We start from the raw sequence: 52,536 nt of genomic DNA, 5'->3' as shown, positions 1-52,536 counted from the left end.
TTGAGGATGTCGTTGAGCGCCTTGCCGGCGGAGAGGCGCACGGTGACCTTCTCCGGGATCTGCACCGCTTCGCCCGTCTTGGGGTTGCGGCCAGTGCGGGCGGCACGGGTGCTGCTCTTGAGCTTGCCGAGCACCGGCAGCGTGACCTCGCGCTCCGTGTAGGCGTCGCCGCTGGCCAGGTGGCGGGCGATGACGACGCCCTGCGAATCGAGCACCTGGCGAACGGTGGCCTTGGGCAGGTCGGTGTGGGCGGCGATCGCCGCGGTCAGTTCTGCTTGGTTCATGTGGTGTGTGCTCCTGGTTGTGAGTGGTGCCGGTTCCCGGCGGCTGTAAAGGCGCCCTTTGCTTCTTCCGTGCCGGCTGGTTCCGTTATGTGCCCGACGGTTTCCTGCGGTGTCGCAACCACTAGGGGGTGGCAGCCCGGAGGGCCGCTGCATTGGTGATCCGCCATTTGCTGACGCCGCGTTCGTAAGGCGGGGTGTCGATGCGCTTGGCGGTGTCGAGATCGCTTGCGCCCCACAACTTTTCAGCCAGACGCTCGGCGGCACGGGCCGGTGACGTGGTGCTGGCGGCGTAGACCCCGAGCACCTTGCTGGTCCGGTAGCTGCCGGCGCTGTCGCGCACGGTGATGTCGACGCTGATGAGCGTTTGAGGCGTGGTCACGGCTGCGTCTCCGGCGGGCAGATCACTGCATGGACGTCGGCCATGGGTGAGGGCAGCACGGCAGCGGCCTGGTCGCGCGCGAGCGCTACCCGCTTTCGGCCTGCCGCGATCGCGCGCTCGAATCCCATGCGGCCACCGTACCGGGCGACCAGGTCGTTCAGCCGGGAGAGCGCGCCTTCGCGCGTCAGCGCGAAGGTGATCTGGTAGCCGGTCACCGGGTCGCTGATGGTGGTGGAGCCATCCGTCGAGAGCACGGGCGCGGCGGCCGTGCCTTCGACGTGCGGATGCAGCGCGAGGCCGAAATCGACCACCTCCGCCTCGACCTCCATACCGAGCGCAACGTCACCTTTGCCGCTCCAGAGCACGGGGCAAAACTTCACGCGAGGGACTTGCGTGTCCATCACGCTGCCTCCTTGCTCTTGGCCTTCGCCTTGCCCTTCTTCACCGGCGCCTTCTCTTCTTCGCCCTGGCGGCGCATGGCGTCGCTGATGAGCGCTTGAGCGAGCTTCTCGACGTCGGCCGAGCCGACGGTGATGAAGGGGTTGTCGGCGCCGCTGATGCGAGAGATGCCGAGGCTGCGGTGGGCGTCGGCGTCGAGTTGCGCCAGCGCATCGACGACGAGGGTTTCCTGTGTACGGATGAGGATGTCCGCCTGCTTGGGCATGAGGGCGCGGATGCGCTTGATGAGGGCGTCGTCGTCGCCCCAGTCGAGCTGGTCTTCCGCCTTCCGGTAGCCGGCGCGCACGCCGTTGATGGCAAGGCTGCGCGGCTTGATGAAGAGCTGCGGCGCGCTTTCGAGCAGCGACATGAGGGCGCGGTGGGCGGCGGCCTCTTCGTCGGCCGCGGCATCGAGGCTGGTGCGGTGGCGGTCGTAGATCGGCTGGATCGCGGCCTTGATCTCGTCTTGCAGCAGGCTGGCGCGGGCCGTGGTGGCGGTATGGGCAACGGCCAGGCGGTCGGCAGCGAGGCGGATCTGGTCGAGGGTGATGGCGGGCTTGGTCATGGGGTGGTGCTCCTGTCAGTGGGCGTGCGAGGCCGCGGCGGTGGCCGGGCCGGAGAGGATTGCGGGCGGGGGGAGGACGGCCGTTTCGCGCGGCACGCCGAGGAGCAGCGCCAGGCGCTTGACGGCGTCGGCGGGCAGCAGGGTGATCTCGTCGCCGTCACACACGCTGAGCGACCCGTCATCCCACAGCGCGAAGCGGACATCGGGGCTGGGCGGGACCGTCTGCACGTCGCCCGCGACCAGCTCGTGCACCTGGATGTCGTCGTGGCGATAGGCAGGCTGCTCCGGCGTCACCGCCTCAGGTGCGGCGGCGTCGATGGCGGTGGGGTCGTAGATGCGGTCCGCGGTCTGGCCCGGGAGGCGGATTCGATCCACCTGGCCGGACGCGATCATGGCCTTGATGAGGTAGTCGGTGCCTTGAGTGGTGAGGCTGAGCCTCCCGGCGATGGTGCTGACGAGCAGCCCATTGGCTGCGGTTCGGCCACGCACCATTTCGGCGATGCTGGCGCGATTGAGGCTGGCGGATTCGCGGGTTTTCTTCGGGGCTGCGGTGGTGGTCATGACGGGTTCCTTTACAGCGACGGTCTTGGGAGGGGCGATGGCGGCGCTGCGCGGGGCGTGGGCATCGCGGACAGCGCTGCGCCGCTGGGGTACGAACAGGCGGGAGAGCACGGCGGCGGTGACCCGGCCGACGTTAATGACGACGCCAGTCGGCCAGATGGCCAGCCAGGGGGCAGCGTCCGTGGCCGGCCGCTGCACGTGCGCCGTGGCGATCTGGCGCGTCTGGATGAGCTGCTCCAGCGCAGTCCAATAGGCGCTGGCGTCGCCACCGACGATGGCGAGCACGTCATCGGCGCTGGCCGGCTGCTTGCTGCTGGCCTTGGCGATGGCTGCGAGGATGCGTTCCTCCAGCGAGACGACGGGATCGGGGGCATTCACGGCCGGGTCTCCGCAAACACCACGGCGCTGCAGGTGCCGAGGTAGGCCTCGCGATAGACCTGCGCGATTGCGATCGCCTCATCAGCCGTCGCCATCGCCTGATCGGCAACATCGAGCGCACGGGCCTCGCGGTGATCGCGCACCAAGCCGGCGGCGACCACCCCCATGCCGAAGGCGATCACGAGCGGCAAAACCACGCGCTCGATGAATTCGGGTTCGAGCCACTTCATGACTACACCTCCGGTTTGTGGGCGCAGGTCTGGCAGCACTTCCAGATGCGCATGGCGAGTGGGTTGTGGGTGGGTGCGGCGCCTTTGGCCAGACGGCTGCATTCGCTGCGCGGCTGCGGGTGTCCGGTGGCCGGGCATTCGGCGACGACGTAGAGCCGGTTGATGACCCGACCGACGAATGCCTGCGGCACCGGGTCTTTCTTGCGGCTGAGCACCAGGGAGACGTAGGTGCGCGAGACGCCGAGGCGATCCGCGACCTTCGTGATGCCGCCGACGCCAGCCGCGGACACGGCGCGTTCGAGCAGCGCACGCCAATCGGGGGCGTTACTGTCCATGGACGGTGTCCTCCTCGGTAACGGTGGGTGCCCACACGACTTCCTGCAGGTTGGCGTCGTAGATGACGTCGGCGCGGCAGACCATGGGCGGCTTGGGGCCGGTGTTGCGGTCCGGGCGCAGGCGGTAGCGCGCCTGGATGCCGGTGCCGCCCTTGCCCCAGCCGCGGCCAATGGCGCGGCCTTCGGCGGTGCATTCCAGGTAGCCCGCCTTGTCGAGGTTGCGCAGGTAGTCGCCAGCGGCCTGCTCATCGACGGCAATCAGCTGGGTGGTGGCGTGGGCAGCCAGTTCGCGGGCGTTGATGTCGCCCTTGAGGAGGCGCAGCGTCCGCCACATCTGCTCTTGAGCGAGCCCCTGGGTGACGCGGCTACCGTCGCGGCGCAGGCGCGGCGCGTCGATGCCTTCGTCGCGCACCAGCCGGTACCACTTGCGGCACACCTTGGCACGCCCGCACAGCGGCTCCTCCCGGACGATGGCGACGATGCCGGCAGCGACCAGACACACCAGGTAGGTCTGCAGCGTGCGTGCGTCGATGACGTCGTCGAGTCCCTTGCCGTTGCGGGTGGCGAGGACGATCTCGTCGGAGGTCCATTCGGCGCCCGACTGGGCTCGAATGGCGTCCCACGCGCGCTGGCGTGGGCCGACGCCGCCCCGCAGTTCGATGGTGGGCTTACGCGGCATGGAAGTTCTCCCGCAGCGCGCCCTGGACAGCCTGGATGACTCGTAGCACGTAAGCCTCGTGCTGCTTACCGCGGCTCAGGCCCACCCCGCACATCAGGTTGCCGCGGAGATATTCGGCATCGCAGGATGCAAAGAATTGCTCGACGGTCTTGCCGGACATCGCACCCCAATATCCGACCCAGGCCCGGTCATAGCAGGAAATCGTGATCCGGCCCTTTCCCGGGGCGTAGTTCTCCAGGTACACCCGGATCGGGTCGAGCCCCGGCGCCTCGGTAATTTCAAGCCGCCTGACAACGGTCTGCTGGATGAGCATCACACCCCCCTGCGCGGCGCGTCGCCGGTGTAGAGCGGGCGATCGCCCCACGTGCCGAGGGTGACCGCGTCCCAGCCCTCGACGGCAGCCTCGTCGGCGATGTTGGCGAGATTCACCGACACGCGGCGCACGCTGCCGGCGGCGATGTTGACCAGGTGGGCGAGCAGGTCGGAGCCGAGGCGGATGTCGGGGCAGTAAATCGGCGCCAGGGCTTCTGCGTCGGCCATGCTCACCGGCTGGGCGGGAATCCACGACAGCACGCGGCTATGGAAGCGTTCCCACTTCTTCAGCTTCTGCGGCAGCAGCTCTTCGCCGAGCAGCAGGATGGGCGCGGAGCCACCCCCTTCGTGCAGGTCGCGCACCAGCTCGACCATGCTGTCGCTGCGGACGCAGTAGTCGAACTCGTCGATGATCAGCAGTCGGCCGGAGGCGGCGAGCTGGGTGCAGGCTTGGTCGAGCATCTGCGGGATAGTGCCCATGGGCTTCATGCCCATTTCGAGCAGCACCTTCTCCAGCAGCGTCTTCCGGGTCCAGGCGCTGCGCATCTGGACAAAGTAGGCGCGGGTTTCGTTGGCGACGGCCAGGGCGGCGGTGGTCTTGCCGTAGCCGGCCGGGCCGTAGAGCGCGGCGAGGCCGGGCAGGCCGGCGGTGCGGCCGGTGAGGCGTTCGGTTGCGGTGCGGACGAGTTCCAGATTGTGGATCTGAGCGGTCTGTGTCATGTTCTGGCCTTGCTAGTTGGAATCTCAGGCCACCCGCGTTGCCGCGCAGGTGGCCGTTTTTTTGGCTTGCGCCTTGTACTGGGCGCTATTCGGGTAGGTGCGGTGCCACCGCGCATCGGCGTCTGAAACCTCTTCTCCATTGGCAATGCGGGCATCCAGGGCGAGCCAGTCGCGGTAGTTGTCGTCGGGGCTGCGGTCGCCGCGGCTCTTGGGCTGGATGGATGGGATGTCGGGCGGCGCCACCGCGGGGGTGGCAGCCACCTCTGTGGCCTGCGCGATCGCGGCCCGCTGGGCGAGCATCGCGTCGGGCTGGATGACACGGCCGGCGATGACTACTTGCGCTGCAGCCGGCGCTGGCAGCGCCGCGCCGCCATGCAGCTCGGCCAGGATCTCTTCGCGCTTGGTATCCACACGGGCGAGACGGCCTTGGGCGCGCTTCTGGCGGGCTTGCTCCACCACGGGAACCGGGAAGTAGTGGCGGGCGTTCCCGTTGACGTCGGCGGTGCAGATGAAGCGGCCGTCGGGCGCGTACACCCACACCTTCGAGGCGTCGTGGATGTCGTAGGCGATGTGCGCCTCCAAGCCGTGAAACTCCTCCAGCTCGCGGGCGAAGTAGATGTTGTTGAAGAGGCGGATCTCGGCGCGCGCGAGCGTGCGGACCACGCGGGGACGGAAGAGCGTGGCGAGTTCGTCCGGTTCGAGGAGATCGGGCTTCCAGCCCTTGGCCTCGTGGGCAGCCCAGACCAGGTCCGGACTCGAATTACCAAGGCTGCGGTGCGCTCGGGCGTTGTATTCGGCGATGCGCTCCTCGCACCACTGCACGAACAGATCCCACGGCATGAGGGGCATGGCGCCGCCATGCTTGAGGGCCTTGCGAGTGAGTTTGAACTGAGCCAGCCGCGCCTCACGGTCCATTGCTGCGCCCATGTAGGCCGGCAACTGCTTGGCGCCGGCCACCCACACCGTCTTGTGGAACCGCTCGATTACGCCGCGCGCCTGGGAGTTGTAAGGCAGCGAGTAGGACGGGGTAGCCCCGAGCCGCCCGAGCAGACCGACTGCTTCGTCGCCTACCTCCACGTTGCGGAAGCCGGAGCCGTTATCCACGTAGAAGATCGCCAGGATGCCGTTACGCTCGACGGCATGGCGGATGGCGTCGACAACGCCCAACGCGGATTCAGCGAGCCCGACCGACCATCCGACGGCTCGGCGCGTTGCGATGTCGATGATGGTGGTGACCTCGGGCCGGAACGGTCGTCCGTGCAGGGGATGCTGCACCTCCGCGTCGAACGTATGACCGTCTGCGCTCCAGACGTCGTTTGGCCTCAGCGCCGAGAAGTCCCGCCGCACGAAGGGGCGGATGTTCTTCAGTTCCCGGTCTCCCATGCGACCGCGTTCGCGGGTGACGGTACCGAGCGTCTGCAGGAAGCGGCGCACCTGGTGAATGCTGGGGCGCCCTTCGGCGGGCCACTGTTCGCATGCGGCACGGTAGGCGGCTTCCACGCTCGGCTTCTGCGGCTGCTGGTAGTGGCACAGGAAGCTCTTCGCCCAGTCGGGCACGGTCATCGCAGCGCGGCGAGCCTTGGGGGCCAGATCGGTGGCGCTGAGCCAACGCTTGAGCGTGCGCACGCTTGGATAGCCATCACCGGCGCGGCCGCGTGGATCACGGGCGAGGCGGAGCATCCTGTCGAGGGCAGCATCGAGCTGACCCGCCCGAGCGGTGGTGAGCAGCGTGACCAGCGCGGCTTCCTGGCTGCTGCCCGATTCGTCCTGCAACCGCCGGACGGCTGCGATGACGCCGCTTCGAGCGTCTCGTTCAAGGCGTTGCCGGTCGGTGAGGTCAGCAAGGGCCGGGGCGGCAGGGAGGGAGACCGCCCCGGCAGAGGCCGCAGCAGCCGGAGGGGGAGCTGCTACGGTTGAGACACTGGTAAGGGCAAGTTCGAGCTGCTGCGCTTGCAGGGCTCGACGGGTATCGACCGGTAGGGCGGAAAACGCGTACTCCATTCCCTTACCGACAGGGCGCTTGCGGCCTTGCCACCCTTGGCGTTCTGCGGCAATCCGCACTCCTCGGTCAGTACTCGGCATGCCCGGAAGACCGGCGAGGTCTTGCGCGGAATACCACTCACGGACGGGGCTCATTCCGCGGCTCCGTCATCGCCAAACAGCGGCAGATCAGGCGTAGCAGCGCGCTCGACGTTGGCGTGGTGCCACGCCATGTCGTTCATGGTGCTGGTGAGCGCCGCGAGGGTGTCCGCGGCGTCGGCCTCGCCCTTGTAGAAGCGGATGAGCAGGCCGACCGCATCGGCGAAGCCCTGCTGCAGATTGAGGACGTCGGTCTCACCGGCGGGGCGGCCGCTGGGCATAGGAACTGCGAGAAAGTGTGCCGATGCCGCGAGGTATTCGGACACGTAGGTGGCGCCGCAAGCGTGTTCGAAGGGCCGGATGCTGATCGCCGGCAACCGACCCGTTGCGAGCCACTTGTACACGGTCGAAGTCGAGTGCTCGCCCATCAGGTCGCAAATGCGATCCATGCTGCGGTTGTGGCGGACGCGGGCGTGCTCGATGCACAGCTCCATCGCATGCACCAGGGAGCGAGCGCGGATGCGCTTCCAGTTTCGGCGGGTCATTGCGCCACCCCTTTGGCGGGTACGCGCAAAAATTCTCCGCGGCTGCAGCTATCCGAGGCCGGGAGGCCGCTCCTAGGATGGGAGGCATCGAAAAAGGAGATCGCCATGATCATCACCCCTTCATCCCGGCCGTCAGGCCGCCAGCCTCTCGGGGCTACGCTCCGCAGTACGCGGGGAGCGAACGTTACTTCTGGCGGTAGAATCGGCGTGGTAACGCGAGGGCCAGATGGTTTCGGGTTCCACACCGATAGCCGCGGCAATGAGACGCTCACCCTTCGGCCACTTGCGGTGGAGCGCGTGCACCAGGGTGGATCGGGAGGCGTATCCGTGATGCGCAGCCAGACGAGCCAGCGACCACCCGGCTTTGCGTAGCGCGCAGACGACATCTGCGCTGTGCCAGTCCTTCTGACTGGCTTTTTTGACGGCGGTGTTTTTGCTCATGACTAAACCCTGTTGGCGGGGTGTGTGTAGTGCATGAACCAATTTACTCTAGTTTTCTCTTGTTGTGCAAGAGCAAACTAGAGGCCTGCCTTTCTTCTTCCGATTCTCTTCCGGTTGGCGCGAGTGAGATCGGCTAACGCGTTATCTGCAATGCGTTGAAAAAAAAGGCTTTGATATGGAATCGGAAGTTCCGAAGAAGATCGGCCGGCCTGTTCCGTTTCTCGTTCCTGGATTCGGAACTAGAGTAAAGGCGGCCGCCGACACCCTGGGAACAAGAAAAAAGGCAGCCGAAGCGATGGGCGTCTCGCCGGACATGGTTCAGCGGTACATCCGCGAGGAGAGCGCGCCGGGCTTGGAGAAGCTGGAACGTTTGGCCGGCGCTTCGGGCTATCGGTACCGCTGGTTGGCCTATGCGGAAGATCCAGCGCAGGAGGCACCGCCCGCCACGGCAGCTTGGCTGGACGGAGCAACGCTGGGGCAGCGCCTCAGGATGGTCCGAGCAGGGGTGTTATGTATGGACCTTCCGCAGTTCGCCTCCCTCGCGGGGCTTACCTCCGGCGACGTTGAGCGCATGGAGCGGGACCTGGAGGTGCCGCCAGCGAGCCACCTCGACCTGGTGGTTGAGCTATCGGGCGTGCGGAAAGAATGGCTGGAATGCCGGGTGCCGCCGATGTTTGAGGTGACGGACCCCTTGGTGCGCGGCGTGGTCGATGCGCGGCTGAGACGCGATAGCGTTCGCAGCACCGGAACCGGCGAGAGCACCCGCTATCTGAGCGCCCTTGACCGCGCTGTCGAAGGAATGCCGCGCTCTGCAGCCTTAGCCGGTGGCGCTATATCGGTGGACCTACTGGTTCAAGTGGTGACGGCCATCGAGCAATGGCAGGAAGCCAATCGCAGCAAGGTCCGCATCTCGCCAGCTAAGAAGGCGGCGCTGATAGCGATTGCATACGCACACTTCGAAGGTAAGAAGTTCGAAGAGCGTGATATGGCGCACATCTTCAGGCTGGTGGCGTGACGTTGGCATCATGCCGGGGTCGTAACATTCCCCGGCCATGGATGACGATGACCTGATAGACCTACTGCGCGACGCCTTCCGCGATGCGGGCACAGCGATCAACATCGGCGGCACTTGGGTCGCCCCTACCTCAGACGATCTTCCCCGCGAGTCAGCGAACGACGCTGCGTGGCCGGACCATCAAGAGCAGAACGGCTCCAAAGTTGTGCCATTAATTGCGCGAACTCGCGCGGGATCGGCGCGAAACGTTCATTTCCCCGCGGCCGTCGCGATTCCGCTCACTTCCGGTCTCCACGCGGCCTCCGGGCTCGTCGCGGCTCCCTTCTCCCTGTGCCAAAACGATCACCCCCCCACAGCCGCACTGCCCGGCCTGTCGCCCCACCCGAACCCCCGCCGTTGATCGCCGCGCTGCAGGGCGTGGCACGCCCCGCCGACCGAACGCAGAGACGCGGCGCCTTCACCGGGCGACACCCGCCCGTAACCAGTCCCAACATTTTCACCGCCGGTCCGCCGCGCGTTAGGCATTAAGCTGGGGGCTTCCCTTCCCCTGCCAGACCGATGAGCCGACGCACGCGCAAGTCTCCCCTCGGCACTGCCTTCCAGCGCACGCTGCGCTCGCTCACGCGCGCAAGCGTACGCGCGGGCACCAAGGCGCTCGATCAGGCCGCGCGTATCGCGGCGGAGCACGCGCGGCCGCCGCCTGGCCAGGGTGACTGGATCGCCGGCCAGGCACTCGGGCCCGCGGGCGTGCGCCGCTACTACCTGTTCCGCCCCGACGGCATCACGCGCACTCAGCGCGTGCCGCTGATGGTGATGCTGCACGGCTGTGGTCAGACGGCGCGCAGCTTTGCGCTGAGCACGCGCATGAACGCGCTCGCCGCGCGCGAGCGTTTCCTGGTGCTGTACCCGGAGCAGGACCGACGGGCGAATCCGCAGGGCTGCTGGGAATGGTTCGGTACCGCCACCCGCACCGGCCACGCCGAGGCCGCCACGCTGCTGGCGGCGATCGAGCAGGTCTGCCTGCTCTACCCGGTCGACCGCGACGCGGTCGGCCTGACCGGCATTTCCGCCGGCGCCGGCATGGCGGCGCTGCTCGCCACCTTGTACCCGACGCGCTTTCGCGCCCTCGTGATGCATTCCGGCGTGCCGCCGGGCGTGGCGCATTCGCCGGCCACCGCGATGGCCGCGATGCACGGCAGGCGCACACCCGACTTCGCCACCGTGGGCGCGCAGCAATGGCCGCCGCTGCTGGTGATCCACGGCGACGCCGACCGCATCGTCGCCAGCGGCAATGCGCGCGCCGCGGTGCGGCTGTGGGCGGCCGCGCATGGCGCGCGTGAAGGCGAAACCCGGCGCCTGCAGCGCGGCCGGCGCTACCCCGCCGTCGTCACCGACTACCACGCCGGCCGCCAACTGGTGGCCAGCCTGTACGAGGTGCAAGGCCTCGGCCATGCCTGGAGCGGCGGCGCCCAGCGCCAGCCCTTCAGCGACCCGGCCGGACCCGACGCCTCGCGGCTGGCGTGGTCCTTTCTGCAACGCCAGCTGCGGACGGCGGCGCGCAGCACGCCCGCCCCACGGACACGGGCACGCCCCGCCGTACTGGCCCGCCCCCGGAGTTAGCCATGCTGCATCTCGCCATCGTCGATGACCACGCGATCGTGCGCGCAGGCTTTCGCGAAATGCTTGCGACCGAAACCGACCTCCACATCGTGTTCGAGGCCGCCACCGGCGAGGATGCGCTCGCGCGCGTCGCCGACACCGGCTGTGATCTGCTGCTGCTGGACCTCTCGCTGCCCGGCCAGAGCGGTGTCGATGTGCTGCGCACCTTGCGCCGCCGCGGCGATTCGACGCGGGTGCTGGTACTCACCGGCTTTCCGGAGGACCGCTATGCGGTGGCGATGATCCGGCTCGGCGCCGACGGCTATCTATGCAAGAACTGCGAGCGCGACGAGCTGGTGCAGGCGATCCGCACGATCGCCCAGGGCCGGCGCTATCTCAGCGCGCGCACCGCCGAACTGCTGGCGGGTGAAATCGCCGGCGATGGCAGCGGCGCCGCGCACGAGCAGTTGTCGGAGCGCGAGCTGCAGGTCTTCCTGCGCCTCGCGCACGGCGAGTCGGTATCGGCAATCGCTGACGCCCTGCATCTCAGCATCAAGACCGTCAGCACCTACCGCAGCCGCGTGCTGGAAAAGCTGGACGTCACCAGCAACGCCGAACTCGCCACCTACGCCATCCGCCACGGCCTGATCGTGGCCTGATCCGCTCACGCCGCCAGCGCCAATTCCGTGCCGCGCGCCGCATCCAGCGGCAGCGCCGCGGCGATGCGGGTGCCGGCGCCGGCCCGGCTATCCACACTGAAGCGGCCGGCGAACATCTGCACCCGGTGGCGCATGCCCGCGAGGCCGTGGCGGCCTGGGCCGCACGCGGCAGGGTCGAAGCCGGCGCCGTCGTCCTCCACCTCCAGCCGCACCGCGCCCCGCTCCACCCGCAGCCCCAGTCGCACGCGGCGGGCACCGGCATGGCGGCGGGCATTCGTCAGCGCCTCCTGCGCGATCCGGAACAGCGCCAGCGCGCATTCGGGCGCCAGCGCGGGTTCGTCATCGGGCAGCTCGGCGCTCACCGCGGTGCCGTCGCTGTCGGCCAGTTCCTCGGCGAGCACGCGCAGCGCCGCGACCAGCCCCAGCTCCTGCAACAGCGGCGGACGCAGGTCGCCGATGATGCGGCGCTTGAGCGTGATGCCGCCATCCAGCGTGCGCAGCAGCCGGGCGTGGCGCGCCTGATGGGCGGGCGCCATGTCGCCGCCCAGTGCTGCCGCATCCATGCGCGCGGCCGTCAGCAGTGCGCCGAGTTCGTCGTGCAGTTCGCGCGCGATCCGCTCGCGTTCGCGCTCCTGGCTGCGCGTCAGGTAGCTCGCCAGCGCACTCAGATCCGCCGTGCGCGCCTGCACCAGCGCCTCCAAGCGCGCGTTCTCGTCGCGCAGCAAACCCGCCAGCTGGGCACGCAGGCGCAGTTCGCGCCGCAGCGCGGCGTGCAGCAGGCCCAGCAGCAACAGCGCGCTCAGTGCAAGCACGGCGGCCACCGCGCGGGTGTGGCCGATATGGCGGGTGGACTCCTCCAGCAGAGCCTGGCCCTCGGCGGCCATGCGGCTCTTCAGGCCCGCCAGCGTCGTGCGGATGGTGTCCATGTAGCGCACGCCGTCCGACACCCCGGCGCGCCGGGGCGCCTCCTCGCCCGCGCCGGCGCCGCCCACCGCGTCGGCCAGTACGCGCAGCTTCAGCGTGATCAGGCCGGTGAGCCGCGCCAGTGCATCCTGGTCGCGTGGATCGGGGCCGACGTCCTGGCGGATCTCGTCGAGCGTGTATTCCACCGTCGCCAGGCTGTTCAGATACGGCGCCAGATAGTCGTGGTTGCGGCTCAGCAGGTAGCCGCGCGCGCCGCTTTCGGCATCGACCAGCTGGATCAGCATGCTGTCCAGGCGCGCAGTGCGCGCCGCCTGCAATTGCATCGTCTCGAGCGCCTGCAGGCCCGCGGCGGCCTGCCAGAAGCTCGCCCCGACCAGCGCCACCACCAACGCACACCCTACTGCCAGCAGCGCCGCGCGTGCGCGGTGGGTCACGCGCAACTGGCGCTCGCCCGCTATTGGCTTGGTTGAACCCATCTGTCCCCTCCCGTGCGGGAATCGTCCTACAGCGGATTCCGCACCCTCCGACAAACCCCTGCGTGCGCGCCGCCTAAGATGGAACGGAAACGCCGGGCAGGCCCCGCGGCTCTGCGAGCAAACGGGAGGCCCGGGCTGCGGTCGTCCATTCCACCGGAGGCTCACCATGACCATCCGCCACCCGCCCGTACATGCGGGCGCTCCGCCTGCGTCGGTGCCGCGCTGGCTGCGGCAGCTGGCGTGGCTGCTGGTATTCGCCACCGCCGCGGCGCACGGGCAAGGCGCCGCGCCGGACGAGTTGGTGCGCGGGGTCACCGACGAAGTGCTGACGGTGCTGCGGCAGGACAAGGACCTCAAGGCCGGCGACCGGGCGCGTGCGATCCGCCTGATCGATGAAAAGATTGCACCGCATTTCGACTTTGCCCGCATGACCGCGCTGGCGGTCGGCCCGCCTTGGCGCCAGGCCTCGCCACCGGAACGCGAAGCGCTGACGCGGGAGTTCCGCACGCTGCTGGTGCGCACCTACGCCAACGCGCTGACCGCCTACCGCGACCAGACAGTGCACTTTCCACCCTCGCCCCAGGCACAGGGCGACGACGTGGTGATCCGCAGCCAGATCCGCCAGTCCGGCGCGGCGCCGATCGGGCTCGATTACCGGCTGCGCCGCGGCGCGGATGGCTGGAAGGTTTTCGACGTGGCGGTCGATAGCGTCAGCCTGGTGACGAGCTACCGCGGCAGCTTTGCGGCCGAGCTGGCGAAGGGCGGGCCGCAGGCGCTGATCGACACGCTGCGCGAACAGAACCGTCGCTACGAGCCCGAGCGGCCGCCGAGCTGACGCCGAACGCGGGCAGCCCCCGCCTTCACGACAACGACCCACCGAGGAGAACCGCGATGATGAAAGCCCGTATCCTGCTGTTGAGCACGCTGGCGGCGCCGCTGTTGCTGGCGGCCTGCGACCGCCGCGACACCCCACCCGCGCCCTCGACGCCGCCCGCGCCGACCACCTCGCGCGATATGGCGCCCCCACCGCCGCCGCCAACCACGACGACACCCAGCACGCCTCCCGCCCCGACCGCGCCGGACAGCGTGCCGCCGCCGGGCAGCACCACGCCGCCGGGCAACACCCCGGCCGAACCGCCGGCCACCACGCCCCCGGGCGGCGCCCCGGAAGCCCCGGCGACACCGGGCGGCAGCGGCAGCTCGCGCTAAACCGTCGCCCCTCGGCCGGCGTGCGGAAACTCCGCCGCCGGCACCGGGCGCCCGAACAGATAGCCCTGCAACTCGTCGCAGCCGAACTCGAACAACTGGCGCTGCTGCAGCGGCGTTTCCACCCCTTCCGCGATCACCCGCATGCCGAGGCTATGGGCCAGCGCGATGATCGCCACCACGATGGCCTCGCCGCGCACGCCGGCGACCATGCTGCGCACGAAGGACTGGTCGATCTTCAGCGTGTCGATCGGAAAACGCTGCAGGTAGGCGAAGCTGGAGTAGCCGGTGCCGAAATCGTCGAGCGCGAGGCTGACGCCAAGCTGCTTGAGCCGGTGCAGCATTTCCTCCGCCTGCTCGGCGTCGCCCATCAGCATGCTCTCGGTCAGTTCCAGCTCCAGCAGCGCCGGCGGCAAGCCGGTTTCATCCAGGATCTCGGCGATGCGTGCCGGCAGGTCGGGCGAGCGGAACTGGCGCGCGGAAACGTTCACCGCGATCCGCAGCCGCCGCCCCGCCTGCTCCCACTGCCGCGCCTGGCGGCAGGCGGCGCGCAGCACCCACTCGCCGATCGGCCCGATCAGGCCGGTTTCCTCGGCCAGCGGAATGAAGCGGACCGGGGGCACCGCTCCCAGCTCCGGGTGCTGCCAGCGCAGCAGCGCCTCGGCACCGATCACCTGCCCGCTGCCGCCGTCCACCTGCGGCTGGAAGGCGAGATGCAGTTCGCCGTTCTCCAGTGCCGAGCGCAGCGCGCCTTCCAGCTGCAGGCGGTCGCGCACCTGGATGTTCATCTCGGCGGTAAAGAAGCGCACCACGTTGCGGCCCGCGGCCTTGGCCTGGTACATCGCGATGTCCGCGTGCTTGAGCAGGGTATCGCCATCGCCGCCGTCGCGCGGATACAGGCTGACACCGATGCTGCAGGTGACGAAGAAGCTGCGGTCGTCGAGACGGAAGGGTTCGGCGAGCGCCGCCTGCAGGCGCCCCAGGATGCGGAATGCATCGCGCTCGTCACCGAGGTCCGGCAGCAGCACGACGAACTCGTCGCCGCCCTGGCGCGCCGCGGTATCGCCATCGCGCAGCACGGCGGCAAGGCGGCTTGCGGCCTGGCGCAGCAGTTCGTCGCCCTGGCGGTGGCCGACGTTGTCGTTCACCACCTTGAAGTGGTCGAGGTCGATGAAGGCGACCCCGAGCAGGCGCTCGTGGCGGCGGGCAGCGACGATCGCCTGCTCCAGCCGGTCGTCCAGCAGGTAGCGGTTGGGCAGCCCGGTGAGCCCGTCGTACTTCGCCTGACGCTCCAGCTCGCGCAGGTAAAGCACCCGCTCGGTGACGTCCTTGACCACGCACACCACGTGCGCATCGCCCGCGGCCCGCACCGGCGCCAGCGCGCATTCGCACCAGAACGGGCTGCCGTCGGCGCGTTCGCCCTCGACCTCGAGATGGGTCTCGCGGCCGCACACCAGCGCCACGCCCAGTTCGGCCAGCGCGCCGGGCGCAAACACCGTCAGCGCCGGGGCGGGCGCATCCACCAGCAGCGCGCGCGCCATGCCGAGGATGCGCTCGGCGGCCGGATTGACATCGCGGATGCGCGGCCCGTCGTCGCCAAGCGCGAAGATCAGCACGCCGTCGCTGGAAGATTCGATCGCACGCTCACGCAGCCGTAGCGCCACCTCGGCCTCGCGGCGCGCGACCGCGGTACGCTGGGTGGCGATGCCGAACGCGAGGTCCTCCGCCAGCTCCTTCAACAGCGCGGTGCCCGCCTGATCCAGATCCCCCGGCCGCGCCGCGCCTATCGTCAGCGCCCCCAGCACACGCTCACCTTCGCACAGCGGATAGGCGATCAGCGCGCGGCAACCGGCGGCCTCTGCGGCGGCCCGCAGTGCGGGCGGCACTGCACCCAGGTCATCGACCAGCACGGTGCGCCGCTCCGCGATCGCCCCCACCGCCGGCGCCAGATGCGAGGCGTCGGCCCGTGCCAGCGCCGCGCGGAACACGTCGCCGCCGCCGTGTGTGGCGACGATGCGCGGCGCCTGCCCGGGCATGTCGAAGGCGATGCAGGCGAGGCGGAAATCGCCCACCTGCACCAGCACTTCGCAGATCCGCCGCACCAGCTCGTCCTCGCTGGCCGAATGCACCAGGGTTTCATTGCCGCGGCTGAGCGTGCGCAAGGTGCGCTGCAAGCGCAGCATCGGCGCAACCACCATCGCGCCGATCGCGCAGTACAGCGCCACGATCAGCGTCAGCGCCATCACCGCGGCGGTGGCGAGCATGGCCCGCCGCATCACCAGCGCGCCGCGGCCGAACTCGTCCTCGTAGCTGCTCGCGCCGATCACCCAGCCGAGCGCCGGATAGCTGGCAAATGCCGCAAGCTTGGGGCGCGACACGATCTCCCCGCGGGCCGGATTGCGCCACCCATAGGCGATGACACCGTCGCCGCGCTCCAGCATTTCGGCGATCACGCTGCGGCCGGCGTTGTCGCTGTCCTGCAGCGGGTTGCCGCCCTCCTGCTCGGGATGGACGATGAACCGCCCATAGGTGGGCCCCGGCGTGGCGTCGAGCACGAACACATAGCCGCTGTCACCGATCGTGAATTCGCGCAGGCGGCCGCGCAGGCGGGCAAATTCGCGCACCAGATCGACGCCGACGAAATACATGCCGACGGTGGCACCGGCGGCGTCGCGCGCCGGGATCAGCTCCAGCAGGTAGCGCGCACCGGCAAGTTCTAGCATGCCGCGCCAGCGCCGCCCTGCTTCCAGCGCCGACACTGCGTCCGCCGGCAGCGGCACCACGCGCCCGGCCGGCAGGGTTGCCCCGCTGGTGGACAACACACTGCGAAAACCCGCGTCGCTGCGCAGTGCGATGCCGGCGATAGTGCCCGCCACGTCGTCGCCGAAACGCGCCAGTTCGGCGCCGGCGCCTTCCACGGCCTCGCCCTGCCACAACAGGCGGGTGCCGCGGCGCGCGTAGATGCCGTCGAAATGCAGCGCCATGGCGTCGGCGACGCGGGCGACGGAAGACTCGACGCTGTCGTGATGGGTGGCGACGAGGTCGCGCACCAGCGTGCCGAAGGCAACCAGCTGGGCGCGGGCTTCGTCCTGCGCCTGGCGTTCCAGGTAGGCCGCGGCGGACAGCACGAAGGGCAGGATGACGGCGGCGACGATGACGATGACCACCGCCGACAGTCGTGTGCGCAAGCCTTCGTGTACCGCTCTGGCCATCTCCGTCCTCCGGATGGGGTGCCGTGTTCCGGAATGGAGACGGCGCGCGTCCCGCGGCGCCGCCGGGCCCCGGCGTACGCATGAGGAATATCGGGATACGCCGGCAGTTTATATAAAAACAATGGATTGCAGCATGATTACCCGGAACGGGCGACGTTTTGCCCGATATCACCTTGGTAAGGCGCCGCGGGCGGCCCGTCCACGACCCGGCCAATGTCGGATAAGCGACACGACATCCACCGGATTGTCGTGATTGCGCCCACCAAGCCCGCGTGGTCGCCGCGCTGGGGCCGCGCCCCTGCTGGCACGGCGCTTGCGGGACGCGACGTCGTTTACACGACGCGCTGCGCGCCCCGCCGCTTTGGACTCCCACGATCAAGCCCCCGCCGCCGCGGCCGAATACACTCCGCCCGAAAACCCCTGCGCCGAGTGCGAACTGCGCGAGGACACGCTCGCCCGCGGGCGCTGCGGCCCCGGTGACGCCTGTCTGTTCGTCTACAGCGGCCGTCAGATCGACCGCTTCCTGGCGCGCAATCCGGAATGGGCCGAGTACTGCCTCGACGACCCGTTCTGGGAGCGGCGCGCGATTGCCGTGCGTTATGCGCCGCTCGAAGCCGCGATGCGGCTGGAGAACGACGAGGACGAGGTGGTCCGCCGCGCGGTGGCGGTACGCGCCCACGGCGATGTGCTGGTGCGCATGGCGCGCGACCCCGATCGCGAGGTGCGCATCACCGTGGCCACCCGCATGCAGCCGGCCGATCTCGCCCGCCTGATCCGCGACCCCGACTACGGCGTGCGCATCCATGTCGCCCGCCGCCTGCCGCACGGCCAGCTGCCGCAGCTGCTCGACGACCCCGACCCCGCGGTGCGCAAGGAAATCGCCCGCCGCCTGCCGGCCTTCGCGCTCGGCAAGCTCGCCCACGACCCCGACCCCGAGGTGCGCGCGCTCGCCGCCGAGCGGATGCTGCCGGACGACGCGGCCCGCATGCTGGCCGATCCCGAATGGCTGGTGCGCGCCGCCGCGGTCCACCAGGCCCCGCTCGATGCGCTGCAGGCGGTGCTGGACGACCCGGAGCCGGACGTGCGCCAGCTCGCCGCCGAACGCCTGGCCGCAGGCAACGCTCACTGACGCCGCCGCTGGCCGGCCACAGCCAGCACCCGCAACAAAGGATCCGCCATGACCGACGCTACGCTCGACACCTCCCGGGACACCGCCCCGACGGCCGCCGCGACCAGCCAGAACATTCCGCCCAGCCTCAGCGAAACGCTGTTCAAGCTGTGTGCCGAGACCCTGCCGCTGCCCGGCCATGCGACGCTGCTGGACGGCCTGCGCAAGGCGGGCGGCCCCGAGTTCTCACCGCGCGTGTCACGCGGCGGCTGGTTCCGCCCCGGCCGCATCCTCGATGCCGAGGGCAACTGCGTGGCCGAGGACGCCCTCGCCTGGCTGGAGCAGGCCTGGCTGGAAGCGGACGAGGACGGCGACAGCTTCCTCGAACGCCACGCCGAGGCCGGCTACGTGCTGACGCTGCAGCAAGGCGTCAGCCACTATCTGGTGGCGCCGTGGGGCAAGGGCGCGGCCGAATTCCTGCAGCTCGAAATCGAGGAACTGCAGGAGGTCTCCAGCCATGTGCTCGGCGCCGGCGGCGAAACCCCGCTGACCGCCGAGGCCCTGCTCGACCGCCCGCCGCGCGCCCCGGCACCGACGCCGCTGGGCGAGCCGCGCTACCTGCTGCGCCGGCTCACCGACATCGCCCAGTTCGTCGGCCGCATCCAGGAGCAGGCTGGCAAGCCCGCCCCCATCCTGCGCTTCCTCGCCGACTGGCAGGCGAGCAGCGCCGGCCAGCAGCGGCGCTTCTGCGACCACTGGGTGCTGGCCCTCACCGAGCATCTCGACCGCTACCACCAGACCCGCTACGGCGCCACGCCGGTGGCCGCGCACGCGCCGGTCTGGACCGGCATCCCCGCCAACCGCGGCACCGTGCTGGCGCGCGAACTGCACGACTTCGACCGCGCCGCGGGCTACGGCTTCGCGTGGTATTTCCACATGGTGGGCGGCCGGCGGGTGCCGCGCAGCATCGCGCCGGTGATCGCCGCCGACCTCGCCGACGGCATGGCCTACCTGCCCGAGCGCGACGCCGCCCTGGTCCTCGCCTGGGTGCGCGAGGCCTACACCGCCTGACCCTCCCGCGGCCGCCGTCGCACTGCGGCGGCCGGCCGTGACCTGTCGTGTCGGGCGCAGCACATTGTCACCTTCACGACAACCCGACGAAGCAGAATTCGACCGTCGAATCAGCAACTTGCAATGCACGTCGGAAACGGCACGGTGCTTGCTGACCGAAGGACATCATTGCTGACGGAGTCCCCACCGTGAAAGCCTCCGAAGTCGCTGCCCTGCTCGACGAACCCGCGTGCACCCACAACAAGAAGGAAAAATCCGGTTGCGCGCGCCCCAAGCCCGGCGCCTCGGCCGGCGGTTGCGCCTTCGACGGCGCCCAGATCGCGCTGCTGCCGATTGCCGACGTCGCCCATGTGGTGCACGGCCCGATCGCCTGTGCGGGCAACTCCTGGGATAACCGCGGCACCAAGTCGTCCGGCCCCACGCTCTACAAGATCGGCATGACCACCGACCTTTCGGAGCAGGACATCATCATGGGCAAGGCGGAAAAGCGCCTGTTCCACGGCATCAAGCAGGCGGTCGAGCGCTACAACCCGCCCGCGGTCTTCGTCTACAACACCTGTGTGCCGGCGCTGATCGGCGACGACATCGAGGCGGTCTGCAAGGCCGCCGCCGAACGCTGGGGCGTGCCGGTGGTGCCGATCGACTCGGCCGGCTTCTACGGCACCAAGAACCTCGGCAACCGCATCGCCGGCGAGGCCATGGTCAAGTACGTGATCGGCACCCGCGAGCCCGAGCCGCTGCCGCCGGAAGCCATCCCGCCCGGCATCAAGGTGCACAACATCAACCTCATCGGCGAATACAACATCGCCGGCGAGCTGTGGTATCTCACCCCGCTGTTCGACGAACTCGGCATCCGCATCCTCTGTACGCTGTCGGGCGACGCCCGCTTCCACGAAGTGCAGACCATGCACCGCGCCGAAGTGAACATGCTGGTGTGCGCCAAGGCGATGATCAACGTCGCCCGCAAGATGGAAGAGCGCTACGGCATCCCCTGGTTCGAGGGCAGCTTCTACGGCATCACCGACACCTCGGCGGCGCTGCGCGAGATCGCCCGCATCATCGGCGACGAAGACCTGATCGCGCGCACCGAAGCCGTCATCGCCCGCGAGGAAAACCGCGTGCGCGGCGAACTCGACGTCTGGCGCCCGCGCCTCGAAGGCAAGCGCGTACTGCTCTTCACCGGCGGCGTGAAGTCGTGGTCGGTGGTGTCCGCGCTGCAGGACCTCGGCATGAACGTGGTCGCCTCCGGCACCAAGAAATCCACCGAGGAAGACAAGGCCCGCATCCTCGAGCTGATGGGCGACAAGACCATCATGCTCAACAGCGAGGGCGCGCGCGACCTGCTCAACGCGGTGTACGAGCTGAAGGCCGACATCCTGATCGCCGGCGGCCGCAACCTCTACACCGCGCTCAAGGCCCGCCTGCCCTTCCTCGACATCAACCAGGAACGCGAATTCGGCTACGCCGGCTATGAGGGCATGAAGGAGCTGGTGCGCCAGCTCGCGCTCACCCTCGAATCGCCGGTGTGGGACGCCGTGCGCAAGCCGGCGCCCTGGACCAGCAAGGCCATGGTGATCGCCGGGCCGGAACTGGGTGACAGCCCGGACGCCGACGACGGCAACGACGCCCACGGTCATGATCACGACCACGATCACGACCACCACCACGCGCCCGCCGGCGCTGCCGCGTAAGGAGCGCGCCATGGCCGAGATCATCCGTCACCCCAAGGCGCTGTCGGTCAGCCCGCTGAAATCCTCGGCGCCCGCCGGCGCCGCGCTGGCCTTCCTCGGCATCAACCGCAGCATGCCGATCTTCCACGGCTCGCAGGGCTGCACCGCGTTCGCCAAGGTCTTCTTCGTGCGCCACTTCCGCGAGCCGGTGCCGCTGCAGACCACCGCGATGGACCAGGTCGCCACCGTGATGAACGCCGACGGCAACGTGGTGCAGGCGCTGGCCACCGTGTGCGGCAAGAGCAAGCCCTCGCTGGTCGGGCTGGCCACCACTGCGCTGTCCGAAACCCAGGGCACCGACATCGCCCGCCTGGTCAAGGACTTCCGCGCCGACTTCCCGGAGTTCAACCACATCCCGGTCGCCGCGGTGAATACCCCGGATTTCGCCGGCTGCCTGGAAACCGGCTACGCCGCGGCGGTCAAGGGCATCCTCGATGCCACCGTGCCGCACACCGCCGGCACCGGCATCGTCGGCAAGCGCAAGAAGCAGGTGAACCTGCTGCTCGGCAGCCACCTCACGCCGGGCGATGTCGAAGCGATCAAGGAATGGCTGGAACTCTTCGGCCTGCGCCCGCTGGCGGTGCCCGACCTCGCCGATTCGCTCGACGGCCACCTGATCTCCGAGGACACCATCCCGGTCACGCTCGGCGGCACCCCGGTATCCGAACTCGCCACGCTGGGTGAAGCGGTCGCCACCATCGTCGTCGGGCGCTCGCTGAAGGGCGCCGCCGACCTGCTCGCCGAACGCACCGGCGTGCCCGACTACCGCTTCGACGGGCTGGTCGGGCTGGAAGCCTGCGACCGCTTCACCCAGACGCTGGCCGAGATCGCCGGCGTCGCCGTGCCGGAAAAGCTGGAACGCCATCGCGCGCAGCTGCAGGACGCGATGGTCGACACCCACTTCATGACCGGCCTGCGCCGCGTCGCCATCGCCGCCGATCCCGACCTGCTGCTGCAGACCGCGACCCTGTTCGCCGGCATGGGCAGCGAGATCGTCGCCGCGGTGTCGCCGATCAAGACCGGCAGCCTTACCGACGTACCGGGTGCGCCCCAGGTGCACGTGGGCGACCTCGAAGACCTCGAGGATCTGGCCCGCGCCGCACAGGCGGAACTCGTCGTCGCCAATTCACACGCCGCGGCCACGGCCGACCGCCTCGGCGTGCCCCTGCTGCGGGCCGGCATGCCGCAGTACGACCTGGTCGGCGGTTACTGCAAGACGTGGGTGGGCTACCGGGGAACCCGGCAGGCCTTGTTCGATATCGCCAACCTGGTGTTGCAACATCATGACTCCATCGCCCCACATCGATCCCGATTCAAGCTCGACCCCCAACCCGCGCCGGCGCCAGCTGCGGCTGGTGGGCACTGAGGAGGCCAAGCCGGTCATGGATGGCATTCGCGTCGCTTTCGCCAGCACCGACCGCAGCACGGTCAACCAGCACTTCGGCTCCACCGAGGCCTTCGCCATCTTCGAGGTCGGCCAGAACAGCTCGACGCTGGTCGAAGTCACCGAATTCCTCGACACCGCGCAGGACGGCAACGAGAACAAGCTGCCGGCCAAGATCGCCACGCTGGCGGGCTGCGCCGCGGTGTACTGCCTTGCCTGCGGCGCCTCCGCAGTCAAGCAGTTGCTCGCCGCCGGCGTGCAGCCGGTGCGGGTGGAAGAAGGCAGCGTCATCGACAACCTGATCGGCGACATCCAGGGCGAACTCGCGAGCGGCCCGAGCGGCTGGCTGGCGAAGGCGGTGAAGGCGCGCCAGCCGGTGGACACCACCCGTTTCGACGAGATGGAAGCCGAGGGCTGGCAGGAATGATGAGCCGCAGCGGCCGCGTCATCGCGGTCAAGGACGACCAGCTGGTGGTGCGCTTCGAAGGCGCTTCCGCCTGCGGCAGCTGCCGCGCCAACAAGGTCTGCGGCAGCGGCAGCACGACCGACCTGGTGCTGGACGGCGGCTGCGGCAGCCGGGTGGGCGACCAGGTCGATGTCGACGTCGATGCCGGCACCGCATTCCGCGCGCTGGCGGTGGCCTATCTGCTTCCGGTGGCGGGCTTTCTCGCCGGCATGGCGGTGGCCAGCGCCGGCGGGCTGGGCGACCTCGGCGTCGCCGGCATCAGCTTCGCCGGCTTGGGGCTGGGCCTGATCGCCTCGCGCCGCCTCGGCCGTCACCCTTCCCTGCAGCCGGTGCCCCGCCTCGCTGCATCCGAATTCAACGACTGACCCGCAAGGAGTACCACCATGATCACGATCGACACCAACACCGCGCCGGCCCCGGTGCTCACCCCCGAACTCGCCGAGACCGACTTCATCAAGGAGATGAACCGTCAGACGCGCGCGCTCGACAGCTACGGCACCTATGACGGCTGGCCCACCGACCGCGTGCTCGCGCCCTACATCCTGACCAAGGAACAGCGCCGCCAGATCCCGGTGGTGGGCGACCCGGACGACGTCACCATCTCGCGCGTCAAGGCCTTCCACAACGCCATCGCCGCGCTGATCGAGAAGGAATGCGGCCTGATGGCCGTGCCGATGATCCACATCTCGCACGAGGGCTTCGGCCGCGCGCTGATCACCGTCGGCAAGCTGGTCGTGCTCGACCGCACCCTGCGCGACGTGCACCGCTTCGGCTTCGAGTCCTTCTCCAAGATGAAGGACGAAGCCGACAAGCACCTCGCAGTGGCTTTGGAAATCGTCGGCAAGTATTCGGAAGTCGCCGGCCTGTAAGGAGAACACCATGACCGAAGAGGAAATCAAGGAACTCGAGAAGGAAGTGAAGAAGCTCAAGCGCATCTCGCAGGAGTGGGCTTCGCAGCTGCACGATCTGGTCGAGGACCGCCTGCCCGCGGGCTACGAGGAAATCCACGGCATCTCGCAGTCCACCTACGACGCCTGCAAGGCCTGGGCCGACGCCAACAAGCGCCTCATCGCCGCGACCGCCGCCGCGAACTGATCCGCCGCGCGCGCCCCGTCGTACCGCACAGGTCGGACCCCGGTCCGGCCTGTGTGCTGTTGACCCGCCCGACGCAACACGCCACACACCACGCTACCCGGACGGCCGCCCCGGCCCGCCGGGCAGCCGGAGGAAAGACCATGAGCGATATCACCGGCCTCACCCGGGGCGGCGCCACCTGGGTGCCGCAGTTCGTGCTCACACTCAACGCCAAGCGCTGCATCGGCTGCGGCCGCTGCTACAAAGTCTGTCCGCGCGACGTCTTCGAACTGATCGAACGCGAAAGCGACGATCTCGATGAAGACCTCGACGAGAACATGATGGTCATGTCGGTGGCCAACGCGCTGGACTGCATCGGCTGCGCCGCCTGCAGCCGCGTCTGCCCCAAGAACTGCCACACCCACGGCCCCTCGCCGGTGCAAGCCTGAGCACACGACATGGGCGTCATCTCACTGATCCTGTTCCACAAGCAATCCACCAGCGGCCGCCTGCGCTTCGCCCGCTTCGCCGACACCGTGGTCGCCGCCCGCGTCGAGGTCGAGGGCGACCCTGAAGTGGTCACCCCGCACCCCGGCGCGCTCGTCGCGCAGGCCGCCGGCCGGCTCGGCCTGCCCGCGGGCGAGCTGAAGGTCGAACCCGAGTTCCGCGAGCGCATGCTGGCACCGGGCGGCACGGCGTCGGTGTGGATCGCCGAATTCGCCTCGATCGACCCGCCCTTCGCGGCGGTCGAGCAGGCCGGCGGCCGCTTCGTGCTGCTGACCGAACTGCAAGGCATCCCCGACACCGAGCGCGACGTGATGCGCGCGGTGTACGAGCACGTGCTCGGCTGAACGCGCGCGGGCGGCGGCACGCGCTCGGCTGAACGCGCGCGGGCGGCGGCACGCGCCGTCGCCCGCCCTCCCTGCGCCGGCGGCCCCGCACGCCAGCGGCGCCGCCCGCCGGGCCCTCAGCCTACTTGTCGCAAAGTCGACAAGCCCCCCGACACGGCGCCTTCACGACATCCACGCCTTCTAATTTCTCCTGTTAATTCATTGCCTTGCGTTTGAGCACGCAGTGGCACAGGGCTTGCACCTAGATACCCGAAGCTAGCGTAGCCACCCTCTTCCCCAGGAGAACCGAACATGCTCAACCTCACGCCCACCGCCATCAAGGCCGTCAGCCGCTTCATCTCCTCCTCCGCCGACCCGGTCGTCGGTCTGCGCATCCACGTGCAGGGCGGTGGCTGCTCCGGCCTGCAGTACGGCATGAAGCTCGAAGCCGAAAAGGCGGAAGACGACGTCATCGTCGAAATGGAAGGCATCACCCTGCTGGTCGATCCGTTCTCGGCCCCGCTGCTGTCCGGCGTCACCGTCGATTTCGTCGATTCGCTGACCGGCTCCGGCTTCAAGTTCGAAAACCCCAACGCCACCGGCGGCTGCGCCTGTGGCCAGTCCTTCTCCGCCTAAGCCCAGTACCTGGAGACAGCCATGTGGGATTACTCCGATACCGTCAAGGAACACTTCTACAACCCGCGCAACGCCGGCGCGCTGGCCGACGCCAACGCCATCGGCGAAGTGGGTTCGATCTCCTGCGGTGACGCGCTGCGCCTGATGCTCAAGGTCGACCCGGCCAACGAGACCATCCTCGACGCCTCCTTCCAGACCTTCGGCTGCGGCTCGGCGATCGCCTCCAGCTCGGCGCTGACCGAGATCATCAAGGGCAAGACGCTCGAGCAGGCGCTCGAAGTCTCCAACCAGGACATCGCCGACTTCCTCGGCGGCCTGCCGCCGGAAAAGATGCACTGCTCGGTGATGGGCCGCGAAGCCCTGCAGGCCGCGGTCGCCAACTACCGCGGCGAAGAATGGAAGGACGACCACGAAGAAGGCGCGCTGATCTGCAAGTGCTTCGCGGTCGACGCGGTGATGATCGAAGAGACCATCCGCGCCAACAACCTGTGCTCGGTCGAGCAGGTCACCAACTACACCAAGGCTGGCGGCGGCTGTTCCTCCTGCCACGAAGGCATCGAGGAAATCCTCGCCAAGGTGCTGGCCGAGCGTGGCGAAACCTTCAAGGCCGCCCCGCCGCCGGAAAAGAAGGCGCCGGGCAAGATGACGACGCTGGAGCGCATCCGCAAGATCGAGCAGGTCATCGAAAAGGCCCGCCCCAACCTGCAGCGCGACCACGGCGACATCGAACTGGTCGACGTCGACGGCAAGAACATCTACGTGTCGATGAAGGGCGCCTGCGCCGGCTGCCAGATGGAAGCGGCCACCCTCGGCGGCGTCCAGGCCCAGATGATCGAAGCGCTCGGCGAACTGGTGAAGGTGATCCCGGTGAAGGCCACCGCCAAGCTGGCGCCCAACACCCTGCCCGCCTGATCCGCCCTGCCTGCCCCACCACCCGGCGGGGCAGGCCGCATACCCGCTGCGCGGCGGGTGTCCGCCGCGCAGCCGCAGCACCGACATTCACGAGATAAACCACCGCCACCGCCCCTGCAGCGCGCCGCCGGCCAACCCGGCAGCCCCAGTCCGGCGAACACGGTAGCCCCGCGGAGAGCACGATGAGCATCCCGAACCTGACCCCGATCTATCTCGACAACAACGCCACCACCCGCTGCGCCCCCGAAGCGGTGACGGCGATGCTGCCCTACTTCACCGAACAGTTCGGCAATCCGTCCTCGATGCACAGCTTCGGCGCCAAGGTCGGCCACGCCACCAAGGGCGCGCGTGCCTCGCTGCAGAAGCTGCTCGGCGCCGAGTTCGATTCCGAGATCATCTACACCGCCGGTGGCACCGAGGCCGACAACACCGCCATCCTGTCGGCGCTCAAGGCCAACCCGGAGCGCAAGGAAATCATCACCAGCACCGTGGAGCACCACGCCGTGCTGCACCTGTGCGAACAGCTCGAAAAAGAGGGCTACACCATCCACAAGCTCAAGGTGGACGGCAAGGGCCGGCTGGACCTCGACGAATACGCCAAGCTGCTGACCGACAAGGTCGCGGTGGTGTCGGTGATGTGGGCCAACAACGAAACCGGCACCTACTTCCCGGTCGAGAAGATGGCCGAGATGGCCAAGGCCGCCGGCATCCTGTTCCACACCGACGCGGTCCAGGCGGTCGGCAAGATTCCGCTCAACCTCAAGGATTCGGCCATCGACATGCTGTCGCTGTCGGGCCACAAGCTGCACGGCCCGAAGGGCATCGGCGCGCTCTACCTGCGCCGCGGCGCCCGCTTCCGCCCGCTGCTGCGCGGCGGCGGCCAGGAACGCGGCCGCCGTGCCGGCACCGAGAACGTGCCCGGCATCATCGGCCTTGGCGTCGCCGCCGAACTGGCGCTGGAGCACATGGAGCAGGAGAACACCTACGTCCGCGCGCTGCGCGACAAGCTGCAGGCCGGCATCCTCGCCGCCGTGCCCAACGCCTTCGCCACCGGCGACGTCGACAACCGCCTGCCGAACACGCTCAACATCGCCTTCGAATACGTCGAAGGCGAGGCCATCCTGATGCTGCTGAACAAGCAGGGCATCGCTGCATCGTCCGGCTCGGCCTGCACCTCCGGCTCGCTCGAACCCTCGCACGTGATGCGCGCCATGGGCATCCCCTACACCGCCGCCCACGGCACCATCCGCTTCTCGCTGTCGCGCGAGAACACCGAGGCCGAGATCGACCGCGTGATCGCCGCGGTGCCGCCGATCATCGCCCAGCTGCGCAAGCTGTCGCCGTACTGGGGCGAGAACGGCCCGGTCACCGATCCGGAAAAGGCCTTCGCCCCGACCTACGCCTAAGCCGCGCGCGCCGTCGCCACCCGCGACGGCGCCGCACCGGACCCGCCGCCTCCACCCGACGCGAACGACACCAGCCCAGGCCACGAGCATGTCTGCACCAGTCACCATCGACGACACCACCCTGCGCGACGGCGAGCAATCGGCCGGCGTCGCCTTCACCCGCGCGGAGAAGTGCGGCATCGCCCGCATCCTCGCCGAGATCGGCGTGCCGGAGCTGGAGATCGGCATCCCGGCGATGGGCAGCGAAGAGTGCGGCGACATCCGCGCGATCGCCGACACGCTCGCCGACGGCGGCCACGACACCCGCCTGATCGTCTGGGGCCGCCTCACCAGCGCCGACATCGACGCCTGTCGCAGCCTGCCGGTGCAGATGCTGGAACTGTCGGTGCCGGTCTCCGACCAGCAGATCCGCCACAAGCTCGGCGCCACCCGTGACGAGGTGCTGGCGCGGATCGCGCGCTGGGTGCCGGTGGCGCGTGAGGCGGGCTTCGATGTCGGCGTCGGCGGCGAGGACGCCTCGCGCGCCGACCCGGCCTTCCTCGCGGAGGTCATCCAGGCCGCCGAAGCCGCCGGCGCGCGTCGCTTCCGCTTCGCCGACACGCTGGGCATCCTCGACCCCTTCGCCACCTTCGAGGCGATCCGCGCGCTGCGCGCCGCTTCAAAGCTGGAAATCGAAATGCACGCGCATGACGACCTCGGGCTGGCCACCGCCAACACCCTGGCCGCGGTGCGCGCCGGCGCCAGCCATGTGAACACCACGGTGAACGGCCTCGGCGAACGCGCCGGCAACGCGGCGCTGGAAGAAGTCGCGCTTGGCCTGCGCCAGTTCCACGGCATGGGCGAGATCATCGACTTCACCCGCCTGCTCGACACCTCCGAAGCAGTCGCGCGCGCCTCCGGCCGCCCGGTGGGCTGGCACAAGAGCGTGGTCGGCGAAGGCGTATTCACCCACGAAGCCGGCATCCACGTGGATGGCCTGCTGAAGGACCCGGCCAACTACCAAGGCATCGACCCCGCGCTGCTCGGCCGCAGCCACCGCATGCTGCTCGGCAAGCACTCGGGCGGCCGCGGCGTCGCCGCCGCCTACGCCGGGCTGGGCATCGAACTCGACGCCGCCCGCACCGCCTGCCTGCTGGCCCGTATCCGCGAGTTCACCTCGCGCACCAAGCGCACCCCGCAGCGCGAAGACCTGCTCGCGTTCTGGGAAGAGCTGGAAGCCGGCAGCGCGCAGTGCGACGACCTGCTGCACGACCTGCTCGACACCGCTGCGGGAGCCTGACCATGAAGACCGAATCGATGAGCATGACCAACCCCGTCCGCGGCCCCGGCCTGTTCGCGCTGCTGCGCGAAGACGTGCGTTGCGTGTTCGGCCGCGACCCGGCCGCCCGCACCGTGTGGGAAGTCCTGACCACCTACCCCGGCGTGCATGCGGTGATGTCCCACCGCATCGCCCACGCGCTGTGGCGCCGCGGCTGGCGCTACCCGGCGCGGCTGGTGAGCTTCCTGGCGCGGGTGTTCACCAATGTGGACATCCACCCCGGCGCCCAGATCGGCCGCCGCTTCTTCATCGACCACGGCGCCGGCGTGGTGGTCGGCGAAACCGCCGAGATCGGCGATGACGTCACGCTGTACCACGGCGTCACGCTCGGCGGCACCACCTGGAACCCGGGCAAGCGCCATCCCACCCTGGGTGACCACGTGGTGGTCGGCGCCGGCGCCAAGATCCTCGGCGCCATCACCATCGGCAGCCGCGTGCGCGTGGGTGCCAACTCGGTGGTGGTGAAGAACGTGCCGGCTGACCGCACCGTGGTCGGCATCCCGGCCAAGGTGGTCAAGCGCGAATCGCCCATCCTGTCGGCGACCGACGAGCTGAACCTGGACCACCACGTGATGCCCGACCCCGTCGGCCACACGCTCAACTGCCTGCTCGACCGCATCAAGATGCTGGAGAGCGAGCTGGCCACGCTGCAGGCCGAAGGCAAGGCCGCGCTGGCGGCGGCGAGCGCGCCGCCCAAGCCGGTGCAGACCGTGTTCCCGCTGATCAACGCCAACCCGCTCGATTGCCAGGCCAACACCGACGCCGCCTGTCCGGAATGCGCCTGTCAGCCCGAAGCCCAGGAGGCCCGCTGATGGACCTGCTTCATTTCGACCCGCAGCCGCTGTATTTCGAAGACCCGCTGCCTGAAGGCGTGCACGACCTGATCGAGGAAGCCGGCCGACACTACGGCCAGCCGGAAGCGGAAGCGCTGCTCGCGCGCGCCGCCGCACTCGCCCCCGACCACCTGGTGGTGCTGGTCGCGCGCTACCGCTACTACTTCTACCAGCACCGCATCGTCGAGGCGCAGGACGTGGTGTGGCATGCGATCGGCGTCTCCGGCGCGCAGCTGGGCCTGCCGGCCGATGGCGCCGGGCTCACGGTGGAACTCGTCGCCGCTGCCGCGCGGGTATCGATGACGCTGACCCGCTTCTACCTGTCGTCGATCAAGGCCGCGGCCTACGTGAAGATGCGCCTGGACGAGATCCCCGCCGCGATCGCGCTGCTGCAGACGCTGGTCGAGATCGACGAAGCCGACCGCATGGGCGGCAAGGTGCTGCTCGACATCGCCCACGCGCGCCAGAACGGCACGTCCGACGACGAAGACGAGCTGGAAACCGAATCCATCCTCTGAACACCCTCACCCGGAGAACACACATGGACGAGCTGACCCTGGAAGAAGCAATGGAAGAACTGTCCTCCGCCGAGGACTTCCTGCAGTTTTTCGAGGTGCCCTTCGAACAGAGCGTGGTGCATGTGAACCGCCTGCACATCCTGCAGCGCTTCCACGACTACATCTCGCACAACCCGGCCGCCGAAGGCAGCGACGAGGCCGCGGTGCGCGCCCACTACCGCAGCTTCCTCGAACGCGCCTACAACGACTTCGTGGTCTCCAATTCCGTGCAGGAAAAGGTGTTCGCGGTGTTCAAGAAGGCCGCCGGCGAAGCCTTCGTGTCGCTGGATTCCATCCAGCGCTAGGTTGCATCAAGGAGCAGACGATGAAACCCGAATTCGATTACGGCGACCGCGTCCGCGTCACGCGCAACGTGCGCGACGACGGCACCTTCCCCGGCAAGGACGTCGGCGACCTGCTGGTACGCCGCGGCAGCATTGGCACGGTGATCGAGATCGGCACCTTCCTGCAGGACCAGATCATCTACACGGTGCACTTCCTCGACATCGACCGCATCATCGGCTGTCGCCAGGAAGAGCTGATCGGCGCCGACGACGAGTGGAATCCGAGCCGCTTCGAGTCGCGCGAGAAGGTCGTCGCCACCCGCAGCTTCGCGATCGATGGCGAGGTGGTGGTGCCCAAGGGCACCATCGGCGAGATCATCAAGGTGCTGCGCGACATGCCGGGCGGGGTGCATTACCACGTCTCCTTCCCGACCAAGTTTCTCTGTATCCCGGAGGCCTCGCTCGAAGCGCTGCCGCCGGGCACTGCAGTGCCCGAAACCGTGGCGGCCCCGACCGAGGCGGAAGAATCATGAGCGCGCAGGTGTATTACGAACTCAAGGCCGCGCTGGCGCTGTTCAGCAAAAGCCCGGGCGCGCTCGACGACGCCGAGAACGCGCGCGTGAAGGCGGTGGCGCGGCGCTACACCGAGATCGAATCGGTGGTGCTGGCGAGCAGCGAAGCGCAGGGCGTGTGCCTCGCCGAGGGCGCGGTGGACAAGGCCGTGGGCGAAATCCGCGGCCGCTACGAGGACGAAGGCGCCTTCGCGCTCGAGCTGGAGGCGGCGGGGCTGGACCTGCCCGGCCTCACCGCGGCACTGCAGCGCGACCTGCTGGTGGAAGCAGTGATGGAGCGCGTCGGCGCCCGCGCCGGGTCGGTCGATGAAACCGAGGCGGAGATCTTCTACTACGCCCATGTCGACCGCTTCCGCGCGCCGGAACGCCGCACCGTGCGCCACATCCTGGTGACGATCAACGACGCCTATCCGGATAACCGCCGCGAGGTCGCCAGCCGCCGCATCCACGAAATCTGCAAGCGCCTCAACAACAAGCCGGAGCGTTTCGAGGAACAGGCGATGAAGCACTCCGAGTGCCCCACCGCGCTCAACGGCGGCCTGCTCGGCGAACTGCCGCGCGGCACGCTGTATCCGGAACTCGACGCGGTGCTGTTCGAGATGAAGGCGGGCCAGTTGTCCGGCGTCGTCGAGTCGGAGATCGGCTTTCATCTGCTGCGCTGCGACGCGATCCAGCCCGAACGGGTGCTGAGCTTCGCCGAGGTGTCGGAATCGCTGCGCCAGCAGCTCACCGCCGAGCGCGGCCGCAAGGATGCGCGCCGCTGGCTGACCGAACTGCTCAAGCGCACCACGGCGGAGGCGGTGGCGACCAACTGACGCACGCGCCGCAAACGACAAGGGAGGCCTCCGCTAGGAGCGCCTCCCTTTGTTTTTTGCGCCGCGCCGCGCCGGGTTCCGCCGTCAGTGGCGGAAACGTCCCACCATCGCGTGCAGCGCTTCGGCGATCCGCTCCAGCTCGCGTGCGGAACTCGCGGTCTGCTGCATCGAGGCGCTGGTTTCCTCCACCATCTGCGCGATGCTCTCGACCTGCTGCGCGATTGCGTTGCTTGCGGTGCTCTGTTCACGCGTCGCCAGCGCGACGTCGCGGATGCGCGACAGCGTCATGCCGGCGCCCCCACGAATCTCGCGCAAGGACTGGGCGGCCTCCTGGGCAAGATCGACGCCGCGCGCCACCTGCGGCAGCGTGTGATCCATCGCCGCCACCGCGGTCGCGGTTTCGGACTGGATCGCGCCGATCATCTGCTCGATCTGCACCGTGGCCGCCGCGGTCCGTTCGGCCAGCCCGCGCACCTCGTCGGCCACCACCGCAAAGCCGCGGCCCTGCTCGCCGGCGCGGGCGGCCTCGATCGCCGCGTTGAGCGCCAGCAGGTTGGTCTGGGCCGCGATCTCCTTGATGACGTTGGCGATCGACGAAATCTCGCCGGCGCGGCTTTCCAGCGTGCGGATCTTCTGCGCGGCCTCGGCCACCGAGCCGGCGATGCGCTGCATCTCCTCGGTGGCATGGGTGACCTTGGCCTCGCCGCCTTCGGCCAGCGCCGCGGCGCTGGAGGAATTGCTTTCCGTGTCGCGGGCGCTGTCGGAGATGTGGTTGATCGACACCGTCATCTGCTCGATCGCCGCCGCCATCGACGACGTCGCATCGGCCTGGCGGTGCGCCGCCTCGGCCACCTGCTGCGACGCATGCACGATGTTGTCGGCATTGCCCTTGAGCTGCGCGGCGCCGCCCGAGATCTGGCTCACCATGTCGCGGATCGACTGCAGCATGCGGCCCAGTCCATCCAGCAGGCTGCCCTTGGGCGCGCCGCGCAGCTCCACCGTGAGGTCGCCGCCCGCCGCGCGCTCCATCAGCCCCAGCGCCTCGGCCGGCTCGCCGCCGATCTGCTTGAGGATGGAACGGCCCACCAACACCGCGATCACGATCATGATCGCGATCACCAGCGCGCCGAAGGACAAATCAGTCAGCAGACGGGACCCTACCTGGGCGTCCACGTCGTCGATATAGGCGCCGGTCCCGATCACCCAGCCCCACGGGGCGTAGCTCGAGGCATGCAACAGTTTCGGCACCGGCACGGTACCACCCGGCCGCGGAAAGCTGACGTCGACAAAGCCACTGCCAGCGGCCGCCTCGAGAGTCCGCCTGACCAGCGGCCGCCCGTCGCCATCGAGCAAATCGAGCTTGCTCTGCCCCTTCCATTCAGGCCGGAACGGGTGCATCACCGAGCGCCCCTCCATATCCCAAATGAAGAAATATTCGGCCATGCCATCCGCCCCGCCGTAGCGCAATCCGGCAAGCATCGCGGCAGCGCGCTCCTTGGCTTCATCTTCGGTGATCATGCCCTTGGCGGCCTGGTCATGGAACTGCACCACGACGCGCTTGGCCGCGTGCATGACCGAGACAAGCTGGAGTTGCCGCCCTTCGAGCAGGTCGCGCTTGACCGCCATCGCGGCGAACAGATTGGTGATGATCAGACCGACAAGGGCGGCGGCGACAAGCAGGCCGATGCGCGTCCTCAACCTGAGGCTGTTGAGCATGATGGGAACTCCGAGCACTTCGCGGGGCCGCAGGATGCGCCCTAAACTTGCTCTCGTCTACGGCTGGCGCTGATCTGACTTTAGTTAGCGAAATCCAACTCCGCCAGCATCCCGAACCCGCCGTGTACAGCGAAACGGCAAGCATCAAAAAGGCCGCAGTCCTGAAGGACGGCGGCCCTGGAAAAGGCGAAATCGCGCTTATTCGTCGGCCATGACCTCGGCAACCACGACGCCGATCGCAACCGCGGGATCCTTTGTCAGTGCGAGGCAATGGTCGCCGTTGGCGATCAGGTAGAGATTGAAGCCCTCGCCGGCGAGCGCCGGCGACAGACGCGGCGGCATGTCGTCGTCGGAACAATAGGTGAAGCGCAGGTTGGGCCAGCGCACCCGCAGCGCGCTGACCAGCTGCTCGCTGGCGCCCTGCTCCTTCACCAGCCCGGCGACGGTGCCCAGCAGTTCATCGTTGATCATGCTTCGGCCTCCTCGTCGGAAGTGAACTGCGCGAGGCTGGGCGCTTCACGGCCCAGCACCTTGGCCAGCCACGGCGGCGGGCGCTTCAGCGTGCCCTGCAGCTGTGCAAGCACCTGGCGGGCTTCGCCGCCGACCGGGAACTTCACCGGGTGAATGCCGGCGCGCACGATCTTGGCCGCGGCCGGGCCGCCGATCGATTGCATGTAGGCGAGATGACAATCGTTGATCAAGGCGGCGCGCGCGACATTGCGGTCGTCGGCGTCGTCGGTGCCCTCGGTGGAGCGCACGTCGATCAGCCAGACGCCTTCCTCACTGACCTGATAAACCAGGAAACGCGCGCAGGAGCCAAAGTGGCCGTCGAGCAGTTCGCCGGTGTTCGAGGCCACCGCCACCTTCAGCGCGCCCTCGGCGGCAGGCACGTCGGCATCGGGGGCGGGTTGGCCGTCATCGAGGCCTTCGCCCCACAGAAAACGCACGGCGGCCTTGAGCGCCGACGACTCGACTCCCGGATCGACGATCTCGTCGCCCTGCAGCAGGGCCTTCAGATCCTCGACGGTGACGCGGGCGAGCTTTTCGTCGGTGACAGGCAGCCCCAGGCGGTCGCCGAGCGCGCGCACGAAGGCGACGACCTCGACACCGGGCAGCGCGCGTGCTGCCATCGCGATACGCAGGGCGGCTTCCCGGGTGACGGGACTTCCGGTCGGGCTAGCGGTATTCATGACGAGCCTCATGGGAATTCGGGCGTGGGATACGCGGGCTACAAAAAACAGGGAGCCGCGCACGCGCGGCTCCTTTTTCGCATCAGGCCGCGAGCGGCACGATACAGGCGTCACCAGCGGGACAGACCGCCAGGCACTGGGGCTCGTCGAAATCGCCCTCGCACTCGGTACAGGTGTCCTTGTTGATCTTGAAAATGCCGCCCTTGTCGGTGATCGACTTGGTCGGGCAGACGGGCTTGCAGTCACCACAGGACGTGCATTCGTCCAGCACAATCTTCAGAGCCATGATTCCTTCTCCTGGAAAACGCGCCCTTATTCGGGCGCATCCACACGCTTGGCGCGCACCGTGATCGGCAGCTTGGGAGGCGCTTCGAGCGGCTCGACGTAGTACTCACCGCCGTTGAGCAGCTTGAGCGCACCGCCCCACTTGTCGGGCTGGTCGAACTCGATGGAGACGATGTCATCCTCGAGGTCGCGCTTGGGCAGGTAGAACGAAAGCCCACCACTGGCGGTCTTGCGGATCATGATATTGGCCACAACTCATCTCCAATTACGCGCGCGGACACGATGACGCCCGCATGCAGGGTTCGCAAACGTGAAAGCGGGACGGGTGCCGCGAAGGCGCCCGTCCCGTGATCGCTGATTAGCGAACGAGGTCGTAGTTGTAGTCGGTGGTACCCATGCCGCGGGTTTCGTCGTCCAGACGCTCGAGGACGGCGTTCACCAGGGTGGTCAGCACATACATCGCGCCTTCGTAGCCCAGGGTGGTCATGCGGTGCAGGTGGTGGCGGTCGAAGATCGGGAAGCCGAGGCGGATCAGCGGAACCTCGAATTCCTTGCCCTTGAACACCGTGTCACGCTGGATGTACTTGCCGTACGAGTTGCCGATCAGGAAGTCCGGCTTCTCGGTGAAGCACAGCGAGCGCATGTGCCACAGGTCGTTGCCGACATACACCTTGCAGTTGGCGCCGTGCTTGTAGCCGTCGAGCACCTTCTGCACCGCCTTGCCCCAACGCTTGTTGGCGTTGTTCGACAGGATGTGGATCGGTTCCGCGCCGAGTTCGAGCAGGATCTTGGTCAGGCCGAGCACGAAGTCGGGGTCGCCGTACAGGGCGAACTTCTTGCCGTGCAGCCAGGTGTGGGAGTCCTGCATCATGTCGACCAGGCGGCCACGCTCGAGCGCCAGCTCTTCCGGAATCGCCTTGCCGGTGATCTCGGAGACCTTCATCAGGAACTCGTCGGTCCAGTCCAGGCCCATCGGGATGTTGAGCTTGGGCACGTCGTGGTTCCACACGGTTTCCACGAACTTCTTGGACTTCTCAAGTTGCCACGGCTGCAGCACGATGGTGTTGAGCGCGTTCGGCGCATCGGACATCTCGTCCATCGTGGTGCCGCCCGAGTACATGCGGAATTCGCCGTCGGACGGGGTATCCAGCACTTCGCTCGGATCGGACAGCACGGTGGCGTCGACACCCATCTGGCCCATCATGCGCTTGATGACGCGGTAGTTGCCCAGGTAGGTTTCGAAGCCCGGCACGAAGTTCAGCTTGCCGTTGCTGCCGACAACCTTGCCTTCCATCTTGTTCAGCGTGAAGAAGCGCGCGATGCCTTCCCACATGTTGTCCCAGCCGGTGGTGTGGCTGCCGACGAAGGACGGGGTGTGGGCGAACGGAACCGGGTATTCCTGCGGAACGTGACCGGCCTTCTTCGCGTTGTTGATGAAGGCGTTCAAGTCGTCACCGATCACCTCGGCCATGCAGGTGGTGGAGACCGCGATCATGTCCGGCTTGTAGATCGCCTTGGCGTTTTCCAGGCCGTCGAACATGTTCTTCTGGCCGCCGAACACCGCCGCATCTTCCGTCATGGAGTCGGACACGCAGGACACCGGCTCCTTGAAGTGACGGTTGAAGTAGGTGCGGAAGTAGGCCACGCAACCCTGCGAACCATGCACGTAGGGCATCGTGTTCTTGAAGCCCAGCGAGCACAGCACCGCGCCCAGCGGCTGGCAGGCCTTGGCGGGGTTGATGGTGATCGCTTCGCGCTTGAAGTTCAGTTCCTGGTATTCCTTCGAGGTGGTCCATTCGAAGGTTTCGGCGATCTTGTCGGCCGGAACGCGCTCTTCGTACAGGTCCTGCTTGCGCTTCAGGTTTTCCTTGTAGTCGTCGTCACGGAACAGCGGGTAACACGGCTTGATATCGTCTACGGCTTGCATTTTTCAGCTCCTTAACCCGGCCAGCAATCTGTGGACACGGGCTTGAGTGCATTCGATACCTGGTGCGCCGACCCCGGCGCACCAGGTCCATCCGGAAGGTCGATCAGGCGGCAGCCTTCACGTCCTCGGTCGCTTCGGTCTTCTTCCACGGCGGGGTCTGCTTGCCCCAGCACGGGTTGTTCAGGGTCATGTCCATGTCGCGCGCGAAGATCGCGAAACCGTCATAACCGTGATACGGACCGGAGTAGTCCCAGCTGTGCATCTGACGGAAGGGAATGCCCATCTTTTGATAGATGTACTTTTCCTTGATGCCGGAACCGACGAGGTCGGGCTTGATGCGCTTGACGAACTCTTCCAGCTCGAAGCCGGTGACGTCGTCGTACAGCAGGGTCGCATTGCCCATTTCCTGGATGGTGCGGTCGTAGTCGTCGTTGTGGGCGAACTCATAACCCGTGCCCACGACTTCCATGCCGAGGTCTTCGTACGCGCCGATGACGTGACGCGGACGCAGGCCACCGATGTAGAGCATGACGCGCTTGCCCTGGAGGCGCGGCTTGTACTTGTCGATGACGGCTTGCATCATCGGCTTGTACTTGGCGATGACTTCCTCGCACTTGGCCTTGATCGAGTCGTCGAAGAAGGCGGCGATGCGGCGGAGCGATTCTTCGATCTTGGTCGGGCCGAAGAAGTTGTACTCCATCCAGGGAATCCCGTACTTCTCTTCCATGTGACGGCTGATGTAGTTCATCGAGCGGTAGCAGTGGAGGAGGTTCAGCTTCGCCTTCGGGGTGTTCTCCATTTCGGCGATGGTGCCGTCACCGGACCACTGGGCGATCACGCGCAGGCCCATTTCTTCGAGGAAGATACGGGAAGCCCAGGCGTCGCCGCCGATGTTGTAGTCGCCGATGATGGTGACGTCGTACGGGGTGCTTTCGAATTCCTTGCCGTCGCGGTTCGACAGGACGTAGTCACGGATCGCGTCGTTGGCAATGTGGTGGCCCAGGGACTGGGACACGCCACGGAAGCCTTCGCAGCGGACCGGCACGACAACCTTGTTGTACTGCGCGGCAGCCTTCTTGGAGACGGCTTCGATGTCGTCGCCGATCAGGCCGATCGGGCACTCGGACTGGACCGAGATACCCTTGTTCAGGGGGAACAGCTGCTCGATTTCGGCCATGGCCTGGGCGAGCTTCTTGTCACCGCCGAAAACGATGTCCTTCTCCTGGAAGTCGGAGGTGAAGTTCATTTCGGCGAAGGTGTTCACGCCGGTGGTGCCGACGTAGTAGTTGCGGCGGCCGCCACGGGAGTATTGGCCACAGCCAACCGGGCCGTGCGAGATGTGGATCATGTCCTTGACCGGACCCCACACCACGCCGCGCGAACCGGCGTAGGCGCAACCACGGATGGTCATGACACCCGGCAGGGACTTGCGGTTGGAGGTGATGCACTTCTTCGACTGGGTGATGCTCTGATCGTTGACCGCCAGGTGCTTGGCGCGATCCTTCTTGGCCTTCTCGGGATAAACCTCCAGCACCTCCTGGATGAGGGCGTCGGTTTCTTCACGGGTCAGGTTCGACATCTTGCTTCTCCTTTTCATGCCGGCACCAATCTGTGCACGACACTCAAGACGGGATTCAAGTCCGGCCGCGGCGAACCGCGGCCGGATGCACTCGGTAGAGACTTGCTCGAACGAGGCTGACTTAGGCAGCGGCGCCGGCGGCAAGCTCGGCAGCGGTCTGGCCGACGATGGACTCGTCTTCCTGTTCCATGATGCCGAATTCCATCAGCAGGGCTTCGAGCTGTTCCATCTCGATCGGGGTCGGGATGACGAGCATCTTGTTGTTCAGCACCTTCTGGGCGAGCTGACGGTACTGGTCGGCCTGCTTGTGGGTCGGGTCGTACTCGATGACGGTCATGCGGCGGATTTCAGCGTGCTGCACGGCGTTGTCACGCGGCACGAAGTGGATCATCTGGGTGCCCATGGCGGCGGCCAGCGCTTCGATCAGTTCGTCTTCGCGGTCGGTGTTGCGGCTGTTGCAGATCAGGCCGCCGAGGCGCACGCCACCGGAGTTGGCGTACTTCACGATGCCCTTGGCGATGTTGTTGGCGGCGTACATGGCCATCATTTCGCCCGAGCAGACGATGTAGATTTCCTGGGCCTTGTTTTCGCGAATCGGCATCGCGAAGCCACCACACACCACGTCGCCCAGCACGTCGTAGAACACGAAGTCGAGTTCGTCGTCGTAGGCGCCTTCTTCTTCCAGGAAGTTGATGGCGGTGATAACGCCACGGCCGGCGCAGCCGACGCCGGGTTCCGGACCGCCGGACTCGACGCACTTCACGCCACCGAAGCCGACCGACAGGACGTCGTCGAGTTCGAGGTCTTCAACCGAGCCGGCTTCAGCGGCCAGGTGCATCACGGTGGTCTGGGCCTTGCTGTGGAGGATCAGACGGGTGGAGTCAGCCTTCGGGTCGCAACCGACGATCATGACCTTCTTGCCGGCTTCGGCCAGGGCCGCAACCAGGTTCTGGGTGGTGGTCGACTTGCCGATACCGCCCTTGCCATAAATGGCGCATTGACGCAGCTTTGCCATGTTGAAACTCTCCTCGTTGAAGAAAAAAACTACCGGGTGTCCTGGGCCCGGAGGAACATTGCCCGGCGCCCACGACCACTCCATGGCAATCACCGTGCCAGTCACCACACAATCAACACAAATGACTGTTTCAAAAGAACTATTCAACGAGCAGCAGAATCCCTCGGGGAACGCGGAAGACGCCGGTAGTCGTCGTTGTTGCGACAATGCCCCCACCCCTTGTAAGGCCAACTACACGCCTGTGGAGACACCCGACATCGACCCCGCGCTGTTGCGTACGACCGTGCCCGCGCAGGCCCGGCGGGCGATCAACCGCTGCAACCTGCCGCCGGATGCACTCGCCAGCCTGGCCTTCCAGCTGGGGCCGCGGGCGCTCGAACTCGATGGAGTGCTGCCGCTCCACCGGCCGCTGTTCGATCGCCTGGACGAGCTGGAGAACGCCGCCGAGCGGGCGGCGCTGTTCCAGTCCTACATGACCGCCCATTTCCTGCTCGACGACGCGCCGGCGCTCGGTCTGTCCGACACCGCCCGCATCAACCGCAGCAAGCTCGACTACCTGCGCCTGCTGCGCGGCTGGCTGTTCGACTCCGAGGGGCGCGAGGGCGCGATCCTGAAGGCCTGGGTGGAATCGCGTTTCGGCCTGCTTACCGGCTTTCACCGCCGCCCGCTGGGCGAACTGGACACCCCCGCGCGCGAAGCCTTCGACCAGGAGGTGGCGACCGGGCTGTACACCACCTGTGCGCTCGAAGCGCAGATCGACCTGCTGTACGCCTGGGCCCAGTACGAGTTCGGCCGCCGCCTGGCGGGCCGCAGCCACCTGCTTCTATATAGGGGCTACTCGGGTGCGGGCGCGCTGCCGCGGGTCGGGGAGCTGGCCGACGGCCGGGTGCTGGTGCAGCTCAACAACCTCAGCTCGTTTTCCGCCGACCGCGAGCGCGCGGATGAATTCGGCGACCGCGTGCTGGAATGCCGGGTGCCGACCGCCAAGGTCCTGGCGTTCTCGCAGCTGCTGCCGGGCCGCCTGCAGGGCGAGGACGAATATCTGGTGATCGGCGGCATCGCCGCGGTGCGCTGGCTGAGCTGACACCGTGCCGCTGTCGCATTCGCGACAAGCGCGCCCGACAACGCCGACATCCCTCGCTGCGCCGCCGCGCCCGCCCCCGTAATCGTCCCGTTTTCCGCGCCGTTCCCGGCCTTGCGCGCAATGGCATCGTTCTTGCGCCTTGTCGGATCGAACCGGGCGCAACGCCCGCTCCGACCGACTCGACAAGGAAGCTCCCATGAACGAAGCAGTCTTCGAACAGATCAAGGCCGGCCTTGCCGCCGGCGAGGTGGTGCCCTTCATCGGTGCCGAGGCGCTTGCCGACGTCACCCACGCCACCAAGGGCATCAAGATTCCCGCCACCAGCGACGAACTGATCCTGTCGCTCAACAACGGCCAGCCGATGGCGCCGCGGCTGATGTACGAGTTCCCGCGTGCGGCGATGAACGTCGAACTCAAGCGCGGCCGCAGCGCGGTCAACCGCTGGCTGGAGCAGACCTACGGCGACAACGGCTGGAGCGAAGCCGCGCTGCACCGCTGGCTGGCCGAGCAGAAGCTGCCCTATATCGTCGACATCAACCGCGACACCGGCCTGCAGAAGCTCTACGCCGGCCGCCCGCACACGCTGATCGTCGGCGTCGCCCGCATCGCCGGCACTGCCTACCGCTACAAGCTGTACAAGTACGACGGCGAGAAATACAGCGCCGCGGTCGACGAGAGCGCGATCGACCCGGCCGCGCCCATCCTGTTCAAGCCCTGCGGCACCCCCTGGCCGGAAGGCAACTGGATCGCGTCCGACGCCGACTTCGTCGACTACATCACCGAACTGATGGGCGGCTTCGCCATCCCCGGCTTCCTCAAGACCCGCCGCGTCGGCCTCAAGTACCTCGTCGCCGGCATGCGCCTGAACCGCGACACCCAGCGCATGCTGCTGTCGGACATCATCTTCAGCGCGGCACAGCCGTCCGGCTGGGCGCTGATCCCCGGTGCCAACGACAAGGAAAAGCGCTTCTGTGCGCGCCTCGGCCTTACCGTGATCGACGCCGACCTGCGCGACCTCGCCGGCCTGCCGCTGGCGCAGGCGGCCTGAGGCCGGCGCAATGGCCGAACTGGTCTGGGACGACGCCCGCCACACGCTGGGCGTGGCCGAGATGGACGCCACCCACCGCGAGTTCGTGGAACTCGTCGGCCGCCTCGCCGCGGCCGACGATGCCAGCTTCCCCAAGCTGTTCGCCGAGTTCCACGACCACACCCGCGACCACTTCTTCGCCGAGGACGCGAAGATGAAGGCGACCCGCTTCAACGCCATCGGCGAGCACATCAGCGAGCACCAGCGCGTGCTGATCGAGCTGCGCTCCTTCAACCGCAACGTGCAGGCGGGCCGCATGCGCTTCGCCCGCGCCTATGTACGCGAGAACCTGAAGGAGTGGTTCGACCTGCATCTGGCGACGATGGACTCGGCGCTGGCGGCGCACCTGAAGCAGCTGGCGGCCAAGGCGACCACCGGCTGAGCGTCCCGGCGGTCGCCGCGACGCACCCGAAGGGCGGGGAATCCGGTGGATTCCCCGCCCTTGCCGTTTGAACCGCGGCCACAACACACACGCCCCCTCCGGTTTTGCGCATCGTCAAACCGCGCCGCCAAGACGGCGCCATACTCGCACCCACATCCCATGGCGGCCTCACGCCCACGACACGACCAGACGGAATACCCGCATGCCGACCTTCCCCTCCTCCAGACGTGTGCTTGCCGCCTGTGCGGCGCTCGGTGTGTTGCTCGGCGGCGCCGCTGGCGCGGCGCGAGCAGACCTCGACGCGGGCATCGCCGCGTATGAGCGCAAGGACTACGCGGTCGCGTTCCAGGAACTGCAGTTGCCGGCCGTCAGCGGCGACGCGGGTGCCCAGTTCAGGCTCGGCCGGATGTACGACGAAGGCTGGGGCGTGGCGCTGAACGACGCCCTCGCCGCCGCCTGGTATGCCAGAGCCGCCGAACTGGGCGACGCCTCCGCGCGCTACAACCTGGCCCTGATGCACCTCGAAGGCGAAGGCATCCCGCAGGACCGCGAACAGGCCTTCACGCTGATGTTCGACGTGGCCCAAGGCGGCGACAGCGCGGCGCAGTACGTGCTGGGCCGCATGTACCTGAACGCGTGGGGCACCGCGAAGGACGAAGGCATGGCGCGCTACTGGCTGAGCGCGGCTGCGGACGCCGGGCACGAGGCAGCCGCCAAGGCGCTGGCCGAACTTCCGCCTGCACCGCCGGTGGAAGCGCTGCCGGTCATGCGCACTTCCAGCGACACGACCGGGGCCGGGGACAGCGCCGAGGTCGACCTCTTCACGCCACTGCTGTGGGCGCTGCTGGCCACGCTGGCGTCGCTCCCGCTGATCGGCCTGTTCGGCACCTACCTGCTGTTTGCGCGTGCGCGGACGGAGCCCTCCAGCTGGCAGCGCCGCAAGCGCGTGTTCAAGTGGCTGCTGTTCGGCGTGCAGACCCTCGCGCTGGCCTTCGTCCTGGGGTTCACCTTGCTGGAGGGCGAATTCGACGAGTCCATCGCCTACCTTCTCCTCGCACTGCTGGGCCTGTTCGCCTTGCTCGACCTCTCGGCGCTGTGGGCGCTGCGCCGGAGCCAGGCCGGCGCCGACCGCGCGAACCGGCTCCGCGCCCTGCTCTTCGCGGTGCTCGCGCTGGAACTGGTGGTGTTCTCGATGGCCGCCTACCTGGCCTTCACCGAGTTCGAGGTGCTGTTGGGGCATCTGGTGCTCGCCGCGGGCGTCGTGTATGCGCTGTTCCTGCACGGCAGCGTGCGGCTCTGCGTCCACCGCGCCGCGCCACCGCTCGCGGCATGACGGACGAAGATCACCGCCCGCCGCATGTCCCGCTCGCCCGCTGGAGTCTGCGATGCGCCTTCGCCTGTTGATCCTCGTGCTCGCCGCGCTGGTTGCGTCCGGCGTCGCGCCCTACCACCGCGGCGTGTGGCTGGCGGAGGTGGCGCCGGTGCTGATCGCGCTGCCCGTCCTGCTGATCAGCGCGCGCCGTTTCCCGCTGACACCGCTGACCTGCGGCCTGGTCGCGTTCTTCGCGCTGATCCTGATCGGCGGCGGCGCCTACACCTACGCACGGGTGCCGATCGGCTTCGAGGTGCAGGAGATGTTCGGCCTCGCGCGCAATCCCTACGACCGCTTCGGCCACTTCTTCCAGGGGGTCACGCCCGCCATCCTCGGGCGCGAGCTGCTGCTGCGCACCTCGCCGCTGCGTCCGGGGAAATGGCTGTTCGCGCTGCTGCTGCTCGCCTGCCTCGGCATCAGCGCCGCCTACGAGCTGGTGGAATGGGCCGCCGCGGTGTGGTGGGGTGACGGTTCGGTCGAATTCCTCGGCACCCAGGGCGATCCGTGGGACGCGCAGTGGGACATGTTCATGGCGCTGCTCGGCGCCGGCAGCGCGCAGTTGGCGCTCGGCCGCGTGCACGACCGCCAGCTCGCCGCGCTCACGCCGACGCCACGCGGCCGCTGAACCGCGCGTGGCGCCGCGTTGCCGGCGTCGACAATTCTGATGACAAATTCGCGGAAATCTTTCCGCCCTGGGCGGCGTCGAACCTGCGTGCCCGTCCGCAGGAGAAGACCATGAAGAAGTTTTCGCCCCGCCTCGCCTCGGCAACCCTGCTTGCGCTTGCCGTCGGCCTCCACACCCCCGCTCTGCATGCCGAACTGGTGACGACGCCGCAAGCCGCCGCGCAGGCTTCCGCCGACGCCGACCGCGCCAAGGTGCAGCAATTCCTCGAACAGGCCACCGTGAAGGAGCGGCTGCAGGCCATGGGCGTGGATGGACTGGCTGCCGCCGATCGCGTCGCCGCGCTCGACCAGGACGAGATCCACGCGCTCGCGCAGCGCATCGACACCATGCCGGCCGGTGGCGCGATCACCACCACCGAATGGATCCTGATCATCCTCGTCGCCATCCTCGTTGTGGTCGCGCTCTGACGTGACATCGCTGATCCGCTGTCTCGCTGCCGCCGCGGCGCTGTCCGCGGCGGCGTGCACGACGCTGCCCACCGCCGACTGGCGCCCGCCGGCCGGCAGCGACTTGCCGGTACGCGCGGAGCGCGAGGATGCGCCTTTCCACCCGCAGGAGGACTACCAGTGCGGCCCGGCGGCACTGGCCACGGCGCTCGGCAGCGCCGGGATAGCGCGCCGACCTGAGGATCTGACCGCGGAGGTCTACATTCCTGCACGGCAGGGCAGCCTGCAGCCCGAGATGATGGCCGCGGCACGGCGTGCTGGCACGGTGGCCTACCGGCTGCCGCCCGAACCGAACGCGCTGCTGCGCGAACTCGCGGCAGGGCATCCTGTGGTGGTGCTGCAGAACCTGCGCTTCGACTGGGCGCCGCAGTGGCATTACGCGGCGGCGGTGGGCTACGACCTCGACGCCAGCCGCATCGTGCTGCGCTCCGGGCGCGAGCGCCGGCTGGAAATGACGCTGGACGATTTCGACCGCAGCTGGGCGAAAGCCGGCCGCTGGGCCTTTGTCGCATTGCCGCCGGACCGCCTGCCGGCGAGCGCGCGCGAGGCCGATTACGTCGCGGCCGCGGTGGCGCTGGAGCGGGTGGCGCCGGATGCCGCGGCCACGGCCTATCTCACCGCGCTGCAAGCCTGGCCCGCCAACCTGATCGCCCGCATCGGCCACGGCAACGCCGCCTATCGCCAAGGCGACCTGCCGGCGGCGGAACGTGCCTTCCGCCAGGCCACGCTGGATCATCCCGAGGCGGGCGACGCCTGGAACAACCTTGCGCAAGTGCTGTACGAGCGGGGCGAGCGCGCCGCCGCCCGGGCAGCGGCGGAACGCGCCGTCGCCATCGGTGGCGCGCGCCTGCCGATCTACCAGCGCACGCTGGACCTCATCGCCGGGGGCTGAAGCCCGTGGCGGCGGTCGCCGCCGGCATCAGCGCAACGCCGCGCCCGCGACGGCGCCCCGGCTGACCGGCGCGAGTTCGAGCAGGCCGCAGGCGAGGCGCACGCATTCCTTGCGCACCGCGGGCTTCACCGCCTGCCGCCATGCCGCCGGAAGGCCGGTTTCGCCCACCACCGCACCGACGATCATGCCGGCGATCGCGCCGGTGGTGTCGGCATCGCCGCCGCGATTGACTACGTCGGTCAGCACCGCCTGGAAGCCGTTGCGCTCGGCGAGCGCCTGACACACCGCCCGCATCGTGTCGACGATGAAGCCGCTGGGGTTGTCGCAGCGGCGGTCGCGGAAAGCAAATTCGCCGTGCGCGGCGACCAGGTGATCCGCTTCGGCCAGCACACCGGGCATGCCGGCGCCGGCGAAGGCGGCATGCACCATCCGCACCGCGCACAGCGTGGCGGCGTCGGTCAGCGGGTTGTGGTGGGTCACCCGGGCCTGCACCAGCGCCGCCTGTTCGATCGCCGCCGTATCCGCGCCGACGGTGGCGAGCGCGGCCGGCAGGCAACGCATGGTGGCGCCGTTGCCGGCGTCCGAAGAGGGCTCGGCCTGGGCGGTGCCGTGCAGCCGCCAGCGCACGATGCCGCGGCGCACGGTGTTGCCGATATCCACCGGCTTGGCGCGCATCCAGGCATCGAAGGCGTCGGCGCAGGCGCGCGCGTCGGGCGGGCCGCCGGCGCCCAGCCAGGCCTCGGCCAGCGCAAAGGTCATCGTGGTGTCATCGGTGACTTCGCCCGCCGGCAGCCGCAGCCAGCCGCCGCCGCGGATGCGGTCGTGCACGCCGTACTGCGCGCTGATCTCGCGCGGGGTCATGAATTCCACGGTGGCGCCGAGCGCGTCGCCGATCGCCAGGCCCAGCATGGCGCCGCAGGCGCGGTCCACCCGCTGCGCGGCCGCCGCGGCGGCTTCCGCCAGCACGACCTCCTCGTCCCCGTCCACCACGACCATGGCGATCTCCTAGAACTAGACTTCCGGCCCGAAACAGTTTGCGTAGTCGGCACAGGACTCGCACGAGGGCGAGGCGCACACGAAGATGCCCTCGCGCTGGCACAGCTCGCGGTAGAGGAATTTCTTCCACTTCATGTCGCGGTTGTTGAGCGCGCCGAGTTCGGGAAAGTTGAGCGCGATGAGCTGCGACAGCTCGCGGCGCGACGGCAGGCCCAGGTCCTGCCACAGGTGGTCCGACCCCATGCAGGCCGTCGCCAGCACCAGGGTCATGTCGTCGGCGCCCGCCACGGTGGGATCGGCATGCGCACCGATGAAGCGCACGAGGTCGTCGAACTCGGGATAGAGCACCAGCGCGGGGCCGTGGTCCGGCTTCGGCTCCCACGCCAGCCCGGGGAAGTGCACCGCCATCAGGCGGGCAAAGCGCGACGCGCCCAGGCCCAGGTCGGCCGGCAGCACGCCATCGCCCAGGGTCCACCCGGCGATCAGGTGGGCGATGAATTCGTCATTGGGGGTGCCGGCGGCGTGCCGCATCAGATGGGCATGAAGCGCCAGCCGTGCCGGAGTCGGACGGTGATTGAGCGGAGCAAGCATCTCGGCATTCCTCATGGAAGCACGCGAAGGAAACGGCCGGCCCGCAGGCCGGCCGGCGTCGCGATCAGTACTCGACGAGCAGGTCTTCGTCGCGCAGCACGAGCTGGCAGGCGAGACGCCACGGGGTGGTCGGCACGTCCTCGACGCGCATCCGCTCGATCTCTTCGGCGGTGATCTTCTTGTGCTCCTTCAGCACCGCGACTTCCTTGTCGGTCAGCGGGCCGGCCATCTTGCCCTTGCGGGTCAGCGAGGTGACCTTGACCAGGCAGGTGGCGCATTCGCCGTCTTCACAGGAGAAGTCGATCGGGATGTGGTTCTCCTTGGCCACCTTCAGGATGGTGTTGGTGTGCGAGCCCGTGACCGCGTAGACGGTCTTGTCCTTGTGGATCGGGCTGGAGAAAGTGATGTTAGGCATGGTGATGCTCCGAACGTGGTTGGATGGCCTCTCTGCCGGGGTTGTCGCTTGTCAGCCGGGTCGCACCACCACATGCCCGCCCAGCACCTGGGCCTGACAGGCGAGTCGGTTGGCGACGCCGGCAAAGTTGTCCTTGAGCACCTTGTCTTCCAGCACCGAGGGGTTGGCGAGGTGTTCGCTGCCCGACACGATCTTCATCATGCAGGTGCCGCATTCGCCCTCGCGGCAGCCGTAGGTGATGCCGGCGCCGATCTTCTCGGACACTTCGATGAGCCGGGTTCCGGCGGGGACGGTGACGGTGACTTCGATATCCTCGAACGTGACCTGGGCCTTGGGCATGACGTGCTCCTATGCAGAACGCGCGTGCAGCGCGGAAAAATCGATGTGGCGGGGGCCGGCCTTGCCGGTGAGCTGCTCGGCGAGTTCGCGGCCGAGGGTGGCGCATTCCGCGAGTTCTTCGGCGGTGGGGATGAGCTTGACCTTGACCCCGGGGCGCGGCACCCGCAGCTTGAGCCCGCGCAGGCGGTCCTCGATCAGGCCGACGGCTTCGCCGCTCCAGCCGTAGGAGCCGAAGGCGGCGCCGAACTTGCCACGCACGTTGACCAGCGTGAGCGAGGACAGCAGGTCCCACACCGGCTTGACGGCGTCGCCGTTGATCGTCGGCGAGCCGAACACGAGGCCGTCGGCTTCCTCGATCAGGTCGACAAAGGGCGCGGTCTCGCCGCCGGCGAGGTCGTACAGCGACACGCGCACGCCATCGACGCTCTCCGCGCCCTCGCGCACCGCGTGCGCCATCTGCTGGGTGTTGCCGTAAGCGCTGATGTAGAACACCAGCAGGGTCTTGGCGCGCTCGGCGGCCTCGTTCTGCAATTGCGGCGTGGCGAGCTGGCGGTAGCGCCGCACGTAGGTCTGCGGCGCATCGCGCAGCACCGGCCCGTGGGCCGGGGCGATCAGCCGCAGCGTCAGCGGCTCGACCAGCTTCAGCGCGGTCAGCACGTGCTCGCGGAAGGGCCGCATGATGTGCTGGTAGTAGTAGTCGAACGAGAAGCGGAAGTCGCCGACCTTGTCGTTGAACAGGCGCGGGTCGCAGAAGTGGCAGCCGAACACGTCGCCCGAGAACAGGAAGCCGTCTTCCTCGACCCAGGTGCATTGGGTGTCCGGCCAGTGCAGATAGGGCGTCTGCAGGAAGCGCAGGCTGCGCCCGCCGAGTTCCACCCGCGTCTCGGGCTCGGTGGCGATGATGCGCGCCGGGTCCAGCCCGTCCTTGAGGATGCCCTTGAGCATCGCGAACGCCGGGCGCGAGATGTACAGCGGCGCCTGCGGCGCGGCGCGCAGCAGTTCGGGCAGCGCGCCGGAGTGGTCGGGCTCGAGGTGGTTGAGCACGATGGCCTTGATCTCCTCCGGCCGGCAACAGGACCACAGCCGCTGGAAGAAGACGTCGGCGTACTCCGCCTTGACCGTGTCGACCACCGCCACCCCAGCGGTGCCGCGGATCGCGTAGGCGTTGTAGCTGGTGCCGTTGGCGGTGCGCAGGATGATGTCGAACTGGCGCAGGTCGGGATCGAGCGCGCCCACCCAATGCACGCCGGGGGCAACCGCGACGGCCTTGTCCGGCGGTACCGCGCCGGGCGTGTTCACGACGGACTCGCGACGGCAGGGGGCGGACAGAAGGCGGCCGGGGCGTCGCCATGGCTGCAGCCCTCGGGCACCGGGGCCTCGGGCGCGAGCGCGACGCCCTGCGCCGCGAGCCAGTCGGGCGCGAAGCCGGAACAGCGTGCGTGGCCGATCTCGATCAGCGGGCGGCGGATCAGGATGGGCTCGGCGACGAGGCGCTCGAGCGCGGCTTCGGGGCTGAACGCGGCCGGCACCACCGCGCCGGACTTCACCGCCGGCGCGGCCGGGTTGAACCATTCGGCGACCGGCTTGCGGGCAAGAAAACCGGCCAGGCGCGCGGGCGTCCACGGCTCGGTCAACAGGTCGAGGACCGTCACCTCGCAGCCGGCGTCCTTCAGCAGGCGGATCTGACGGGTATTGGTGGCGCAGCCGGGCTTCCACCAGAAGCGGATCTGCATGGTCGTCGTCACGACATGCTCCTTGCGGTAGGCAGTGCGCGCGCAACGCACCGCGGTGTTGCAGCGGGCCCCTCGCGGCGCCCGCGTCGATCGGTGGTTCTGTGTGGCTTACACGCCGGGACGGGCGACAGTGCCGGTCGTGTTGTATTCCTCGATCAGGTGGATCGGGATGCCGGTCAGCGAGCCGAGCGGGTTCAGCGGATCGCCGATCTCATCGACGATGGCCGCCTCGATCGGACAGATCTCGGCGCACTGGGGCTTGTCGTAGTCGCCCAGGCATTCGGTGCACTTGTCGGGGTCGATGGTGAAGACCGGGTTGCCGGCGCTGATGGCCTTGTTCGGGCACAGCGGCTCACAGGCATAACAGCCCACGCAGACTTCGGTGATTTCCAGTGCCATGTCGTGCCTCTCGCGTTCGTTGGGTGCAGGCGGAAATTGGGTGCGGAACGGTGATGCGGAACCTTCAAGGGGCGGAAAACGGGAGCCCGCGCCCCAGCGCGGGCTCCCCTGCCACCATCAGGCGGCAGCCTTGGCCTCGGCCGGCATGTCGAGCTTGCCGGCGGCGGCCAGCTCGTCATACACGGCGCGGATGGCCTCTTCGATCGGCTCCATCGCGTGCTCGCCGTTGGGCTGGATGCCGGCCTTTTCCAGATCGGCCCAGGGCTCGAAGCCGATCTTGCTGGCGAGCAGCACTTCGACGCCTTCCAGGCTCTTGATGATCTGGCCGAGCACCGTCTCGCCGTCGCCGCAGGATTCGTCGCCCATGCAGTAGGGCGTGCACTTGCGGTGGGTGAGGAAGCGGTGGCTGGTGGGGCCGACCTCGTACACCAGGAACTCGTGGGCGTGGCCGAAGTGCTCGTTCACCAGGCCGCCGCCCTTGCTGGCGATCGCGATGCGGATCGGGCGCGTGGCGGGCTTCTCTTCACCGGCTTCCGGGTTGAACTTGGGCGCGGCCTTGAGCGCGCGCTTCATTTCCAGCTCGGAGGTGATCGCGTCGTGCACCTTGGCGCGCTCGACCATGGCGGCGGCGTAGTCGATCTCCATCTCTTCGATCTTGTCGATGGTGAACTCCGCGCCGCGGTCCTCGCCCAGCAGGCCGACCGCATCGGCGCGGCACTGGCGGCAGTGGCGCATCATCGACATGTCGCCCGAGCAGGAGTCCTGCAGCGCTTCGAGTTCCAGCGGCGTCGGTTCGCGCTGGCCCATGATGCCGAAGTAGGTGCCGTGCTCGGCCTCCGCGATCAGCGGCATCACGTTGTGCAGGAACGCGCCCTTGGCCTTGACGATCTTCGAGACCTCCTTGAGGTGCTCGTCGTTGATGCCGGGGATCATCACCGAGTTGACCTTCACCAGGATGCCGCGCGAGGTCAGCATCTCGAGGCCCTTCTGCTGCTGCTCGATGAGGATCTTCGCGCCTTCGACGCCGAAGATGCGTTTGTTTTCCCAGAAGATCCACGGGTAGATCTTGGCGCCGATCTCAGGGTCCACACAGTTGATGGTGATGGTGACGTGGTCGATGTTGTGCTTGGCCAGTTCATCCACGCTTTCCGGCAGCGACAGGCCGTTGGTGGACACGCACAGCTTGATGTCCGGCGCTTCTTCGGAGAGACGGCGGAAGGTCTCGAAGGTGCGCTCGGGGTTGGCGAGGGGGTCTCCGGGTCCGGCGATGCCGAGCACCGTCATCTGCGGAATCGCCGCGGCGACCGCGAGCGTCTTCTTGACCGCCTGGTCCGGGCTCATCACTTCGGACACGACGCCCGGGCGCGATTCGTTGGAGCAGTCGTACTTGCGGTTGCAGTAGTTGCACTGGATGTTGCAGGCCGGCGCCACCGCGACGTGCATGCGCGCGAAGTAGTGGTGGGCTTCTTCCGAATAACAGGGGTGGTCCTGAACCTTGCTGCGGATGCTGTCCGGCAGGTGGGAGAGCGCGTCGGGCGCGGTCCCACAGCCGCTTGAGCTACAGCCGCCGCCCGAGGACTCGGGCGCGGTATTGCTGATAACCGGGAGTTCCATTGTCGATCCCCTTTAGCGAAGTCTTACGCGGATGACTTTCGCAAGCCCCGTGCCAGCCGCAAGCAGGGAATCAGGCCATTGAAAACACAGGACTTATTCTTTTTTCGCGACGCTTTTTTGTCGGCTACGTCACAGCCCGCCGTGTGCGACTCCGCACAAGCGGCCGCCCGCGCCGGGCGACGCATTGCCGCGGCCGGTGGATGCCGCCTAAGATGCGGCCACCCGTACCGCATGCACCGTCGGCATGAAGACATGACGTCAGACTGGCCGGACGGCGCGGCGCTGCGGCCCATCCGATTGCATACCCACCCCTGCAGGAGACCCAGATGCCCTTCGCCAAGACTGTTGCCGCCCTCGCGCTTGCCGCCTGCGCCACCCACGCCCTCGCCGCCGACCGCGCCACCGCCGAACTGATCGACCGCCAGGGCAAGGCGATCGGCACCGCCACGCTGACCGAAGGCCCGGCGGGCGTGCTCATCCATGTCTCGGCCAAGGGGCTGGCGGCGGGTCCCAAGGGTATCCACATCCACAGCGTCGGCACCTGCGAGGACGCGGACAAGGGCTTCGTCGCCTCCAAGGGCCACCTCAACCCCACCGGCAAGAAGCACGGCCTGCTGAACCCCGAAGGGCCGGATGCGGGCGACCTGCCGGTGATCTTCGTCCACGCCGACGGCAGCGTCGAAGCCGAGCTGTACACCCCGCTCGCCAGCATCAAGGGTGCGGGCGAGCGCGCCGCGCTGCTGGATGCCGACGGCG

General features: G+C 68.2%; 63 protein-coding genes (2 of these 63 running past the window's edge). 32 read left to right on the top strand and 31 right to left on the bottom strand.

Going from position 1 to position 52,536, the window contains the following annotated elements; translation table 11 throughout:
• The 13 genes from dqs_RS02935 to dqs_RS21255 form a co-directional block, all read right to left on the bottom strand.
• Positions 1-284 carry the 5' portion of an HU family DNA-binding protein gene (locus tag dqs_RS02935; protein WP_065339603.1) on the bottom strand. Its footprint begins 10 nt before the window's first position, so only the first 284 of its 294 coding nucleotides appear in the window; the start codon lies at positions 282-284; the stop codon falls past the left edge of the window.
• 121 nt (positions 285-405) lie between these two features.
• Complete coding sequence (locus tag dqs_RS02930) at positions 406-663, bottom strand: hypothetical protein (RefSeq protein ID WP_065339602.1); 258 nt, start codon at positions 661-663, stop codon at positions 406-408.
• A complete protein-coding gene (locus dqs_RS02925) occupies positions 660-1,064 on the bottom strand; it encodes a hypothetical protein (protein ID WP_157108133.1) in 405 nt (134 codons plus the stop codon). The genes dqs_RS02930 and dqs_RS02925 overlap by 4 nt, the downstream gene beginning before the upstream one ends.
• Entirely contained in the window at positions 1,064-1,666 is a 603-nt protein-coding gene (locus tag dqs_RS02920; RefSeq protein WP_065339600.1) for a hypothetical protein, read from the bottom strand. Before dqs_RS02920 ends, dqs_RS02925 begins: the two co-directional genes overlap by 1 nt.
• A gap of 15 nt (positions 1,667-1,681) precedes the next feature.
• Positions 1,682-2,605, bottom strand: a complete 924-nt coding sequence (locus dqs_RS02915) for a hypothetical protein (protein ID WP_065339599.1) — start codon at positions 2,603-2,605, stop codon at positions 1,682-1,684.
• The gene (locus dqs_RS02910) at positions 2,602-2,835 is read right to left on the bottom strand and encodes a hypothetical protein (protein WP_065339598.1); all 234 of its coding nucleotides are present in this window, start codon (positions 2,833-2,835) and stop codon (positions 2,602-2,604) included. Before dqs_RS02910 ends, dqs_RS02915 begins: the two co-directional genes overlap by 4 nt.
• A gap of 2 nt (positions 2,836-2,837) precedes the next feature.
• Entirely contained in the window at positions 2,838-3,170 is a 333-nt protein-coding gene (locus dqs_RS02905) for a hypothetical protein (protein WP_065339597.1), read from the bottom strand.
• On the bottom strand, positions 3,160-3,849 hold the full coding sequence (locus dqs_RS02900; protein ID WP_065339596.1) for a hypothetical protein: 690 nt from the start codon (positions 3,847-3,849) through the stop codon (positions 3,160-3,162). The genes dqs_RS02905 and dqs_RS02900 overlap by 11 nt, the downstream gene beginning before the upstream one ends.
• Positions 3,839-4,162, bottom strand: a complete 324-nt coding sequence (locus tag dqs_RS02895; RefSeq protein ID WP_065339595.1) for a phiTE_072 family protein — start codon at positions 4,160-4,162, stop codon at positions 3,839-3,841. The genes dqs_RS02900 and dqs_RS02895 overlap by 11 nt, the downstream gene beginning before the upstream one ends.
• Positions 4,162-4,881 carry an AAA family ATPase gene (locus tag dqs_RS02890; RefSeq protein WP_065339594.1) on the bottom strand — a complete coding sequence of 240 codons (720 nt, stop codon included), beginning with the start codon at positions 4,879-4,881 and terminating at the stop codon, positions 4,162-4,164. The genes dqs_RS02895 and dqs_RS02890 overlap by 1 nt, the downstream gene beginning before the upstream one ends.
• Positions 4,882-4,905: 24 nt before the next feature.
• A complete protein-coding gene (locus tag dqs_RS02885; RefSeq protein ID WP_065341621.1) occupies positions 4,906-6,963 on the bottom strand; it encodes a Mu transposase C-terminal domain-containing protein in 2,058 nt (685 codons plus the stop codon).
• A 50-nt stretch (positions 6,964-7,013) separates the two neighbouring features.
• Complete coding sequence (locus dqs_RS02880) at positions 7,014-7,505, bottom strand: hypothetical protein (protein ID WP_065339593.1); 492 nt, start codon at positions 7,503-7,505, stop codon at positions 7,014-7,016.
• 132 nt (positions 7,506-7,637) lie between these two features.
• The gene (locus dqs_RS21255) at positions 7,638-7,946 is read right to left on the bottom strand and encodes a helix-turn-helix domain-containing protein (protein WP_084018183.1); all 309 of its coding nucleotides are present in this window, start codon (positions 7,944-7,946) and stop codon (positions 7,638-7,640) included.
• A 175-nt stretch (positions 7,947-8,121) separates the two neighbouring features.
• On the opposite strand from dqs_RS21255, the gene dqs_RS02875 reads away from it, so the two are divergent.
• From dqs_RS02875 to dqs_RS02865, 3 genes are all read left to right on the top strand, one after another.
• Entirely contained in the window at positions 8,122-8,961 is an 840-nt protein-coding gene (locus dqs_RS02875) for a helix-turn-helix domain-containing protein (protein ID WP_084018181.1), read from the top strand.
• Positions 8,962-9,519: 558 nt separating this feature from the next.
• Positions 9,520-10,581: an extracellular catalytic domain type 1 short-chain-length polyhydroxyalkanoate depolymerase gene (locus dqs_RS02870; protein ID WP_065339591.1), complete on the top strand. Its 1,062-nt coding sequence runs from the start codon at positions 9,520-9,522 to the stop codon at positions 10,579-10,581.
• A gap of 2 nt (positions 10,582-10,583) precedes the next feature.
• Positions 10,584-11,219, top strand: a complete 636-nt coding sequence (locus dqs_RS02865; RefSeq protein WP_011764304.1) for a response regulator — start codon at positions 10,584-10,586, stop codon at positions 11,217-11,219.
• Between the two features lie 5 nt (positions 11,220-11,224).
• Here dqs_RS02865 and dqs_RS02860 read toward each other — a convergent pair whose 3' ends face one another.
• Positions 11,225-12,619, bottom strand: coding sequence for a CHASE3 domain-containing protein (locus tag dqs_RS02860; RefSeq protein ID WP_065339590.1), 1,395 nt, complete (start codon positions 12,617-12,619; stop codon positions 11,225-11,227).
• Between the two features lie 166 nt (positions 12,620-12,785).
• Here dqs_RS02860 and dqs_RS02855 point away from each other — a divergent pair, with 166 nt between their 5' ends.
• Together dqs_RS02855 and dqs_RS20640 are read left to right on the top strand one after the other, a co-directional pair.
• Positions 12,786-13,454 carry an MlaC/ttg2D family ABC transporter substrate-binding protein gene (locus dqs_RS02855; protein WP_011764302.1) on the top strand — a complete coding sequence of 223 codons (669 nt, stop codon included), beginning with the start codon at positions 12,786-12,788 and terminating at the stop codon, positions 13,452-13,454.
• Positions 13,455-13,510: 56 nt separating this feature from the next.
• Entirely contained in the window at positions 13,511-13,828 is a 318-nt protein-coding gene (locus dqs_RS20640) for a hypothetical protein (RefSeq protein WP_157108132.1), read from the top strand.
• Here dqs_RS20640 and dqs_RS02845 read toward each other — a convergent pair.
• On the bottom strand, positions 13,825-17,037 hold the full coding sequence (locus dqs_RS02845; RefSeq protein WP_065339588.1) for a bifunctional diguanylate cyclase/phosphodiesterase: 3,213 nt from the start codon (positions 17,035-17,037) through the stop codon (positions 13,825-13,827). The genes dqs_RS20640 and dqs_RS02845 overlap by 4 nt on opposite strands.
• A 361-nt stretch (positions 17,038-17,398) precedes the next feature.
• Here dqs_RS02845 and dqs_RS02840 point away from each other — a divergent pair, with 361 nt between their 5' ends.
• From dqs_RS02840 to nifM, 19 genes are all read left to right on the top strand, one after another.
• Entirely contained in the window at positions 17,399-18,166 is a 768-nt protein-coding gene (locus tag dqs_RS02840) for a 4Fe4S-binding leucine-rich repeat protein (RefSeq protein WP_050976091.1), read from the top strand.
• Positions 18,167-18,214: 48 nt separating this feature from the next.
• Complete coding sequence (locus dqs_RS02835) at positions 18,215-19,216, top strand: hypothetical protein (protein ID WP_065339587.1); 1,002 nt, start codon at positions 18,215-18,217, stop codon at positions 19,214-19,216.
• A gap of 188 nt (positions 19,217-19,404) precedes the next feature.
• The gene (nifE, locus tag dqs_RS02830; RefSeq protein ID WP_011764297.1) at positions 19,405-20,907 is read left to right on the top strand and encodes a nitrogenase iron-molybdenum cofactor biosynthesis protein NifE; all 1,503 of its coding nucleotides are present in this window, start codon (positions 19,405-19,407) and stop codon (positions 20,905-20,907) included.
• Positions 20,852-22,312 (top strand): nitrogenase iron-molybdenum cofactor biosynthesis protein NifN, encoded by a 1,461-nt coding sequence (gene nifN, locus dqs_RS02825; protein ID WP_236778726.1) that lies wholly within the window; start codon positions 20,852-20,854, stop codon positions 22,310-22,312. Before nifE ends, nifN begins: the two co-directional genes overlap by 56 nt.
• Complete coding sequence (locus dqs_RS02820) at positions 22,230-22,757, top strand: NifB/NifX family molybdenum-iron cluster-binding protein (protein ID WP_011764295.1); 528 nt, start codon at positions 22,230-22,232, stop codon at positions 22,755-22,757. The genes nifN and dqs_RS02820 overlap by 83 nt, the downstream gene beginning before the upstream one ends.
• Positions 22,754-23,161, top strand: a complete 408-nt coding sequence (locus dqs_RS02815; RefSeq protein ID WP_084018179.1) for a SoxR reducing system RseC family protein — start codon at positions 22,754-22,756, stop codon at positions 23,159-23,161. Before dqs_RS02820 ends, dqs_RS02815 begins: the two co-directional genes overlap by 4 nt.
• 18 nt (positions 23,162-23,179) lie before the next feature.
• The gene (locus dqs_RS02810) at positions 23,180-23,665 is read left to right on the top strand and encodes a NifX-associated nitrogen fixation protein (RefSeq protein WP_011764293.1); all 486 of its coding nucleotides are present in this window, start codon (positions 23,180-23,182) and stop codon (positions 23,663-23,665) included.
• Positions 23,666-23,675: 10 nt separating this feature from the next.
• Complete coding sequence (locus tag dqs_RS02805) at positions 23,676-23,891, top strand: CCE_0567 family metalloprotein (RefSeq protein WP_011764292.1); 216 nt, start codon at positions 23,676-23,678, stop codon at positions 23,889-23,891.
• Positions 23,892-24,031: 140 nt separating this feature from the next.
• Positions 24,032-24,319, top strand: coding sequence for a ferredoxin III, nif-specific (gene fdxB, locus dqs_RS02800; RefSeq protein WP_011764291.1), 288 nt, complete (start codon positions 24,032-24,034; stop codon positions 24,317-24,319).
• Positions 24,320-24,328: 9 nt separating this feature from the next.
• Positions 24,329-24,721, top strand: coding sequence for a hypothetical protein (locus dqs_RS02795; RefSeq protein ID WP_011764290.1), 393 nt, complete (start codon positions 24,329-24,331; stop codon positions 24,719-24,721).
• Between the two features lie 291 nt (positions 24,722-25,012).
• Positions 25,013-25,336 (top strand): HesB/IscA family protein, encoded by a 324-nt coding sequence (locus dqs_RS02790; protein ID WP_011764289.1) that lies wholly within the window; start codon positions 25,013-25,015, stop codon positions 25,334-25,336.
• Positions 25,337-25,357: 21 nt separating this feature from the next.
• A complete protein-coding gene (nifU, locus tag dqs_RS02785) occupies positions 25,358-26,248 on the top strand; it encodes a Fe-S cluster assembly protein NifU (protein WP_011764288.1) in 891 nt (296 codons plus the stop codon).
• A gap of 182 nt (positions 26,249-26,430) precedes the next feature.
• Positions 26,431-27,654: a cysteine desulfurase NifS gene (gene nifS, locus dqs_RS02780; protein WP_011764287.1), complete on the top strand. Its 1,224-nt coding sequence runs from the start codon at positions 26,431-26,433 to the stop codon at positions 27,652-27,654.
• 88 nt (positions 27,655-27,742) lie between these two features.
• A complete protein-coding gene (gene nifV, locus dqs_RS02775) occupies positions 27,743-28,933 on the top strand; it encodes a homocitrate synthase (RefSeq protein WP_011764286.1) in 1,191 nt (396 codons plus the stop codon).
• A 2-nt stretch (positions 28,934-28,935) separates the two neighbouring features.
• Positions 28,936-29,784, top strand: coding sequence for a serine O-acetyltransferase (gene cysE / locus dqs_RS02770; protein WP_065339585.1), 849 nt, complete (start codon positions 28,936-28,938; stop codon positions 29,782-29,784).
• Positions 29,784-30,323, top strand: a complete 540-nt coding sequence (locus tag dqs_RS02765; protein WP_011764284.1) for a hypothetical protein — start codon at positions 29,784-29,786, stop codon at positions 30,321-30,323. The genes cysE and dqs_RS02765 overlap by 1 nt, the downstream gene beginning before the upstream one ends.
• 23 nt (positions 30,324-30,346) lie before the next feature.
• On the top strand, positions 30,347-30,667 hold the full coding sequence (gene nifW, locus dqs_RS02760; RefSeq protein WP_011764283.1) for a nitrogenase-stabilizing/protective protein NifW: 321 nt from the start codon (positions 30,347-30,349) through the stop codon (positions 30,665-30,667).
• Between the two features lie 20 nt (positions 30,668-30,687).
• Positions 30,688-31,179, top strand: coding sequence for a nitrogen fixation protein NifZ (locus dqs_RS02755; protein ID WP_011764282.1), 492 nt, complete (start codon positions 30,688-30,690; stop codon positions 31,177-31,179).
• Positions 31,176-32,033, top strand: coding sequence for a nitrogen fixation protein NifM (nifM, locus tag dqs_RS02750; RefSeq protein ID WP_011764281.1), 858 nt, complete (start codon positions 31,176-31,178; stop codon positions 32,031-32,033). Before dqs_RS02755 ends, nifM begins: the two co-directional genes overlap by 4 nt.
• A gap of 84 nt (positions 32,034-32,117) precedes the next feature.
• Here the strand turns inward: nifM and dqs_RS02745 are convergent, their stop codons facing one another.
• From dqs_RS02745 to nifH, 8 genes are all read right to left on the bottom strand, one after another.
• On the bottom strand, positions 32,118-33,749 hold the full coding sequence (locus tag dqs_RS02745; protein WP_011764280.1) for a methyl-accepting chemotaxis protein: 1,632 nt from the start codon (positions 33,747-33,749) through the stop codon (positions 32,118-32,120).
• 198 nt (positions 33,750-33,947) lie between these two features.
• Positions 33,948-34,220 carry a DUF6129 family protein gene (locus dqs_RS02740; protein ID WP_011764279.1) on the bottom strand — a complete coding sequence of 91 codons (273 nt, stop codon included), beginning with the start codon at positions 34,218-34,220 and terminating at the stop codon, positions 33,948-33,950.
• On the bottom strand, positions 34,217-34,939 hold the full coding sequence (locus dqs_RS02735; RefSeq protein WP_065339584.1) for a dinitrogenase iron-molybdenum cofactor biosynthesis protein: 723 nt from the start codon (positions 34,937-34,939) through the stop codon (positions 34,217-34,219). The genes dqs_RS02740 and dqs_RS02735 overlap by 4 nt, the downstream gene beginning before the upstream one ends.
• 82 nt (positions 34,940-35,021) lie before the next feature.
• Positions 35,022-35,225 (bottom strand): 4Fe-4S dicluster domain-containing protein, encoded by a 204-nt coding sequence (locus tag dqs_RS02730; protein ID WP_011764277.1) that lies wholly within the window; start codon positions 35,223-35,225, stop codon positions 35,022-35,024.
• Between the two features lie 26 nt (positions 35,226-35,251).
• Entirely contained in the window at positions 35,252-35,464 is a 213-nt protein-coding gene (nifT, locus tag dqs_RS02725; RefSeq protein WP_232502212.1) for a putative nitrogen fixation protein NifT, read from the bottom strand.
• A gap of 118 nt (positions 35,465-35,582) precedes the next feature.
• Positions 35,583-37,151 carry a nitrogenase molybdenum-iron protein subunit beta gene (gene nifK, locus dqs_RS02720; RefSeq protein ID WP_011764275.1) on the bottom strand — a complete coding sequence of 523 codons (1,569 nt, stop codon included), beginning with the start codon at positions 37,149-37,151 and terminating at the stop codon, positions 35,583-35,585.
• Positions 37,152-37,254: 103 nt separating this feature from the next.
• Positions 37,255-38,730 (bottom strand): nitrogenase molybdenum-iron protein alpha chain, encoded by a 1,476-nt coding sequence (gene nifD, locus dqs_RS02715; RefSeq protein ID WP_011764274.1) that lies wholly within the window; start codon positions 38,728-38,730, stop codon positions 37,255-37,257.
• 121 nt (positions 38,731-38,851) lie between these two features.
• Positions 38,852-39,745, bottom strand: a complete 894-nt coding sequence (nifH, locus tag dqs_RS02710; protein ID WP_011764273.1) for a nitrogenase iron protein — start codon at positions 39,743-39,745, stop codon at positions 38,852-38,854.
• A gap of 241 nt (positions 39,746-39,986) precedes the next feature.
• Here nifH and dqs_RS02705 point away from each other — a divergent pair, with 241 nt between their 5' ends.
• The 7 genes from dqs_RS02705 (at position 39,987) to dqs_RS02675 (ending at position 45,693) form a co-directional block, all read left to right on the top strand.
• The gene (locus dqs_RS02705; protein WP_065339583.1) at positions 39,987-40,829 is read left to right on the top strand and encodes an NAD(+)--dinitrogen-reductase ADP-D-ribosyltransferase; all 843 of its coding nucleotides are present in this window, start codon (positions 39,987-39,989) and stop codon (positions 40,827-40,829) included.
• A gap of 196 nt (positions 40,830-41,025) precedes the next feature.
• Entirely contained in the window at positions 41,026-41,877 is an 852-nt protein-coding gene (locus dqs_RS02700; protein WP_011764271.1) for an SIR2 family protein, read from the top strand.
• 10 nt (positions 41,878-41,887) lie between these two features.
• Positions 41,888-42,298, top strand: a complete 411-nt coding sequence (locus tag dqs_RS02695; RefSeq protein WP_011764270.1) for a bacteriohemerythrin — start codon at positions 41,888-41,890, stop codon at positions 42,296-42,298.
• Positions 42,299-42,500: 202 nt separating this feature from the next.
• A complete protein-coding gene (locus dqs_RS02690) occupies positions 42,501-43,631 on the top strand; it encodes a tetratricopeptide repeat protein (protein ID WP_084018175.1) in 1,131 nt (376 codons plus the stop codon).
• A gap of 52 nt (positions 43,632-43,683) precedes the next feature.
• Positions 43,684-44,295 (top strand): DUF2238 domain-containing protein, encoded by a 612-nt coding sequence (locus dqs_RS02685; RefSeq protein ID WP_065339581.1) that lies wholly within the window; start codon positions 43,684-43,686, stop codon positions 44,293-44,295.
• A 110-nt stretch (positions 44,296-44,405) separates the two neighbouring features.
• Positions 44,406-44,762, top strand: a complete 357-nt coding sequence (locus tag dqs_RS02680) for a PA2779 family protein (RefSeq protein ID WP_041642246.1) — start codon at positions 44,406-44,408, stop codon at positions 44,760-44,762.
• A gap of 1 nt (position 44,763) precedes the next feature.
• Positions 44,764-45,693 carry a PA2778 family cysteine peptidase gene (locus tag dqs_RS02675; RefSeq protein WP_065339580.1) on the top strand — a complete coding sequence of 310 codons (930 nt, stop codon included), beginning with the start codon at positions 44,764-44,766 and terminating at the stop codon, positions 45,691-45,693.
• Positions 45,694-45,720: 27 nt separating this feature from the next.
• Here the strand turns inward: dqs_RS02675 and draG are convergent, their stop codons facing one another.
• From draG to nifB, 8 genes are all read right to left on the bottom strand, one after another.
• Positions 45,721-46,689 carry an ADP-ribosyl-[dinitrogen reductase] hydrolase gene (gene draG, locus dqs_RS02670; RefSeq protein WP_236778725.1) on the bottom strand — a complete coding sequence of 323 codons (969 nt, stop codon included), beginning with the start codon at positions 46,687-46,689 and terminating at the stop codon, positions 45,721-45,723.
• A gap of 15 nt (positions 46,690-46,704) precedes the next feature.
• Positions 46,705-47,280, bottom strand: coding sequence for a nitrogen fixation protein NifQ (locus dqs_RS02665; RefSeq protein WP_011764264.1), 576 nt, complete (start codon positions 47,278-47,280; stop codon positions 46,705-46,707).
• Positions 47,281-47,344: 64 nt separating this feature from the next.
• The gene (locus tag dqs_RS02660; protein ID WP_011764263.1) at positions 47,345-47,695 is read right to left on the bottom strand and encodes a 2Fe-2S iron-sulfur cluster-binding protein; all 351 of its coding nucleotides are present in this window, start codon (positions 47,693-47,695) and stop codon (positions 47,345-47,347) included.
• A gap of 51 nt (positions 47,696-47,746) precedes the next feature.
• Positions 47,747-48,034, bottom strand: a complete 288-nt coding sequence (locus dqs_RS02655; RefSeq protein ID WP_011764262.1) for a 2Fe-2S iron-sulfur cluster-binding protein — start codon at positions 48,032-48,034, stop codon at positions 47,747-47,749.
• 9 nt (positions 48,035-48,043) lie between these two features.
• On the bottom strand, positions 48,044-49,333 hold the full coding sequence (locus dqs_RS02650; protein WP_065339579.1) for an FprA family A-type flavoprotein: 1,290 nt from the start codon (positions 49,331-49,333) through the stop codon (positions 48,044-48,046).
• Positions 49,330-49,779 (bottom strand): thioredoxin domain-containing protein, encoded by a 450-nt coding sequence (locus dqs_RS02645; RefSeq protein ID WP_011764260.1) that lies wholly within the window; start codon positions 49,777-49,779, stop codon positions 49,330-49,332. Before dqs_RS02645 ends, dqs_RS02650 begins: the two co-directional genes overlap by 4 nt.
• A 96-nt stretch (positions 49,780-49,875) precedes the next feature.
• Entirely contained in the window at positions 49,876-50,166 is a 291-nt protein-coding gene (locus dqs_RS02640) for a YfhL family 4Fe-4S dicluster ferredoxin (RefSeq protein ID WP_011764259.1), read from the bottom strand.
• A 117-nt stretch (positions 50,167-50,283) separates the two neighbouring features.
• Complete coding sequence (nifB, locus tag dqs_RS02635) at positions 50,284-51,780, bottom strand: nitrogenase cofactor biosynthesis protein NifB (protein WP_011764258.1); 1,497 nt, start codon at positions 51,778-51,780, stop codon at positions 50,284-50,286.
• A 326-nt stretch (positions 51,781-52,106) separates the two neighbouring features.
• Here nifB and dqs_RS02630 point away from each other — a divergent pair, with 326 nt between their 5' ends.
• Positions 52,107-52,536, top strand: the 5' portion of a protein-coding gene (locus dqs_RS02630; RefSeq protein ID WP_011764257.1) for a superoxide dismutase family protein. It continues 98 nt past the right edge of the window; 430 of the gene's 528 nt are visible here — the first part of the coding sequence; its start codon is at positions 52,107-52,109; its stop codon lies beyond the right edge, outside the window.

Origin of the sequence: Azoarcus olearius (genome assembly GCF_001682385.1) — a bacterium.
Lineage (GTDB): Bacteria > Pseudomonadota > Gammaproteobacteria > Burkholderiales > Rhodocyclaceae > Azoarcus > Azoarcus olearius.
This window is presented reverse-complemented; position numbering and strand designations above follow the sequence as displayed.

What these genes read in the sequence shown, in the direction of transcription:
- nifB (WP_011764258.1), bottom strand. Translation starts at nt 51,780, where the DNA reads ATGGAACTCCCGGTTATCAGCAATACCGCGCCCGAGTCCTCGGGCGGC.
- dqs_RS02755 (WP_011764282.1), top strand. Translation starts at nt 30,688, where the DNA reads ATGAAACCCGAATTCGATTACGGCGACCGCGTCCGCGTCACGCGCAAC.
- dqs_RS02740 (WP_011764279.1), bottom strand. Translation starts at nt 34,220, where the DNA reads ATGATCAACGATGAACTGCTGGGCACCGTCGCCGGGCTGGTGAAGGAG.
- nifN (WP_236778726.1), top strand. Translation starts at nt 20,852, where the DNA reads ATGATCACGACCACGATCACGACCACCACCACGCGCCCGCCGGCGCTG.
- nifW (WP_011764283.1), top strand. Translation starts at nt 30,347, where the DNA reads ATGGACGAGCTGACCCTGGAAGAAGCAATGGAAGAACTGTCCTCCGCC.
- dqs_RS02920 (WP_065339600.1), bottom strand. Translation starts at nt 1,666, where the DNA reads ATGACCAAGCCCGCCATCACCCTCGACCAGATCCGCCTCGCTGCCGAC.
- dqs_RS02810 (WP_011764293.1), top strand. Translation starts at nt 23,180, where the DNA reads ATGATCACGATCGACACCAACACCGCGCCGGCCCCGGTGCTCACCCCC.
- dqs_RS02765 (WP_011764284.1), top strand. Translation starts at nt 29,784, where the DNA reads ATGGACCTGCTTCATTTCGACCCGCAGCCGCTGTATTTCGAAGACCCG.
- dqs_RS02875 (WP_084018181.1), top strand. Translation starts at nt 8,122, where the DNA reads ATGGAATCGGAAGTTCCGAAGAAGATCGGCCGGCCTGTTCCGTTTCTC.
- dqs_RS02925 (WP_157108133.1), bottom strand. Translation starts at nt 1,064, where the DNA reads ATGGACACGCAAGTCCCTCGCGTGAAGTTTTGCCCCGTGCTCTGGAGC.
- dqs_RS02865 (WP_011764304.1), top strand. Translation starts at nt 10,584, where the DNA reads ATGCTGCATCTCGCCATCGTCGATGACCACGCGATCGTGCGCGCAGGC.
- nifS (WP_011764287.1), top strand. Translation starts at nt 26,431, where the DNA reads ATGAGCATCCCGAACCTGACCCCGATCTATCTCGACAACAACGCCACC.
- nifT (WP_232502212.1), bottom strand. Translation starts at nt 35,464, where the DNA reads ATGATCCGCAAGACCGCCAGTGGTGGGCTTTCGTTCTACCTGCCCAAG.
- dqs_RS02910 (WP_065339598.1), bottom strand. Translation starts at nt 2,835, where the DNA reads ATGAAGTGGCTCGAACCCGAATTCATCGAGCGCGTGGTTTTGCCGCTC.
- dqs_RS02880 (WP_065339593.1), bottom strand. Translation starts at nt 7,505, where the DNA reads ATGACCCGCCGAAACTGGAAGCGCATCCGCGCTCGCTCCCTGGTGCAT.
- dqs_RS02905 (WP_065339597.1), bottom strand. Translation starts at nt 3,170, where the DNA reads ATGGACAGTAACGCCCCCGATTGGCGTGCGCTGCTCGAACGCGCCGTG.
- dqs_RS20640 (WP_157108132.1), top strand. Translation starts at nt 13,511, where the DNA reads ATGATGAAAGCCCGTATCCTGCTGTTGAGCACGCTGGCGGCGCCGCTG.
- nifV (WP_011764286.1), top strand. Translation starts at nt 27,743, where the DNA reads ATGTCTGCACCAGTCACCATCGACGACACCACCCTGCGCGACGGCGAG.
- dqs_RS02685 (WP_065339581.1), top strand. Translation starts at nt 43,684, where the DNA reads ATGCGCCTTCGCCTGTTGATCCTCGTGCTCGCCGCGCTGGTTGCGTCC.
- nifM (WP_011764281.1), top strand. Translation starts at nt 31,176, where the DNA reads ATGAGCGCGCAGGTGTATTACGAACTCAAGGCCGCGCTGGCGCTGTTC.
- dqs_RS02845 (WP_065339588.1), bottom strand. Translation starts at nt 17,037, where the DNA reads ATGGCCAGAGCGGTACACGAAGGCTTGCGCACACGACTGTCGGCGGTG.
- dqs_RS02835 (WP_065339587.1), top strand. Translation starts at nt 18,215, where the DNA reads ATGACCGACGCTACGCTCGACACCTCCCGGGACACCGCCCCGACGGCC.
- dqs_RS02815 (WP_084018179.1), top strand. Translation starts at nt 22,754, where the DNA reads ATGATGAGCCGCAGCGGCCGCGTCATCGCGGTCAAGGACGACCAGCTG.
- dqs_RS02855 (WP_011764302.1), top strand. Translation starts at nt 12,786, where the DNA reads ATGACCATCCGCCACCCGCCCGTACATGCGGGCGCTCCGCCTGCGTCG.
- dqs_RS02695 (WP_011764270.1), top strand. Translation starts at nt 41,888, where the DNA reads ATGGCCGAACTGGTCTGGGACGACGCCCGCCACACGCTGGGCGTGGCC.
- dqs_RS02680 (WP_041642246.1), top strand. Translation starts at nt 44,406, where the DNA reads ATGAAGAAGTTTTCGCCCCGCCTCGCCTCGGCAACCCTGCTTGCGCTT.
- dqs_RS02690 (WP_084018175.1), top strand. Translation starts at nt 42,501, where the DNA reads ATGCCGACCTTCCCCTCCTCCAGACGTGTGCTTGCCGCCTGTGCGGCG.
- draG (WP_236778725.1), bottom strand. Translation starts at nt 46,689, where the DNA reads ATGGTCGTGGTGGACGGGGACGAGGAGGTCGTGCTGGCGGAAGCCGCC.
- dqs_RS02735 (WP_065339584.1), bottom strand. Translation starts at nt 34,939, where the DNA reads ATGAATACCGCTAGCCCGACCGGAAGTCCCGTCACCCGGGAAGCCGCC.
- dqs_RS02870 (WP_065339591.1), top strand. Translation starts at nt 9,520, where the DNA reads ATGAGCCGACGCACGCGCAAGTCTCCCCTCGGCACTGCCTTCCAGCGC.
- dqs_RS02790 (WP_011764289.1), top strand. Translation starts at nt 25,013, where the DNA reads ATGCTCAACCTCACGCCCACCGCCATCAAGGCCGTCAGCCGCTTCATC.
- dqs_RS02660 (WP_011764263.1), bottom strand. Translation starts at nt 47,695, where the DNA reads ATGCCTAACATCACTTTCTCCAGCCCGATCCACAAGGACAAGACCGTC.
- dqs_RS02820 (WP_011764295.1), top strand. Translation starts at nt 22,230, where the DNA reads ATGACTCCATCGCCCCACATCGATCCCGATTCAAGCTCGACCCCCAAC.
- dqs_RS02885 (WP_065341621.1), bottom strand. Translation starts at nt 6,963, where the DNA reads ATGCCGAGTACTGACCGAGGAGTGCGGATTGCCGCAGAACGCCAAGGG.
- cysE (WP_065339585.1), top strand. Translation starts at nt 28,936, where the DNA reads ATGAAGACCGAATCGATGAGCATGACCAACCCCGTCCGCGGCCCCGGC.
- dqs_RS21255 (WP_084018183.1), bottom strand. Translation starts at nt 7,946, where the DNA reads ATGAGCAAAAACACCGCCGTCAAAAAAGCCAGTCAGAAGGACTGGCAC.
- nifU (WP_011764288.1), top strand. Translation starts at nt 25,358, where the DNA reads ATGTGGGATTACTCCGATACCGTCAAGGAACACTTCTACAACCCGCGC.
- dqs_RS02860 (WP_065339590.1), bottom strand. Translation starts at nt 12,619, where the DNA reads ATGGGTTCAACCAAGCCAATAGCGGGCGAGCGCCAGTTGCGCGTGACC.
- dqs_RS02730 (WP_011764277.1), bottom strand. Translation starts at nt 35,225, where the DNA reads ATGGCTCTGAAGATTGTGCTGGACGAATGCACGTCCTGTGGTGACTGC.
- dqs_RS02900 (WP_065339596.1), bottom strand. Translation starts at nt 3,849, where the DNA reads ATGCCGCGTAAGCCCACCATCGAACTGCGGGGCGGCGTCGGCCCACGC.
- fdxB (WP_011764291.1), top strand. Translation starts at nt 24,032, where the DNA reads ATGAGCGATATCACCGGCCTCACCCGGGGCGGCGCCACCTGGGTGCCG.
- dqs_RS02895 (WP_065339595.1), bottom strand. Translation starts at nt 4,162, where the DNA reads ATGCTCATCCAGCAGACCGTTGTCAGGCGGCTTGAAATTACCGAGGCG.
- dqs_RS02890 (WP_065339594.1), bottom strand. Translation starts at nt 4,881, where the DNA reads ATGACACAGACCGCTCAGATCCACAATCTGGAACTCGTCCGCACCGCA.
- dqs_RS02665 (WP_011764264.1), bottom strand. Translation starts at nt 47,280, where the DNA reads ATGCTTGCTCCGCTCAATCACCGTCCGACTCCGGCACGGCTGGCGCTT.
- dqs_RS02795 (WP_011764290.1), top strand. Translation starts at nt 24,329, where the DNA reads ATGGGCGTCATCTCACTGATCCTGTTCCACAAGCAATCCACCAGCGGC.
- nifK (WP_011764275.1), bottom strand. Translation starts at nt 37,151, where the DNA reads ATGCAAGCCGTAGACGATATCAAGCCGTGTTACCCGCTGTTCCGTGAC.
- dqs_RS02655 (WP_011764262.1), bottom strand. Translation starts at nt 48,034, where the DNA reads ATGCCCAAGGCCCAGGTCACGTTCGAGGATATCGAAGTCACCGTCACC.
- nifD (WP_011764274.1), bottom strand. Translation starts at nt 38,730, where the DNA reads ATGTCGAACCTGACCCGTGAAGAAACCGACGCCCTCATCCAGGAGGTG.
- dqs_RS02805 (WP_011764292.1), top strand. Translation starts at nt 23,676, where the DNA reads ATGACCGAAGAGGAAATCAAGGAACTCGAGAAGGAAGTGAAGAAGCTC.
- dqs_RS02700 (WP_011764271.1), top strand. Translation starts at nt 41,026, where the DNA reads ATGAACGAAGCAGTCTTCGAACAGATCAAGGCCGGCCTTGCCGCCGGC.
- nifH (WP_011764273.1), bottom strand. Translation starts at nt 39,745, where the DNA reads ATGGCAAAGCTGCGTCAATGCGCCATTTATGGCAAGGGCGGTATCGGC.
- dqs_RS02640 (WP_011764259.1), bottom strand. Translation starts at nt 50,166, where the DNA reads ATGGCACTGGAAATCACCGAAGTCTGCGTGGGCTGTTATGCCTGTGAG.
- dqs_RS02745 (WP_011764280.1), bottom strand. Translation starts at nt 33,749, where the DNA reads ATGCTCAACAGCCTCAGGTTGAGGACGCGCATCGGCCTGCTTGTCGCC.